The sequence below is a fragment of the Pseudomonas sp. OV226 genome (assembly GCF_003148705.1).
In the GTDB taxonomy this organism is placed as follows: Bacteria; Pseudomonadota; Gammaproteobacteria; order Pseudomonadales; family Pseudomonadaceae; genus Aquipseudomonas.
In genome coordinates this window covers 1-57,671 of record NZ_QGGS01000013.1, presented here as the reverse complement: position 1 = coordinate 57,671, position 57,671 = coordinate 1, and the positions used below count along the sequence as shown (strand labels likewise).

The following is a 57,671-nucleotide window of genomic DNA, read 5'->3' as shown; positions in this document are numbered from 1 at the left end:
TGCCCATGCGCCCGGTGTTGTTGGCGATCAGGGCGTTGGCGGCTTTGAGAATGCCTGCGGTGGAGCGGTAGTTCTGCTCCAGACGAATGGTTTGGGCATCCGGAAAGTCATCGGAATACTGATAAATGTTCTCGATTTTCGCGCCACGCCAGCCGTAGATCGACTGATCGTCGTCGCCCACCACCATCAGGCTGTCGCCGCCCTTGGCCAGCAAACGCAACCAGGCGTACTGCACGGCGTTGGTGTCCTGGAACTCGTCCACCAGAATGTGGCGGAAACGCTTCTGATAGTGAGCCAGCAAGCCCGGATGGTCGCGCCACAGGTCGAGGGCACGCAGGAGCAATTCGGAGAAGTCGATCACGCCGGCGCGCAGGCACGCGGCCTCATAGGCCTCATAAATGCTGCGCATGGTCGCCAGAAACAGGTCGCCGCTGGCTTGAATGTGTTGCGGACGCAGACCTTCGTCTTTCTGCCCGTTGATGAACCACTGGGCCTGCCGGGCCGGCCAGCGTTGTTCGTCCAGCCCCAGCTCGCGGATCACGCGCTTGACCAGTCGTTGCTGATCGTCGCTGTCGAGAATCTGGAACGTCTGGCTCAGCCCGGCCTCCTGCCAATGCGCCCGCAGCAAGCGGTGCGCCAGGCCGTGGAAGGTACCTACCCACATGCCGGCCGGGTTGATACCCATCAGCTGCTCGATGCGATGACGCATCTCGGCGGCGGCCTTGTTGGTGAAGGTCACCGACAGGATTGAGTGGGGCGAGGCGTTTTCGACCTGGATCAACCAGGCGATACGGTGCACCAGCACTCGGGTTTTACCGGAGCCAGCACCGGCCAGGACCAACTGACGACCCACGGAGGCAGCTACGGCCTGGCGTTGGGCATCGTTGAGGGAGTTCAGCAGAAGGGAGAGATCATCGCGCATCGGGGCATTCTAGGGTGCGCCGTCACACCGGGCAAACCGAGCTTTGCATTAGCCGATGAAAGATGCACGAAGGACGACCGGTCAGTCACTGGCTGCAGGCGTTGGCGGGCCGCGCTCCAAGGGTTTTGGAGGGGTGGCGGGGTGCGTAAATATTGTCGAATTTATGATCTGGAGCAGTTTGGCAAGTGCATCGGCTTGTGTATGCTCCGTCGACGTTTCGGGCCCATGCTCATCATTATAAGAACAAGAACATTGCCTATGACCCTCAGCACCGACCTGTCGGGCCCCACAGTGGAGCCTCGGGTTATCCGCAAGCAGTACGCAATGGAAATGGCGGTCGAACGCACGCGACTGCTTTACCAGGGGTCGCTGCTGCCCACGTTGTTCATGTTAATCAATGGTCTGGTCTGTGCCGGTTTGCTCTGGAGCCCACAGCGCTATTTCCTGGTCAGCATCTGGCTGGTGTGGCTGTTGTCGCTGGTGGCGTTGCGGGTAATTCAAGTGGCAGCCTTCGATTCGGCGATTCCTGACCGGCAGGCACATCCGATTTGGTGGCGTATGTTTTTGCTGGGCTCTGGCCTCACCGGCCTGACCCTGGCCGGGGCCGGGATTGCGTTGGTGCCCGCCGACAACTTCATGCAGCAAGCGTGGGTGTTTGGCCTGATCGGTGCCGCCGCCCTTTCCGCCAGCGTTGCGTACGCCGTCAGCCTGCCAGCATTCCTGTCCTTTACCTTGCCCTGCCTGTTGCCGGCCATCGCCTATCTATTTTGGGGCGGTGATAAACAGGATCAGGGCTGGGGTTGGTTCGGGTTGATTTTATTGGGCGCGTTGAGCGTGATCGCCTGGCAGGTCAATCGGCTGATCGACAGCGGGTTGCTGCGCCGCTTCCAGAATCAGGCGCTGATCGAGCACTTGCAGCAAGCGCAAAGCCGCAGCGATCAACTCAATCACGAACTGGCCAAGGAAATCGACCAGCGCCGCTGCGCCGAAGACCGATTGCGTGAAGCCCAGGTCGAGTTGGAAAACCGTGTGGCCCAGCGCAGCATGGAGCTGGACGCCGCGAATCAGGCCCTGAGCAAGAGTGAAGCGCGCCTGGCATTGGCGCTGAAGGCCAGCGAACTGGGTCTGTGGGACTGGAACCTGCAAACCGATGAAGTCCACCACACGCAGATTCAGGAATTGTTCGGCCTGGCGCCGGAGTATGTAACGGCCATGCTGCGCCATCTCAAGCCGCGCCTGCACCCGGAAGACCTGCCGGTGTTGAAGCACACACTGGTCGAGCATTTGAAAGGCCGCACCGAGGATTACCAGATCGAGTACCGCGTGCGGCATGGCGACGGTCATTGGGTATGGATCGAAGACCGTGGCCGGGCCGTCGAGCGCAGTAAAAGCGGCCGGGTGATCCGCATGGTCGGCACCCGTCGCGACATCAGCGCAACCAAAGGTCAGGAAGAGCAGCGCCAACTGGCGGCGACGGTGTTCGAAGCCGCCAGCGAAGGCATCATGATTTTCGATCCGAATTACGCCTTGATCGCTGTGAATCAGGCGTTCAGCCGCCTCACCGGTTATGACATCGGCGACATGCTGGGGCGCAATGTTGTCGAACTCCCGTGCAGTCGCGATGCTCGCCGGCACTACGGCGCGATTCATCAGGCGCTGGAGCAGCACGGGACGTGGCAAGGCGAGTTGGTGGAGACCAGGAAAAACGGCGAACTCTATCCGCAGTGGCTGCAACTGAACGCAGTGCGCGATTCGCGGGGAAATGTGAGTCATATCGTCGGCTTCTTCGCCGATCTGTCGGCCCGCCGCGAATCCGAAGAACGCATGCGCTATCTGACTCACTACGACGAATTGACGGGCCTGGCGAACCGCTCGCTGTTCCGGGAACGGCTGCACGAAGCCCATCAACGGGTGCGTCAGGGCGGACGTAGCCTGGCATTGCTGCACATCAATCTGGATCGCTTCAAACTACTCAATGACAGCCTGGGGCATGACGTCGCCGACCAATTGCTGCAGAAAATGTCCCGGCGCCTGGTCAACGCGTTGCCAGAGGCTGACACGATCGCCAGGCTTTCCGGCGACGAATTTGCGGTGCTGTTCGATGCTTACGGCAACTTGTCCAGCCTGGCGCGAGTGGCGACGCGTTTGTCGACCAAACTGCGGTTGCCCGTCACCATTGATGGCCATGAGTTGGTGGTGAGTGCGTCCATGGGCATCAGCATGCTGCCGGACAACGCACGGGAAATATCCGCGTTGGTCAGTCAGTCGAACATGGCCATGCAGCACGCCAAGCACTTGGGCGGAGACAACTTCCAGTTCTATACCGAAAGCCTGCAAGCCAGCACCCTTGAGCGCTTGCAGCTTGAAAACCAGTTGCGCAAAGCCATCGACGAAAAGCAGCTGAAGGTCTTTTACCAACCCAAACTCTGCCTTGCCACGGGGCGCTTGAATGCCGCTGAAGCGTTGGTTCGCTGGGATCACCCGACCATGGGCCGGGTACCGCCGGGAGACTTTATCGGCCTGGCCGAGGAAACCGGCCTGATCGGCCCGATCGGCGAATTCGTCTTGCGTCAGGCCTGTTGGCAAGCCTGCGAGTGGCAGCGGCAGGGGCTGGACCCGATTCGCGTGTCAGTCAATCTGTCCGTGCATCAATTGCGCCAGGGCAAGCTGGTCAGCCTGGTGCGTCAAGTGTTGGAAGAAACCGGCCTGGCGCCGCACTACCTGGAACTCGAACTTACTGAAAGCCAGTTGCTGGACAGCGTCGAGCACATCATCGCGACCTTCCAGCAACTGCGAAATCTGGGCGTGAAGCTGGCGATTGATGATTTCGGCACCGGGTATTCGTCCCTGAGCTACCTCAAACGCATCCCGGTGGACTACGTGAAGATCGATCAGGCGTTTATCCGCGGCCTGGGGGAGGGCAGCGAGGATGCGGCGATTACCCGGGCGATCATTGCGATGGCGCACGGTTTGTCGCTCAAAGTGGTGGCCGAAGGCGTGGAGCGGCAGGAACAGTTGGAGTTTCTGAAAACCGAGCACTGCGATGAAGTGCAAGGTTATCTGATCAGTCGCCCAGTCGAGGCCGACGACCTGGCTACGCTTTTACGCAACGACACAAATTCCCAGTAGCAGCTCCGAAACTCGGGCCACAGTGCTACATGGAACGCATGTCGCGTGGAATGGGGGCATCGAGTTACGCATTGAGCAGGCAAAAAGCCAATTCTTGTAGTATAACTACAAGCTTGCTACATCCCCGGCACCTGCCAATAACAAAGAGTCCAGCCCTTTGAATCTGCTGCAACACATCGCCCAGTCACGCCACCTCTTACGCAAGTCGGAGCTCAAGGTCGCAGACCACGTGCTGCTTGATCCTGCGGCGGTGATGCACAGTTCCATGGCCGACCTGGCCCACAGCGTTGGCATCAGCGAGCCGACCATCGTGCGCTTTTGCCGCGCCATCGGTTGCTCCGGGTTCCAGGACTTGAAACTGAAGCTGGCGCAGAGTCTGGCGGCCGGTGCGAGCTTCGGCCAGTTCGCGATCCATGAAGACGACTCCGTCGCTGACTACAGCCTGAAAATTTTCGACACCACCCTGCACACCTTGATGGAGGTTCGCGAGAAACTCGATCCGGTGGAGTTGCAGCGTGCGGTCACGCTCATGTCCCAGGCCCAGCGTGTCGAGTTCTATGGCTTTGGCGCATCGGGTGCAGTGGCGGCGGATGCCCAGCACAAGTTCTTCCGTTTGCTGCTGACAGCGGCGGCGTATTCCGACCCGCATATGCAGGCGATGTCGGCAGTGACGTTGAAGCCCTCGGACGTGGCGATCTGTATTTCCCAGTCGGGGCGCTCCAAAGACCTGCTGATCACGGCCAACATCGTGCGTGAAAGTGGCGCCTCGCTCATCACCTTGTGCCCGAGCCAGACACCGTTGGCTGAGCTGTCGACCGTCAACCTGGCGATCGATGTGCACGAAGACACCGAAATCTATACGCCGCTGACCTCGCGTATCGCTCACCTGGTGGTGATCGATGTGTTGGCGATGGGCGTGGCCATGGCGCGCGGGCCGAGCCTGGTCAATCACCTCAAGAGCGTCAAGCGCAGCCTTCGCAGCTTGCGGCTGTCACCCAAGTCGGTGAAAGCGCTGGACGACTGACGTCGTCGTAAGGTCGTACCGACCTTAATCGTCGGAACGCCGCCCGGACCAGGGTCGCACATTTGATCGCGTTCTCCTGTGTGCGAGCCTGCTCGCGAAGGCGCCCTCAAACATGACAACTTTCATCTGCCTGTAACCCACCCGCCGCCAAACCGTCATCCCCCGCGCCTATCTTGAAACTCCCGTAATCGCCTTGGGAGACTCGAAATGGCCCAGCCCTACGAAGAACGCAACAGCGCTGCCAAAACTCGCCGTCAGCAAGAAGATCAGCGCCGCATGGAATTTCGCCGCGCGATCGAAGATCGCTGCGAGCGCCGCCAGTTGTTGGCCGAGATTGGTGATTTTCCTGAGCTGGAGCTCAACTACTGGCAGGCCGCGCCGACAGCTTCCCGTCGAAACGCTCAACCAGGGCGCTGATCTGTATCCGCTCGCTGCGGATAAACGCAAGGAATGCGTGCGCCACCGGTGACAGCCGTTTGGCCTTGGCCTGCACCAGGCACCAACTGCGGTACAGCGGCAGCTCTTCGACCGGCAACTCAATCAGTCCGCCGGTCGCCAACTCAAGGTTCAGGGCGTGACGCGTCAACAGCGCTACGCCCAGACCCGCCAACACACATTCACGCTGGGCTTCGGCTGACGAGACTTCCTGGGTCTGGTTGAAGTGCACGCGCTTTTCCTTGAAATACTCTTCGCACGCCAGTCGCGTTCCGGAACCGGGTTCGCGCAGCAAGAGGGTGTAAGGCTCAAGGTCCTGCAGGCGTAGAGGCCCCATGTGGCTGAGCGGATGATCCGGTGGCGCCACGGCCACGATCGGATTGTTGAGGAAGGGCAGAAACTCCAGCCCCATGTCCTGGGGCACCATGGACATGATCACCAGGTCGTCGCGGTTATCGGACAGTCGACGAATCACCTGTCCTCGGTTGACCACTGTCAGTTGCAGATTCACTTCTGGATGCTGGCGCTTGAACGCGGCAAACAGGTGCGGGACGAAATACTTGGCGCTGGATTCCACCGCCAGCTTCAACTGCCCTTGAAGAGATCCCTGCATGTCCGAGAGTTGCATGTCGAGGTTTTCCAGGCGCCCGAAAATGTCCCGGCTGGCACGTTGGAGTGCTTCGGCGGCCTCGGTCATGTAGAGTTTTTTGCCGACATAATCGAACAAGGGCTGACCAATCAGCTCCTCAAGTTGCCGAATCTGTAGGCTGACGGCTGGTTGTGTGAGTGACATTTCGTCGGCTGCTCGGCTGTAGGACCTCAGGTCGCAGACTTCATTGAAAATCTGCAACTGACGCAATGTCATACGCATCAAGGACTTACGCATATCTAAGGACTCTCGCCAAAGGCTGATGCCTTAACTATAAGTCTTTACTTATGCCTAACCCAATTATTAATCATTTTTGTTAATCCCTTGTGGGGGCTAGTGTGGGGCCGCGACTGAATTGAAACATTTGGTCACGCGTCGACCTGGTCTAGCAGGTCGTGGGTACCACAGGCTCAAGGGAACCTCCAAAAGTGATAAAAAAGATCCTGATCGCCAACCGTGGTGAGATTGCCGTACGAATCGTACGTGCCTGCGCCGAGATGGGCATTCGCTCGGTCGCGATCTATTCAGACGCCGACCGTCATGCCTTGCATGTGAAGCGTGCGGATGAGGCCCACAGCATTGGTGCCGAGCCATTGGCCGGCTACCTGAATGCGCGAAAATTGGTGAACCTGGCCGTGGAAACCGGTTGTGATGCGTTGCATCCCGGTTACGGCTTCCTCTCGGAAAACGCTGAACTGGCCGATATCTGCGCAGAGCGCGGCATCAAGTTCATTGGTCCATCGGCTGAAGTCATACGCCGTATGGGCGACAAGACAGAAGCCCGCCGCAGCATGATCAAGGCCGGCGTGCCGGTTACGCCTGGCACCGAAGGCAACGTCGCGGACATCGCCGAAGCTTTGGTCGAAGGCGACCGTATTGGTTACCCGGTGATGCTCAAGGCAACCTCCGGTGGTGGTGGTCGTGGTATCCGTCGCTGCGACAGCCGCGAAGAACTTGAACAAGCCTTCCCGCGCGTGATCTCTGAAGCCACCAAGGCCTTCGGTTCGGCGGAAGTGTTTCTGGAAAAATGCATCGTCAATCCAAAGCACATCGAAGCGCAGATTCTCGGCGACAGCTTTGGCAACGTGGTGCACCTGTTCGAGCGTGATTGCTCGATCCAGCGTCGCAACCAGAAACTGATCGAGATCGCCCCGAGCCCGCAGCTGACCCCTGAACAGCGCGCCTACATCGGCGACCTGTCGGTGCGTGCAGCCAAGGCCGTGGGTTACGAGAACGCCGGCACCGTGGAGTTCTTGCTCGCCGAGGGCGAGGTGTACTTCATGGAAATGAACACCCGGGTGCAGGTGGAACACACCATCACCGAAGAAATCACCGGCATCGATATCGTGCGTGAGCAGATCCGCATCGCATCGGGCCTGCCGCTTTCGGTGAAACAGGAAGACATCCAGCACCGCGGTTTCGCGCTGCAGTTCCGGATCAACGCCGAAGACCCGAAAAACAACTTCCTGCCGAGCTTCGGCAAGATCACCCGTTACTACGCACCCGGCGGCCCCGGTGTGCGTACCGACACGGCGATCTACACCGGTTACACCATTCCGCCGTTCTACGACTCCATGTGCCTGAAACTGGTGGTGTGGGCGTTGACCTGGGAAGAAGCGATGGACCGTGGCTTGCGTGCCTTGGACGACATGCGTCTGCAAGGGGTCAAGACCACCGCCGCGTACTACCAGGAAATCCTGCGTAACCCGGAATTCCGTAGCGGCCAGTTCAATACCAGCTTCGTTGAAAGCCATCCTGAACTGACCAACTACTCGATCAAGCGCAAACCCGAAGAGCTGGCCCTGGCCATCGCCGCCGCCATCGCCGCCCACGCAGGCCTGTGAGGAATATAACAATGACTAAGAAGATTCACGTAACCGACACCATCCTGCGCGACGCCCACCAATCGCTGCTCGCCACCCGCATGCGCACCGAAGACATGCTGCCGATCTGCGACAAGCTCGACAAAGTCGGCTACTGGTCGCTGGAATGCTGGGGCGGCGCGACCTTCGACGCCTGCGTACGCTTTCTGAAAGAAGACCCGTGGGAGCGTCTGCGCCAGCTGCGCGCGGCACTGCCTAACACTCGTCTGCAAATGCTCCTGCGTGGCCAGAACCTGCTGGGTTACCGCCACTACAGCGACGACGTGGTCAAAGCCTTCGTCGCCAAAGCCGCGGTCAACGGTATCGACGTGTTCCGTATCTTCGATGCAATGAACGACGTGCGTAACCTGCGCGTGGCCATCGAAGCGGTGAAAGCGTCGGGCAAACACGCTCAAGGCACCATCGCTTACACCACCAGCCCAGTGCACACCATTGAGGCATTCGTGGCGCAAGCCAAGCAAATGGAAGCCATGGGTTGCGACTCGGTGGCGATCAAGGACATGGCCGGCCTGCTGACACCGTACGCGACCGGTGAGCTGGTCAAGGCATTGAAATCCGAGCAGTCGCTGCCAGTGTTCATCCACTCGCACGACACGGCCGGTCTGGCCGCGATGTGCCAAATGAAGGCCATCGAAAACGGTGCCGACCACATCGACACCGCGATCTCCAGCTTCGCCTGGGGCACCAGCCACCCTGGCACCGAATCGATGGTCGCCGCCCTTAAAGGCAGCGAGTTCGATACCGGCCTGAACCTGGAGCTGCTGCAAGAGATCGGTCTGTACTTCTACGCCGTGCGCAAGAAGTACCACCAGTTCGAAAGTGAGTTCACCGCCGTCGACACCCGAGTTCAAGTCAACCAGGTACCGGGCGGGATGATTTCCAACCTGGCCAACCAGTTGAAAGAGCAGGGCGCGCTGAACCGCATGAGCGAAGTGCTGGCTGAAATCCCGCGCGTTCGCGAAGACCTCGGCTTCCCGCCGCTGGTAACGCCGACCTCGCAAATCGTCGGCACCCAGGCGTTCTTCAACGTGCTGGCTGGCGAGCGCTACAAAACCATCACCAACGAAGTGAAGCTCTACTTGCAAGGCGGCTACGGCAAGGCGCCGGGCACTGTTAACGAACAACTGCGTCGCCAGGCAATCGGTAGCGAAGAAGTGATCGACGTTCGTCCAGCCGATCTGCTCAAGCCGGAAATGGCCAAACTGCGTGCTGAAATTGGCACCGTGGCCAAGTCCGAAGAAGACGTGCTGACCTACGCAATGTTCCCGGACATCGGTCGCAAGTTCCTCGAAGAACGCGCTGCCGGCACCCTGACCCCTGAAGTGCTGCTACCGATTCCTGAAGCCGGTCGCGTGACCTCGGCCGGTGGCGAAGGCGTGCCGACCGAGTTCGTCATCGACGTTCACGGCGAGACCTACCGCGTCGACATCACCGGTGTCGGCGTCAAGGCTGAGGGCAAGCGTCACTTCTACCTGTCCATCGACGGCATGCCGGAAGAAGTGGTGTTCGAGCCGCTCAACGAATTCGTCGGCGGCGGCAGCAGCAAGCGCAAGCAAGCCACTGCGCCGGGCCACGTCAGCACCACCATGCCGGGCAACATCGTCGATGTGCTGGTCAAGGAAGGCGATACCGTGAAAGCCGGCCAGGCCGTGCTGATCACCGAAGCGATGAAGATGGAAACCGAAGTCCAATCGGCCATCGCCGGCAAAGTCACCGCCATTCACGTGGCCAAGGGCGACCGGGTCAATCCGGGCGAAATCCTGATCGAAATCGAAGGCTGATTTAACAGCCTCGATTGACCGCTTTAAACCTCGGGGGGGCATGTGCTCCCCTTTTTTTTCGCCGCTAATTTGTGGTGGTCAGAAATTCATCCGCCATTGGCCGGTGACACCATGGCTTCGACTGTCGGTGCCCATCTCGCCGTTAACGCCGACACCCAGCGTATGTCTTGCTGATAATCCAAGGTCCAGTCCTGCATCGACTGCCAGGTTGTTACGGTCCAGCGGCGCACCGGAAACGGTGTAGTTTCTACCGCCCGTTGCCAGTCGTTGACGGGAATCGCTGGCGACATCACCGTAGGTGTGTTTCCAGCTGGCACTGAATCGCGGCGTCAGTTGCATGCCGTTATTCAGCACATTGAGTTTCGCCAGGCGCAGGCCGAACGTGGTGCTCATATTGTTCTGGGTCTGGCCCTGAACTTTCAGCGCCGCAGCGCCACCTTTTTCCGTGTAGCTGTCACGCTGATAGCGTTCGTAGCCAAGGCTGGCGAACGGTTCGATGCTGACGTTGGCACGCCCCAGGTTGTAACCCACTTCAGCGAAAGCCTGCTGGGTGTTGGCGTCGTAACGGCCTTCCGGGCGATCGCTGAAACCTTTGAAGGCCACCCGGCGTTTGGTGTTGCCGTCGTGATTGCCATAAGTCGCGCCCAATCGCAGCGACATGGGGCCGTTCTGGCGCAAGGCATAGGCGCCCAGATACCAGCTGTCGAGATCGCCATCGAGGTCGCGGCTATCGAGGCGTGTTTCGGATTTGCCACCCATCATCCCGATACGCCATTCATCATCGATGCCCCAATCGGCGCCCAGCACCAGGCCTTGGGTGGCGTGTTTCAAGGGGTCAACTTCACGATCCAGTGTTCCGCCATGACCTAACGCTTGAAGCCAGACCCTGCCGTTGTCTTCGCTGCCCGCGGCCAACCGTGGAGCGTTGTTGCGGTTTCTGCCGGAGTTGTAGTTGCTGGCGCTGTCCAGTTGGCGCATGGCCGAGAGCATGGTTGTGCTCACCGGGTTGGCGCTGGAGAGCGTTGCCTTGGCGAGATTGGCGGTGGTGCCGCCGGCCAGTTGCTCGATGGCATGGGATGCGGTTGTCTTGTCGCTGGCCAGCAGGGCCACGACTGCGGCGTTTTTGGGGCTGGATGGCGTTGGGGTCGAAGATGATTCATTGGCAGTAACGGGGGAGGTGTTTTCAGATGGCGTCTGCCCTCTCGGCTCCTCAATACTTGCTCCTAATTCCTGTCCGTTCTTCGAAGTCGCGATGCTTTCGATAGGTACATCGTTTCGGGTCAAGACCAAGTCGACTTTCTTAGGATCGTCGTATAGGACAACAGGCGTCAAAAAGACAAGGTTGTTGATCACATTGCCAAATCGGCCCTCGATTTTATCGGCCACAAGAATGCTGTTTGCGCTGATTGTCGGGTAGTCACCGGGTGCGGCAGCGATGTTCAGTGTGGCGCCACCGAGCGTGGCGGTGCCATCGACTACTATCGTTTCACTTTTGCGTTCAGGGTGGACCTCGTAGACCAGTTCGGCAGTGTTGGAAAGCTTCAGGTCACCCTTAACTTTTGGGGCGCCGTGCACCTTATCCACCAAAAATTTTCCGTTTACCTCCAGCGAACCCGTGCGACCACCGCCCGCAAATACCCCTTTTTCGTGAATAAAGACGTCGCCTTCGATCGTACCCGGGTTATTCAGGATGCCACCTGATTGCACGGTGACTCCGCCGCCAATCCTGCCGTTGTTGACGAGCGTGCCTTGGGTCAAGGCATCTCCCAGGACGTTACTGTTATTGACTAGCTTCGTTTTGGGGCGCACCAAGGCGCCTGAGTTGAAGTCACCCTCGGCACCATTCAAGGTCCAGGTGCCACGTTTGAGATCCAGTCCTTCGAAATTTCGACTGTCGCCTAACGTGCCAGCGCTCGCCGTATCCAGTTGCAGAATATTGGTGCCGCCACCACCGTCAATCAATCCGGTGATGCTCCCGTGGCGGGATACGGTGACCAGATCATTGTCGTCACTGAAGACTCGGTTAACACCGTCCACTGTTTTGCCGATGATGACCTTATTGGTGTCAGGGGCACTGATGAACACATCAAGCGCTGCCAAGACCTGATCCGGCGTTTCAAGCGCGGGGGCCGTGTTTTCGACAGGACTTTGTTGGGCAAAAACTTCAGTGCAACCCAGCGCAAGTGCGATGGCCAGCGCCAAGTGATGGGGTCGGTATTTGTGCTGAACAGACATTGAATTTAGCCTTCATGAAAAGAAGACCAAACTCTATGGAGAGCGCCTGGATACCGATGTCAGCCGCTTCCGGCGGGTATGCAGGCGGTGTCAGATAGATAAGTAGAAAATTACCCACCGTTGGAATTCGGCAATTTTTAGCCGTTTGAAATGAAGACCTTTCTTACAGCTAATCGAGACGTGGCTGGCTTTCGCAATGTAGAAACTTATCCGCCACGGTCCTATCAGCCCATGATTACGGCTTGCCATAGCCGCCGATGGCTTACAGCCAGAGTCGGCCTGGCGCATTTTGGTCATTGAGGTTGCGTGCTTCGGATGGCATGCCGGAGGGTTTTTACAGAATGATGTATGCAGTTGAAATCTGCATTATTCTGCGGTTTTTAACCATCCGCCGTCCTTTATGCGCAATTTAATGCATTTTACAAAGTGCTTTTGAGAAGTTGAATGCACTTTGCAGTTGAGTCGATCTACTCTCTGGCACAAATAACCACGCCCGGTAGCCTGATGGACCACATGGACGTCATCCGGATGCGTGCCGGACTCTGGCGTGATGCTGGGCAGATGGACCAAATCCCGAATCTCGTGGCTGACTATCTGCGACGTGATCTGCTCAATAAAATCCTTGGTAACTCAGATAACCACGGGCGCAACACCGCAATCATTCACGACACCGCCTCGTTCCGCTTGGCACCTATCTATGACCTGGCACCGATGGCAATGGACGACGAGGGTGTCACACGAACCACCAAGTGGCCAAAAGAGTTGGAGAGAGCGGGTGATGTTGATTGGCGAGGAGTATGTCGAGCACTGGCTGACATCGCCGATCCGAATGATCCGCTGGCCGCATTGAGTGACCTGTCGGAACCCTTCGCACGATTGCGCGAGGATGCCAAACGCCTGGCGGCACTCCCCGATATTTTGACTGCCAGTGGCTTGCCCGACGCGACAATGAATCACCCGGCGATTGCCTTGAAAAATCTGGAGCAGCGTTTGAAAGAGTGGGACCTGACATGAGCATGACCGTTGCAGAGCGCACCGTGCTCATCGAAAGTATTCAAGAAGGGTTGGCTCAATGCACTCTTGAAATAGGCGAGGCGGTTCGTCGATTACGGGTAGAAGTCACAGGCCTGCACCAGACTCAATTTGCAAAAATGTGCAAAATCTCAGTGCGCACGCTGGTGCATATCGAACTTGGGGAAGGGAATCAAACGCTGAAATCGCTGAATGCAGTGTTTTGACCATTTGGGCTGAAGATGGGCGTCGTGCGGATTCGGCGCGATTTGAGCTGAAACTAACGCACATCAAAAGCTTCGCGGGCTAGCGTGCCCGCGAAGGCGTGCTGGCAGACACGAGGATTACGCGCGGCACTCCACCAACGTTTTCAGCTGCCCCGAATCCGTCTGGTTTTCATCGCTCAACCACCGCTCGAACCCGGCGCCAATCGCCGGCCATTCCGAGTCCAGAATCGAATACCAGGCGGTATCCCGGTTCTGTCCTTTCACCACCATGTGCTGGCGGAAGACCCCCTCAAAACTGAACCCCAATCGCTCGGCGGCGTACTTCGAGCGGGCATTGCCGTTGTTGCATTTCCACTCCAGGCGTCGGTATCCCAGTGCAAACGACTCCTTGGCCAGCAGGTAAATCGCCTCGGTACTTTTCGGCGAGCGCTGCATGGGGGCGCCGAAGGTCACGTGGCCGATTTCGATGCGTCCTTGCGCCGGGACGATCGACATCAGGCTGAGAATGCCCTGTACCTCACCGCTGGCACGGTCGATCACGCTGAAGAAATACGGATCGCTATTGGCTGCATGGTTGTTCAACCAATCGTTAAACACGCTCCGTTCCGGGAACGGTCCGTAGGGCAAATAGTCCCAGAGCTTCGGGTCGGCACCGGGGCCTTGCAAGGCCTTGAACAAACCGTCGGCATGACGCACCGGGTCGAGTTTTTCCAAGCGAATGAAGCGCCCTTCGAGAGCTTTAACGGTGGGCGCCGGGACGCCTTTCCAGTCTGCGAGTGAAGTCGACATGGTGTTCTCCTTGAACCTTAAAGGGCTTTGCGAAACTGAATGAAACCGGGGCGCTCGGCGATGCGCTCGTAGAGCTGGATCGCGGTGGCGTTGGTTTCGTGTGTCAGCCAGTGGACTTTGCAGCAACCGTCCACTTTGGCAGTGGTGTAGACGAATTCAATGAGCTGGCGGCCGACCCCGGTGCCACGGGTTTCAGGCGACACCAGCAAGTCTTGCAGGTAGCAGGAGTTTTCGATGCTCCAGTTCGAGCGATGGTAGATGAAATGCACCATGCCGACGGCTTTGCCATCGGCCCAGGCCAGTGCGGCGTGGGTCGGTTCGCTCGGGTCAAGCAAGCGCTGCCAAGTGCTGTCAGTGACCGCCTCGGGTAACTCGGTGTTATAGAAACGCAGGTAGGCTTGCCACAGCGGCAGCCAGGCGGCGTGATCGTCGGCGCTGACCTGGCGGATTTCAATCTGACTCATGTTTATTCCTTAACGCATCAAGTGGGCGAGGGCCTGGTCGTGTACATCAGGGCTGGCGGTGAGCCCCTCGCGCACACCGGCAATGTCTTCAGGGCTGCGGTTCTGGCTGAGTTTGCGTTTGCCTTCCAGGCGCTGGATCGGCAGGGCAAACCCGACAATGGCTTTGAGCATGCCGTCGATGTAATCAGCGGGGGCGTCGGCGACTTTCCAGGGTTGCGCGCGGCTGGCTTCGTGGCGATCGGTCAGCGCGCTGACCAGGTCGAGCAGGCGATCCGTATCGCTGAACACTTCGGCGGTACCGTAGGCGTGTACCGCGACGTAGTTCCAGGTTGGCACGACTTTGCCGTGCTCGGCTTTGCTCGGATAAAACCCCGGGCTGACGTAGGCATCGGCACCGGCAAAGATCACCAGGGCTTCAGCGCCGTCCTGCAATGCCTTCCACTGTGGATTGGCCCGGGCGAAGTGGCCGTAGAGCGTGCCCTTCGGGCCTTGGTCAGGATTGAATAGCAACGGCAGGTGGCTGGCTTGCAGGCCTTGCTCGCCGTGGGTAACCACCATGGCGAGGCGGGTGCCGAGGATCTGCTGGCGCAGTTCATCCAAATCTTTGATGGCAAAGCTGCTGGGGTTGTACATGGAAATATCCCTTGGCGAATGCCTCCATCCTAGGCAGGCTATTGGTCTGTTGTAAGAGCCATTACCGACCAATTTCATAGGTCCATTACCATGACGGACGCGCCGCTTTCCCTCTCATTCAACCCGGCAGGCATCGAACTCGATCGTCGCCAGGGCCTCAGTCGCCAGCTGTATCAGGCGTTACGGGTGCGAGTGCTCGACGGGCGACTGGCCAGCGGCACGCGACTGCCGGCCAGTCGGGATCTGGCGGCGGCGCTGGCGATTTCCCGAAACAGTGTGGTCCGCGCTTACGATCAACTCTATGCCGAAGGCTTTATCGAAGGCCGAGTGGGCGACGGGACTTACGTCGCGCAACTGCCCCAGGCCGCGTTACCGTCGAAAAAATTATCCACAAAAGTATCCACAGGGTTTTCAACAGGGTTACCCACAGCTTTATCCACAAATTGGCTGGATTTACCTGTGATTCCATCCAGTAAAGTTATCCACAGCGGCGCATTGGGTCGCGTTGAAAAGAACCATTTAGCCCTGCCGCCGAGTGGACCGCCGCGTGCCTTCCGGGTCGGTGTTCCGGCATTTGATCTGTTTCCTTTCGAAGTCTGGGCCAAGCTGAACGCGGCTTTCTGGCGCAAACCGGATTTACAGCAGTTGTGTTACGGCGATCCGGCGGGCGATGCGCGTTTGCGCGGTCTGATTGCTGCGTATTTGCGCAGCTCGCGGGGCATGCAGTGTTCGGCTGAGCAAATAGTGATCACCAGTGGCGCGCAACAGGGAATTAGCCTTTGTGCACAGCTGCTGGTGGAGCCGGGTGATGGGGTGGCGATCGAGAATCCGGGGTATCGGGCAGCGGGCCATGCGTTCGCCGTGGCCGGTGCGCGATTGCACGGTGTGGCGGTGGACAGCGAGGGTATCGATTGTCGCGAATTGGCAGGGCTCAAGGATTGTCGCCTCGCTTATGTCACGCCGTCGCATCAATACCCGACCGGTGTGGTGATGAGCCTGGCACGGCGCCTGGAATTATTGGCATGGGCCGAACGCACCCAAGGCTGGATCGTCGAGGACGATTACGATGGTGAGTACCGATACAGCGGTGCGCCGCTGGCGCCGCTGGCGGCACTCGATCGGCAGGGACGGGTTTTGTACGTCGGGACGTTTGGCAAAGTCGCTTTCCCGGCACTGCGTCTGGGTTATCTGGTGTTGCCGCCGACCCTGGTGCAGGCATTCTCTCAACGGCGCGCTGTGGACGTGCGGCATTCCGAAGTGAGCACTCAAGCGGTGATGGCCGAATTCATGGCTGCCGGGCACTTTCAGCGTCATATCCGCCGCATGCGCCGTGCCGCCCTGAGCCGGCGTAATACGTTGCTGGCCGGTTGGCCGCAGAACATTCCCGGGATTGGCAGCCTGCCGAGCGTCGCGGCAGGGCTGCATTTGACGGTGGCGGTCGACTCTCAAGCCCGGGAGCAAGAACTGGTGGAAAAAGCGGCCAGCGCCGATGTCGAGATCAACGCATTAAGCAATTACTGGCTGCCGGATTCGCAAACACCGGTGGACCAGCGCGCAGGGCTGGTCCTGGGGTTTGCGGCAGTGCCGGAATCGGCGATCAGCGCTGCACTCGGGCGTTTGGAAGCGATCTGGCGTCCATAAGCAGTGCCTGGGTTCCCGGGTTTACTTGAAGAACAATGCAGCAGCCAGTCGTTGGTTGATTTCAGAGCGATAGATGGCAATGGACTGATGAGCGTTCAACTCATCACGCTTTTCGTGCGATCCCCCTAAACCGCGTTGTTCGACGGTCTTCAAGTGTGCAGCAGAGAAGGCAGCTCGTGGGCTGTCAGACGCCGGGTAGTGAAAGTGCGCGTACCAAAGGACTTTGCGGGTTTCGTGATCGCGAATCTCATACTCGTCCAGATAGTCTTTGCGTGGTCCTTTCAAACGTTGATGTTCCGGCAGTGGTTTACCGATCCTGTGGATGGTCACCTGGCCCCTGCTGTGCAGCCATTCAACGCGGCCCGCGGTGGGCGGCTGTCGCTTGGTCATGCTGATACGGACATCGGTGCCTTTTTTGTAAAGCGCGACCGCCTCATCGTTTAGCCTTTTGGCCACGGTGACCGCCGATCCCGGGCCGCCTTCGGTGGAGTTGCTATCGGTCAGGGCATTTTCGATGGTGTCCGCTGCCGCATCCATTCGGCGGGCCTGCTGATGAAACATCTCCTCGATTTCCAGCGGAATACGTCGATCGGCTTTTGAGTGGGCCTCGGTACGTCGGATGAAAGATTCCAGCTGTGTCAGTAACGATTCACCGTTTTGCACGCTGACCGTCAGCGTTGGAGGTATGACGGGGGGGACGACCGTTTTGACCGACTCATGCTCGACCCAGACACCGGGCGTTTTCTCATGGAATGTAGCGATCACTTTCCCGGTGAGTGGGGAGGTCACGTCGACCAGATCGGTGTCGGTAGAGTTTGCGCGCGTTCGGGACTTGCCGACGACGGCGCCTTTGAAACGCGTTTTGATGAGGCGATGCGGGGCCATTGCCGGTCGCGATGGGCCAGGCACCGGTTGGAGGGTCTTGCGTTCAAGCAGCAACCCCGACAGGTGATTCACGGCGCGTTCATTGAACGCTTCGATACGCTGACGCATCAGGTCCACTGACGGTTGCAGCAATTGCCCGGGGTACTCGTCGGGCAAGTCGAGAATACGTTGGTCGATGGTTGCGAACTGCTCCACCAGATCGCTGAAGCCCTCAATCCGTTCGGGTAGCGACAGGGGATTTTCCTGGGCGAGGTCCAGCGACGACTGGATGGTGAGGCCCGCGTCTTCGACAAGGCTTGCCAGTGCCCGACGGGCAGGTTCGGTGGTGACTGTGCCGGTGTCATTAAGACAGAGCTCTTGAGCGAGGCTGACCTGAAACAGCTTCAGGTCGTGCAGGTCGAAGCTGGGTAGTCCTCGCGTGTATTCCCTGGCGGTTTCGGTGGCTTCTCTGCCCAGCCGTTTCAACTCGTCGATCCGGGCCTGGGCAAATTCGATTTTGTCGATAAACCTCTGGGTCAGGTCGCTGGTCTGTTGATGAGTCTGGTGTCGTGTCAGGGTGGATTCGTTCATTGGCTCTGCGTCAAGCAGGGCCAATGAGCGACGCATGCAGGTGCCAAACACCGTGTTTTGTCGATGGAACCACATCTGTGTCAGCAACAACTGTTGATCCAGGCAACTGACCAGGACCGCGCGGTAGTTGATGATGGACTCCAGTGCGTTGAATGCCCTGAGCTGTTCAATGTAGACGCCGTAGACGGCGATCTGTTTTTCCAGTGTTTCTATCAGTCTGCGTCCATTGGGATCATCGATTCCCGCAGGGAGAGAGACAGCCGCTTTCTCTGCGGTTTCGAGTGCAGTCTTCAATACCGCTTTGTTCGAATCGAAGGTTTCCAGCTGATTTCGCAATTCGTTTTTTCGCCGGGTATTTTCCTGCATCAGCGCTTTTCGGCTACGGCCTCCGCCGCGCAACCTCAGACGTGTGTCGACGACCCACTGTCCCGTCGCGGTACGGGTCAGCAGGGGGCCAGTCCCTGATGGGGACTGACGGGTATCGATGATTTGCACGAATTCGTTGTCGTCGACCATGACTTCGAACCAGCGCTGGCCAACCTGTGCGTACCATTTTTGGTTGAGCGGGCTCAAAAAACGATGGGGGCCGATTTGGGTCGAGGGGGCTGAAAGGCCTTCAGGTTTTGCAATGGACAGCCCGTCCAGCAGGGTCACCAGGCTCGTTCGCGCCAGGGCGCCTTGGGTGTAAACGCTGGACTTGTGATTCGCTGGCAGCCGTTGAGCGGTGATATCGGGTAGCCGGATCACGGTGATTGTCGGCCTCGGTATGGGCTGTTGCTTCAGCGTCAAAGCCTGCTTTTCAATGGCGCGACTTGTCGTGTGGCGCGTCGCGGCGTAATGGGCCAGGACCATACCCAATGACAGGAACAGGTCGGTCAATGCCGTCCATGCATCGCCACTGTCACCTTTCTGGCTGGCTTCATTCGCTTGATCCAGGTCGCTCATGATTTGCCAGATCCAGGCCGCACTGGCAGCCGTTTTGCCCAGAAATGGCAGTGCAATGTTGAACAGCACCCACGCCCCTTGCTTGAGGGTCTGCCAACGACTTTGTGCATTGGAGACTGACTGCCGGTCTGCCAGGGTGATCATCGCGTTGGCATTGGCGGTGAACACGGCTGACAGGGAGAGTGGCGCCAGTGGCACTGCCGCCAGCCTGACGGCCCCCATCATGCCGAGGACCGATGCTGGATCAACCAGCCATTGCGACAGTGTCCAGACGGAAGGCAACTGGCCGGTAAATACGTACTGTGAGTAGTTGAAGCGCACATCGTCCGGCAACCAGGCCAGCACGGATTGGCGAAGCGTCTGGTTATGTTTGATTGCATACAGCAGGTTGGTTTCGCGGGGATATTGCAACAGCGGGGGATCAAGCAGCGGACGAAAGAGCAGGCAGGGCCCCTTGTCGGCGAGACGTGGGCCGATGACGAACATGTTGGCAACCTCGTCAGCCTTGTTGCCCGTGCGTCCCCCCGGAATGAACGCCAGCGGACGAATGATGATTTCCTGGCCGTCCACAAAGCGGTCGCCGGGCTTTTCCTGCATCGCCGCGACCACGAATCGGTAGCCCTGATCATCGATGCCTGCCTCGCCACGAATTTTGTACTGCAACGCCTGGAGCGGCAGCTGGATACGCAGGTGGCTGGCGAACAGGTTTTGCCGACGTTGTGTTTCCTTCGCGTCACCGAGTAGTTTTTGCTTGATCAGCGTGGGATAGGTTTCACCGATGTCGACCTCGGTGACCAGCTTTTCCAGGTAGTCCGGTGTCATCCAGGACTCAACGGCGCTGCCATCGGTACGGCGCACGGTCTTGTTGCCCAACGGCACGGCAATCAGGTTCTGCAGGGCCAGATCGATCAGCGACAGGGTGACGGTTTCGGTTTTACCCGGTACCGCGATGGCGCCCAGGATCACTTGGCTGGTAATGCTGAGTTCAATCGTTTCGAGCCTGGCGTCCGTCGCCTCCGGGTGATCTTTCAGCACCTGGTCTTTCAGTGCTTGCAGCGTAAATACCGGGAGCGGTGGAATGTCATCCAGAAAGGATTTGCCGCCGTGTTGCTCCCGAAGTTGAGCCAGGTCCATCAAGTGTCGGCTATAGCAGGTCAGGTCCGCCGGTTGAGCACTGAGCACCCACTCAGGCAGCAAGCGCTCAATCCGGCTGAAGCGCCCTTCGTCAACGTTTTTGCGGTTTCTGGCAGCCGTCATGGCTTGATGCGCAAGGCCACCGTTGGTGATGGTGCCTTGAAGCTGGCCGATAGCGGCGACTTCGAGAGCAATCAGCGCACAGGCTTGATGGTCGAAAAAGTGGCCAGCGGGTTCATACAAACGCCATTGAAAAGTACGCGAACCCGATGTGGATGCAACGCGTGCGGACAACGTTTCACTGAATGCTTGCAGTGAGTCGTAACGCTTGAAGCCCTCGGTGATCGAGTGGCTGATCACCAGCGTGCGCGTACCCAGCGTACCCACCAGCACGGCCACATCCAGTACCCACAGATGTTTGTCCGGCTCATCGATGTCGATCAGGCAGGCCCTCGATGTATAGGCGTCGTTGCGGTTTCGGCTGGTTTTATCCGGGTTGTTGAACAAGGCGAGCGCCATGGCCTTTTTATCCTCATCCCAGTCTGAAACCTGCTCGATGTTCCAGAGGTTGCGCAGTGAGCCTGAAAGTTGATGCCAGCGTGGTGTTTCGTCTTCTGTTGGCTGGTTCCAGTAATCAAGCTGCTGCTCTTGATAGGACACGAACAGTAGCGGGATCAATTGGTTGATCAACCGGCCAATGTCGTCGATCTTGACGGGCAACTGGATCGCCGATTCCACCCCTGGTTGCAGGGTCAGGAAGTGTTCCCCGTCGATGTAGGTCGCGGTCTGCGCCGACAGCGTGAGCCGCACCAGTGCGTCGGTCAGTGACTCGTATCGATGTGGGCCGGACGTGACCTGGTCGCCGCTGACCGTCCAGGTTGGCGTCACGACCATGGCCTGGACCGGGTCGATATCAAGGCTTGGGTACGCGGCGTCGAGCACGGTGCGCAGTGCGTTCGACGCCACTTCCCTGAGCGAGGGGCCAGTGACCAGTTGGGTCAATACATCTTCGGGGCGGGTGGATGAGGTGTCGGGCATGGCCATTTCCTTTGTGCCGATGAGGACGCGGGCCACTGGGCCGCGTTGTATCGGGGCAAGGTAGAGGGCTGTCGAAGGTGAAAGGTGGTAGATAGTTATTGCAGGCAAAAAAAGACCCGCTTATTGGCGGGTCTTCCATTTCATCAATGTGTCAGGTGCCTGACTTGATCTTGGTCCAGGCCCGTGTCCGCGCACGTTCGGCATCGCGCGGCAGGGGTTGCAGGGTGTACAGCGTGCTCATCGCCGTTTCGGTCGGGTACAGGTTCGGATTGTTGCGAATCGCCGGGTCGACCAATTGCGTGGCGTCCTTGTTCGGGTTCGGGTAGCCGACGAAGTCGCTGACCGGCGCAATCACTTGCGGCTGCAGCAAGTAGTTGATGAAGGTGTAGGCGTCTTCCGGATTCTTCGCACCTTTGGGGATGGCGAGCATGTCGAACCAGATCGGCGCACCTTCCTTGGGCAAGCGCATGTCAACGATCACACCGTTCTTGGCTTCCTTGGCGCGGTTGGCGGCCTGGGAGAAGCTGCCGGAATAACCGACCGCGACGCAGATGTCGCCGTTGGCAATGTCGGCCATGTACTTGGACGAGTGGAAGTAAGTGACGTACGGGCGGATCTTCATCAGCAGCGCTTCAGCCTTGTCGTAGTCCGCAGGCTTTTTGCTGTTGGGGTCCAGGCCGAGGTGTTGCAGGGCCAGCGGCAGGATCTCCGACGGTGAGTCGAGCAGGGCGACGCCGCATTGCTTGAGCTTGCTGATGTTCTCTTCCTTGAAGATCAGATCCCAGCTGTCCACCGGCGCGTCGGCGCCCAGTGCAGCCTTGACCTTGTCCGGGTTGAAACCGATCAGGATGGTGCCGTACATGTACGGCACGGCGAACTTGTTGCCCGGATCGTTGGCCTCAATCAGCTTCATCAGCTTCGGATCGAGGTGGTTCCAGTTCGGCAACTTGCTGCGATCCACTGGCTGGAACACACCGGCTTCGATCTGCTTGGCGAGGAACACGTTGGACGGCACCACGACGTCATAGCCGGAGTTGCCGGTCAGCAGCTTGGCCTCCAGTGCTTCGTTGGTGTCGAAAATGTCGTAGACCAGTTTGGTCTGGGTGTTCTGTGCCTTGAAGTCTTCCAGCGCCTTGGGGGTGATGTAGTCGAACCAGTTGTAGACGCGCAACGTTCGTTCTTCAGCATGAACCGCACCGCTGAGCACCGTGGCGCACAGGGTGGGGATGATAAAACGCTTGAGTCGATTCATTGTTCTAATTCCTCAGTGGGCGCTTTCAAAACCTTCGAGAACGTTGACGGCATTGATGCCGATTTCTTCTACCGCGTAACCGCCTTCCATCACGAACAGCGTCGGCTTGCCGAGGCGCGCGATGCGCTCGCCCATGGCCAGGTAATCCGGGCTGTCGAGTTTGAATTGGGAGATGGGGTCGTCCTTGAACGTATCGACGCCCAGGGAAACCACGACAATGTCAGCGCCGTACTTTTCGATCTCTTGGCAGGCCTGATCCAGGGCTGCGCTCCAGGTGTCCCAGCCGCTGCCGGCGGGCAACGGGTAGTTGAAGTTGAAGCCTTCCCCCGGGCCTTCGCCGAATTCGTCTTCATAGCCGAGGAAGAATGGAAATTCCGCTTCCGGGTGGCCGTGAATCGAGGCGAACAGCACGTCGCTGCGCCCGTAGAAAATCGATTGGGTACCGTTGCCGTGGTGGTAATCGACGTCGAGGATCGCGACCTTCCTGTGGCCCTGATCGAGGAACGCTTGAGCGGCGATGGCGGCGTTGTTGAGGTAGCAATAACCACCCATCAAATCGCTGGCAGCGTGATGTCCCGGTGGGCGGCACAGCGCGAAGGCACTGCGCGCTCCACGCTGGATTTCGGCTTGAGCGGTCAACGCCACTTGCGCTGCGCTGTACGCCGCTTGCCAGGTACCGGCCGTGATCGGTGCGCCGCCGTCGAAGCTGTAATAACCGAGCTGGCCGTGCAGGCTGGTGGGGATGATCCGGCGCAGGGTTCGGGCCGGCCAGGTGTAGGGCAGCAAGTCGCCGTCGGTGTTGAATTCGGTCCAGCGTGCCCAGGCACCTTTGAAAAAATCGAGGTAGTCGCGACTGTGAATGCGCGCGATCGGCTCAAGGCCGAAATCTTGGGGTGCTTCGACCGGGCCCAGATTCTGCTTTTTCACGCGTTGCAACACATGGTCGGCGCGCGACGGCATCTCAAAGCACGGCTTGAGTTGCCCGTCGATCAATTCGCAACGGCCATGGTGAAGGTGGTGATCGTCTGAGTAGATCGTCAGCATTTTCTTGTTCTCCGCAGGCTGATTCGGTTGATCACAGTCTTGCGGGAGGCGGGGTTTGAGAGAACGGCAGGAAAGGCCAAAAGGGGATAAATATGGCCAAAAGATTTGACCGAAATTCGCCCCTTAATGGCGCGACGACGCTTCAACATTGGGCTTGGAATGCCAAACCTGTGGGAGCGGGCTTGCCCGCGAAAGCGGTGGTCCAGTCAATGGAGATGCGTCGAATGTACTGGCCTCTTCGCGGGCAAGCCCGCTCCCACAGGGGTTATCGGTGTGGCCTGAACTGACTCGGCGCCACGCCGCTCCAGCGCACAAACGCATGGCGGAAACTCGCGGTCTCGCTGAACCCCAATGCCTCGGCAATCCGATAGATCGGCAGTTGATCCTCGCAGAGCATTCGCTTGGCCTGTTCGAACCGCAGCTCATCGAGCAGTTCCTGATAGCTGCATCCCAGGTCCTTGAGATGTCGTCGCAAAGTACGCGCCGAACAATTCAACTGTTCGGCCAGACCGTCCAGGCCCGGCGCCGCGCTCAACTGGGTGGCGAGGAGTTGGCGGATACGCCCCAGCCAGGCCTGACGCCCGGTGAATTCGGTGTTTTGCTTGCGGCAGCGTTCGGCCATGGCCTGGTGGGTAATGGCGTCGGCCAGCGGCAGGGGCTGATCCAGCCAGCTTTTGTCGAAAGCAAAGGCGTTGGACGCGGCGTCGAACTGCAAGGGGCAGTCGAAACGTTCGGTGTAGCGTGCCTGATAGTCCGGTGCCGAGTACTCGAAGCGTGCGCCCAGTAGCGGCAAAGGTCGGCCGAGCAGGTCTTCGCAGATGACTTTCATCGACACCAGGCAAAATTCCACATTGAACGGTGCCAGTGCCGGGTTTTCCCGATAGTCGCCAGCGGTGAGCCAGATGCGTTCGTTATCTTCTTTCAGGCTCAGTTCGAACAGTGTTCCCAGCAGCGCCGGATAGTGCAGGGCCAGTTGCAAGGCGTCACCTAAAGTGGCGCTGGTGAGTAAGGCGTACCCGAGCATACCGTAGGACGAAACGTGCATTCGCCGGCCCAGCTCCAGGCCAATGTCGTGGCGTAAAGCGACAGCATTGGCGCACACCAGCATCTCTTGGTTAGTCGTGATACGCGTGTCCGCCCGACTCAGGTCTGCCGCGCTGATACCGCTGCCGGCCAGTAATGCCTCGCTGGAAAGGCCTTCGGCCTTGAAGGTGTTGAGCACCAGAGAGACAGCGTTGAGGGTAGTGAGGTGGGAGTGGAGCATGGGTGTCTTCCAGCCGTGGAATGGCTGGAACGCAGCAAGTTATATGCCGAGCGAAGGACCTGTAGGAGCCGAGCTTGCTCGCGATAGCGGTATTTCAGTCGAGTTCAATGGTGACTGACATACCGCTATCGCGAGCAAGCTCGGCTCCTACAGGGGGGTGTGTGGTGTCAGATGAGTTCGCCGCAGAGGTCGAGTTCTACCAGGCGCCGCACTTCAGCGGTGTCGAGCCCGGCACCCAGTAAGCCATGCAACTTGCCGAACGCCGCTTCACGGGTCATGCCGCCACCTGAAAGCACACCCACACCACGCAACCGACTGCCAGCCTCGTAAACATCCAGCTCGACGCCACCTTCATGGCATTGGGTGACGGCTACAACCACAACACCCTTGTCCTGCGCCCGTTCCAGGCTGGCGAGGAACTCTGGATTGTCGCTCGGCCCGGTGCCGCTGCCGTAGCACTCCAGCACCAGGCCTTGAATGCCGCTGTCGAGCAGGCCGTCCAGTATCTCGGCGCCGATGCCGGGGAACAGCGGCAGCACAGCGACTTTCGCCAATTGCTTGGGTTGGTTGTAGGTCAGCGGCGCCGGTATGGAAGAAGCCTTCTCACCGCCACCCTGACGCGCCAGCCGCTTGAACGGATGACGCCCGAAACTGCGCACCTTCGCGCATCGGGTCGGGTCCAGCAGTTCGCCATGGAAGTACAGATGAACGCCCGGTGCCAGGCCATGACCGAGGGCAACCAGCGCACCGCTGAGGTTTTCCCAGGCATCGCTGTCGGTCACACCGGCCGGCAGCATCGAGCCGGTAAAGCACACGCGGGCATGCAGGCCGAGCAGCTGAAAACTCATGGCCGCCGCACTGTACGCGAGGGTGTCGGTGCCGTGCAGGATCAGCACGCTGTCACAGCCCAGCACATCCACTGCCTCCACCACGGCTTCGCGCAGCTGCTGCCAATACGCGGGGGTCATGTTGGCGCTGTCGATCAGCGGCGACATCTCGCGAAAGCGCCACTGTGGCACTACCAGCTCAGGCTGGCTGTGCAGGTATTCACGCATCCGCGCTTCGAAACCGGACGCCGGGGCCAGGCCGTGAACGCTGGCTTGCATACCGATGGTGCCACCGGTGTAGAGCACCATGACGTGTTGGGCGGCAGGGTAGGTCGAGGAATTCATGGCGGTTCTCCGAAAACGGTAACGGTGTGGGAGTGAGCCTGCTCGCGAAGGCCGCGACGCGGTCTGGCCGGCTCAGCACCCAAACAACATACGACCGAGCATGACGCCGGTCGCACGTTGTGTCACGTCGGGCGCAGGGGATGCGCCCGGTTTTTTTACCGGTCAGCGTTGCGCTGCGAGTACGCCTTGCGGCTCGGTTGTTGCTGTCGGCGCTGGCGCTGGCGGGTTGGCTGGCCAGGCTTTCAGGTCGAGGTCCAGGTCGGCGAATTTGCTCGAATCGAACACTGGCGTCTTGATCCCGGCAGCACGCTGGTCGTCATAGTCACGCAGGATGCGCATGCCGACCTTGAACAGCAGGAACAACGCGATCAGGTTCACGAACGCGAGCATCGTCATGGTGATGTCGGCGAAGGCGAACACCGTGCCCAGGTTTTCGATAGCGCCCCAGAAGATCAACGCCAACACCAATGCACGATAGCCCATCAGTGCCTTGCGGTTTTCACCGATCAAAAAGCGCAGGTTGCTCTCGCCCAGGTAGTAGTTGTAGAGGATCGAGGTGAACACGAACAACGACAAGGCCACGGAGATGAAAATCCGCCCCCAGTCACCGACGACGGCGGCCAGCGAGTTCTGGGTCAGGGCAATGCCATCGCCTTCGAAGCCCGGGGTGTAGAAACCCGAGAGCAGGATCAGCAACGCGGTGCAGGTGCAGATCACGAAGGTGTCGAGGAACACGCTGAACGCCTGGACCACGCCTTGTGCCACCGGGTGCTCGACCGAGGCCACGGCGGCCACGTTCGGCGCACTGCCCAGGCCCGCTTCGTTGGCGAACACGCCACGCTTCACGCCCATGACGATGGCGCTGCCGATCAGGCCGCCAAACGCCTGGTCGAGACCGAAAGCGCTTTTGACAATGGTGATCAACATGCCGGGTACTTGATCGAATTGCAGCACGATCACATAGATAGTCACGCCGATGTAGACCAGGGTTTTCACCGGTACCAGCAAGTCGGCGACCTTGGCGATGCGTTTGATCCCGCCGACGAACACCAGCCCCAGCAAAACGGCCAGCGCAATGCCGGTGTAAGTGGTGTCGAAGCCGAATGCGTTGTTCAGCGAATGAGTCACGGCGTGGGATTGCAGGCCGTTGAAGGCAAACCCGAAGGTCACCAGCAACAGGAACGCCATGATCATGCCCAACCAGCGTTTTTGCAGGCCATGCTGAATGTAGTAGGACGGGCCGCCACGGTAGGTGCCGTCGGAGTCGCAGCGCTTGTAGAGCTGGCCGAGGGAACATTCGAAGAAGCTGCTGGACATGCCGACCAGCGCGGTCACCCACATCCAGAACACCGCACCGGGGCCACCCAGGGTTACGGCAATGCCGACACCGGCGATGTTACCTGCGCCGACGCGGCCGGCGAGGCTGAGCATCAGGGCCTGGAACGAACTGAGTTGCCCGGCGCTGCTTTTGAGGCTGTCGCGGAACACCGCGAACATGTGGAAGAAGTGACGCAATTGAACGAAACGCGAGCGGATCGTGAAGTAGCTACCGAGCCCGACAATGAGCACGATCAGTACTTTCCCTGAGAGGAAGTCGTTAATGACTTCGAGCATGGATTATTCCTCGCTGTTTTTTGTGTAGGCAAATGCCGGACAGGAAGCAACATCGCGTTACATCGCTGTGCGCGTGGCACAACAGATGAGGCGCGTTTTCGTCCCGGTCCTTTATTGCAGGTTTGTTATTAGTTCGGGTTTCGCATGGGTTTGGGCCTCGTTACCGACGACCGCTCACGCGAAGAGGGGCGGCACTATACCGATGAGTGTGCCGTCCGTCTGCCCGATTATGGTGCAAGCGGTAAACGAGGTGGCTTTCCTGTCGGAGCACGGCTTGCCGGCGATGGCGATAGTGAGGGCGCCATCGCCGGCAAGCCGTGCTCCTACAGAAGTGACGCGTCCGCAAAAAAATCAAAAAAAAGGGCCTGGGGATTAAATCCCCAAGCCCTCAAAAGGTGAGAGGTGTCTAGTCCCTCGACCTGGTGAGCGGTGCTACAAGTAACGCGTCGGTTCAGGCTTTAAGCGGAACCAGACGCGGAGCAATCATGTTTTCCGGGCGCAGGATGTCGGCGAGCATGGCGTCGTCGAGCAAGCCTTCTTCGCGCACCAGTTCCAGTACGCCACGGCCGCTTTCGAGGGCGATACGGGCGATACGGGTGGCGTTTTCATAGCCGATGTACGGGTTCAGCGCAGTCACCAGGCCGATCGAGTGCTCGACCAGTTCGCGGCAACGTTCTTCGTTGGCCGTGATGCCGGTGATGCAGTGCTCGCGCAGCATGTCCATGGCGCGTTGCAGCAGACGGATCGAGTCGAAGATCTTGAAGGCGATCAGCGGCTCCATCACGTTCAGTTGCAGTTGGCCGCCTTCGGCCGCGATGGTCAGGGCCAGGTCGTTGCCGATGATCTGGAACGCCACTTGGTTGACCGCTTCCGGGATAACCGGGTTGACCTTGCCTGGCATGATCGAGCTGCCTGGCTGACGCGCCGGCAGGTTGATTTCGTTGATGCCGGTGCGTGGGCCGCTGGACAGCAGACGCAGGTCGTTGCAGATCTTCGACAGTTTGACCGCGGTGCGCTTGAGCATGCCGGAGAACAGTACGAAGGCGCCCATGTCAGACGTGGCTTCGATCAGGTCGGCGGCCGGTACCAGCGGTTGACCGCTGATCAGTGCCAGGCGCTGAACGGCCAGGTGCTGGTAACGCGGGTCGGCGTTGATGCCGGTACCAATCGCAGTACCGCCCAGGTTCACTTCGGTCAGCAGTTCAGGCGCCAGCGTTTTCAGACGCGCCAGGTCTTCGCCCAGGGTCGTGGCGAAGGCACGGAATTCCTGGCCCAGGGTCATCGGCACGGCGTCTTGCAGCTGGGTACGACCCATCTTCAGGACGTGGCTGAATTCTTCACCTTTGGCGGCGAACGACTGGATCAGGCTGTCGAGGCTGGCCAGCAGAGCGTCGTGACCCAGCAGCAGACCCAGACGGATCGCGGTCGGGTAGGCGTCGTTGGTCGACTGCGCCATGTTCACGTCGTTGTTCGGGTGCAGGTATTGGTATTCGCCCTTCTGGTGACCCATGGCCTCCAGCGCGATGTTGGCGATGACTTCGTTGGCATTCATGTTGGTTGAAGTGCCAGCGCCGCCTTGAATCATGTCGACCACGAACTCTTCGTGGAAATCGCCGCGGATCAAACGTGCACAGGCTTCGCTGATGGCAGCGTGCTTGGCTTCGCTCAGGTGACCCAGTTCGCGGTTGGCGTCAGCGGCGGCCTGTTTGACCATGGCCAGGCCGACAACCAGCTTCGGGTAATGCGAAATCGGAACGCCGGAGAGACGGAAGTTGTTCACCGCTCGCAGGGTCTGGATGCCGTAATACGCTTGAGCAGGTACTTCGAGTACGCCAAGCAGGTCTTTTTCTGTGCGGAAAGATGCAGCGGAGGACATGATAGAAATCATCTCGATATGGACCCGGTCTGTGCCGGAACACTGCAAATGCTAGGCTTGTGGAGAATTTTGGGCCAATGCTGTTAAACACTAGCCTATGCACATTCGGCATAATGCCCGTGTGACGCCGCGTGTGCGGCGAGCGTGCGACCTAAATTGGTGCGTGTCCGGGAGGGCGTGATGAACCTTGAAAGTAAATGGCTGGAGGACTTCAGCGCCCTGGCCGCCACCCGCAGCTTCTCCCAGGCTGCGGAAAGACGCTTCGTGACACAACCGGCGTTCAGCCGGCGAATTCGCAGCCTTGAAGCCGCGTTGGGACTGCAACTGGTCAATCGTTCGCGCACGCCCGTCGAGCTGACGGCGGCGGGGCAATTGTTTCTGGTGACCGCGCGGACTGTGGTCGAACAACTGGGCGAAGTGCTGCGTCATCTTCATCACCTGGAAGGTGGGCAGGGCGAGGTGATGCAGGTCGCCGCCGCTCACTCCCTGGCGCTGGGTTTCTTTCCGCGCTGGATCGCGCAATTGCGCAATGAGGGGCTGAATATCGCCACGCGATTGGTGGCGACCAACGTTGGCGACGCGGTGCACGCATTGCGTGAAGGTGGCTGCGATTTGATGCTGGCGTTCTATGACCCCGACGCTGCCTTGCAGATGGACCCGGAGATCTTTCCATCCCTGCACCTGGGTCACACTGAGATGCTCCCGGTGTGCGCGGCCGATGCGGACGGCAAACCGCTGTTCGACCTGGAAGGTGAGGGCAGTGTGCCGCTGTTGGCCTACAGCGCCGGCGCCTTTCTCGGTCGCTCGGTCAACATGCTGCTGCGCCAGCGGGCGCTGCGGTTTACCACGATCTACGAAACGGCCATGGCCGACAGCCTGAAAAGCATGGCGCTGGAAGGACTGGGCATTGCCTGGGTGCCGCAACTCAGTGTGCGCGCCGAACTGGCTCGCGGCGAACTGGTGGTCTGCGGCGGCCCGCAATGGCATGTGCCACTGGAGATTCGCCTGTACCGTTGCGCCTTGGTGCGCAAGGCCAACGTGCGATTGTTGTGGCGCAAGCTTGAAAGTGGCGCAGCCCAAGGGACAACCAGCTAACGATGCCTTTGTAGGAGCACAGCTTGCTGGCGATGGCGACTTACAGGACGCCATCGCCAGCAAGCTGTGCTCCTACAGGGGCAGGGTTCATGGCAAGTCTGTCTGCTGACCTGAAAGTCAATAAAACCGGGCTTTTGCGCCGTATGACAGATGGTCGTAACAGGGGCTGTTTATCTGCGTCATTGCGGTATACTGCGCGGCCTTCGGCCGGTTCGCCCGGCCATAATTCGTACATCAAGCCACGCATTTTGCGTGGCTTGTTGTTTTTTGACGCGCCTGCGGGCGCCCAGAGAGAAGAGGCACGACGATGAGTGCACTGGTTGGCGTGATCATGGGCTCCAAGTCCGATTGGTCCACCCTTAGCCACACCGCCGATATGCTGGAAAAGCTCGGCATTCCTTACGAGGTGAAAGTGGTCTCTGCCCACCGTACCCCGGACCTGCTGTTCCAGTACGCCGAAGAGGCCGAGGCCCGTGGCATTGAGGTGATTATCGCCGGTGCCGGTGGCGCGGCCCACTTGCCAGGCATGTGTGCGGCCAAGACCCACCTGCCGGTGCTGGGCGTGCCGGTGCAGTCGGCGATGCTTTCGGGTGTCGATTCGCTGCTCTCCATCGTGCAGATGCCAGCGGGTATCCCGGTGGCGACCCTGGCCATCGGCAAAGCTGGCGCGATCAACGCCGCGCTGCTGTCGGCGAGCATCCTGGGCGCCAAGCACCCGCAGTTCCACGACGTGCTGAAAACGTTCCGTGCTGAACAGACAGACAGCGTCCTGGACAATCCAGACCCACGCATCGCCTGAGGTTGTTGACGATGAAGATCGGTGTAATCGGTGGCGGCCAGTTGGGTCGCATGTTGGCGCTGGCGGGCACCCCGCTGGGTATGAATTTCGCTTTCCTGGACCCCGCGCCGGATGCTTGCGCAGCCGCGTTGGGCGAACACCTGCGAGCCGATTACGGCGACCAGGACCACCTGCGTCAGCTGGCCGATGAAGTCGATCTGGTGACCTTCGAGTTCGAAAGCGTCCCGGCTGAAACCGTGGCGTTCCTGTCGCAATTCGTCCCGGTCTACCCAAGCGCCGAAGCCCTGCGCATTGCGCGGGATCGCTGGTTCGAGAAGAGCATGTTCAAGGACCTGGGGATTCCAACCCCGGCGTTCGCCGACATTCAGTCGCAAGCCGACCTGGACGCCGCCGTGGCCTCCATCGGCCTGCCTGCCGTGCTGAAAACCCGCACCCTGGGTTACGACGGCAAGGGCCAGAAAGTCCTGCGCAAACCTGAAGACGTTGTCGGCACGTTCGCGGAACTTGGCAGCGTTGCTTGCCTGCTGGAAGGCTTCGTGCCGTTCACCGGCGAAGTCTCGCTGATCGCCGTGCGTGCCCGCGATGGTGAAACCAGGTTCTACCCGCTGGTTCACAACACCCACGACAGCGGCATCCTCAAACTGTCCGTGGCCAGCACCGATCACCCGCTGCAAGCCCTGGCGGAAGACTACTCCAGCCGCGTGCTCAAGCAGCTGGATTATGTCGGCGTGATGGCGTTCGAATTCTTTGAAGTCGACGGTGGCCTCAAGGCCAACGAAATTGCCCCGCGCGTACACAACTCCGGGCACTGGACCACTGAAGGCGCCGAGTGCAGCCAGTTCGAAAACCATCTGCGGGCCGTTGCCGGCCTGCCGCTGGGTTCGACGGCCAAAATCGGTGAGAGCGCGATGCTCAACTTCATCGGCGTTGTACCACCGGTTGAGAAGGTGATCGCGATTGCCGATTGCCATCTGCACCACTACGGCAAGGCGTTCAAGACCGGTCGCAAGGTCGGTCACGCCAACCTGCGCTGTGCGGACCGCGAGACGCTGGCGGCACAGATCCTCAAGGTCGAAGCGCTCATCGCCGAATAGTTTCATGTGGCCGCGGCGGAACCATTCAGGGGCCGCCGTTCTCTCATGGCAGGATGCCAAAGTCTGACTAGGCTTTGGGCATATCCAAATCATTCAGAGGGAAATGCCATGGAAATTATCGGAACCATCTTTGTCGGCTTGATTGTCGGCCTGCTGGCGCGGTTCCTGAAACCGGGCGATGACAGCATGGGCTGGATCATGACCATCCTGCTCGGTATCGGCGGTTCGCTGGCGGCCACTTACGGCGGCCAGGCTCTGGGCATCTACCAGGCCGGCCAAGGCGCAAGTTTCATCGGTGCGCTGGTCGGCGCCGTGGTGTTGCTGGTGATCTACGGCCTGATCAAAAAGAACTGATCCAAAGCGACAAAGCCCCCTCTGCGCCGCACGCAGAGAGGGCTAGAATGCTCGGCGACTTATCACCCTTCCTTTACCGAGCACCTCAATGCGCCGTCTTCTGTTGACTCTCCTTTTTCTGGGCAGTGGTTTGGCCCATGCCGGCGAACTGCCGGAAACCGACTGGCTCGAACTGATGCCCAAGTCGGACCAGAAAGCCCTCGAGGCCATGCCCGAAATCGACCACAACTCCCCTGAAGGCGATGGCACGTTTACCGCCAAGGGTGGCATGAAACAGAGCAAAGGCTTGCCGGCGGTGATGTATTCGACCAAAACCGTGCCGTCGATGAATGACAAGAACATCCGTATCGGTGGTTACCCGGTGCCGCTGGAGTCCGATGCCAAGGGTCGCAGCACGCTGTTCTTCCTCGTGCCGTACCCGGGCGCGTGCATCCACGTGCCGCCACCGCCACCCAATCAGTTGGTGCTGGTGCGTTATCCGAAGGGGCTGAAGCTGGATGACATCTACACACCGCTGTGGGTCACCGGCACGCTGAAGATCGAGACGGTCAACAACGACCTGGCCGACGCGGCGTATGCGCTGGATGCGGCGAAAGTGCGGGTGGTCAAAGAGTCGGATTTGTAAGCATCAGATAAAACCAATCGCGGGCAAGCCTTGCTCCTACAGGGCAGTTCATATCCTGTAGGAGCAAGGCTTGCCCGCGATGCGTTTAAAGTGGTTTGCTGCCGATACTCACGCCCAGTGTGTGAGTGGCTCCCGCAGCCAAGGTCACCACATCATCCATCACATTCGCTGTCTCGATGCACAACATGCGCTGCCAGCCATCGTCGGCCATGTCGCTGAACGCTGCCGCGCGTTCAATCCAAGGATTCCAGATCACTGCGTTGCGCGAGTTTTGGCTGGTCAGCTCGATGCGACGTTCCCAGGCCGGGTCGACGATACTCAGCAGAGGCGGGGTGTCGAGGTAAATGCGATCGGTCTCGCCGGTAAAGCGCAGATCACCGTGCTGTTCCTTGGTTTTCCAGTCTTCCAGCGTTTCGATGTAACTCAGGCCATCCACGCCTTCGACCTGCACGTTGCGCACATCGCTGACCGCGAAATAGCTGTGCAGTGCCTGGCTGAGGGTGACGGTGTCAGTGCCCTGGTTATGGCTGGTCAGGCTGATGTGCAACTGCTCGTCCAGACGGATGCTCAGCTTCAAATCCACCTGGTGTGGCCAGCCGGCAAAGCCGCCTTCAGGGTAGGGCAGCAGGAATTCCACCTTCAGGCTTTCGCCCTCGGTTTCGATGCCGCCCAGTTCCCAATCCATCGCCCGGACAAAGCCGTGGGCCGCGGGCGGCTCGCTGCTGACGCGCATCGCCTGGACGCTCTGCGGGTTGCGTGCAAGGTTACCGAACCACGGCCAGCACACCGGCACGCCGGCGCGGATGCTTTTGCCGGTCTTGAACACAGCCTCGTCGTTGAGCCAGATCAGCGGCGGTTGGCCGGCCAATTGATAACTGAGGATGTGCGCACCTTGCTGGGCAACCAGCAATTCGGCCTGGCCGTGGCGGATACGCCAGCAGTTCAGTTCATCCAGTTTCACGGCTTCAACGTTGGGCGTGTTCATGGGACAACTCTCGATCGGGAACAATGACTGCAATGGACCGCAAAACCGCCGCAGCGTTTAACGCGCGCGGGGCGGAACCGAGCGAGTGCGGCCGCTGCCGTCGATGGCGACGAACACGAACACCGCTTCAGTCACTTTACGCCACTCACTGGACAGCGGGTCGTCGCTCCAGACTTCGACCATCATCTTGATCGAGCTGCGGCCGATTTCCAGGGCCTGGGTATAAAAGGAGAGCTGAGCGCCCACCGCCACTGGAACCAGGAACGCCATACGATCAATCGCAACGGTGGCAACGCGTCCACCAGCAACCTTGCTGGCCATGGCGGTGCCGGCCAAATCCATCTGCGCCACCAGCCAGCCGCCGAAAATATCGCCGAAGCCGTTGGTTTCGCGAGGAAGCGCGGTGATTTGCAGGGCCAGGTCGCCTTGCGGGATTGGATCTTCTTGTTCGAGCTCTATCATGCCGGGGGTGCCTCTGACCCGTGACTCTTCATTGGTACTTCAGGTGAATAGCCGCTTTCAAGAAAAACGATTCAGCCCCGAACATACTACGTTCGTCACGTTTTTCGTAAGGCGCCTAAAGGGAAACTCTGCGAAATCGACTGGTAGAGCCAGCAGCGTCTTCGCACAGCAACCCTTTCAAATTGTTGCCAGATCGCGAGTATATCGGTCGGTAGACTCCGAGACGACCGTCCGGTTCTCATTTTGGCGGTCAAAACCGCACCTCTATGTGCTTTTTCGAACAATTTGCTATCGTGCCGGACCTGTCCAAGCCTCGGCCAGCGTTGTTGAGGTCGCAGATCCGACTATAAGAGAAGCCTTGCCATGACCACAGCGCCTTCGAGCATCGCGCAGCCAGCTCAACCCGCACGACCGTTGACCCGCAACGATTACAAGACTTTATCGCTGTCTGCCCTGGGCGGTGCGCTGGAGTTCTACGACTTCATCATCTTTGTGTTCTTCGCCACGGTGGTCGGCAAACTGTTCTTCCCCGCTGACATGCCCGAGTGGCTGCGTTTGATGCAGACCTTCGGCATTTTCGCCGCCGGCTACCTGGCGCGGCCGTTGGGCGGCATTGTCATGGCGCATTTCGGTGACCTGCTGGGGCGCAAGAAAATGTTCACCCTGAGCATTTTCATGATGGCGGTACCGACCCTGATCATGGGGCTGCTGCCGACTTATGCGCAGATTGGTCTGTGGGCACCGATCCTGTTGCTGCTGATGCGGGTCATTCAGGGCGCGGCGATTGGTGGTGAAGTGCCAGGCGCGTGGGTATTTGTTTCCGAACACGTACCGCAGCGCCATATCGGTTACGCCTGCGGCACCCTGACCAGCGGCCTGACGGCGGGCATTTTGCTGGGCTCCCTGGTCGCCACGGCCATCAACAGCATTTATACCCCGGGCGAAGTGGCCGATTACGCCTGGCGGATCCCGTTCCTGCTGGGCGGTGTGTTTGGCCTGTTCTCGGTGTACCTGCGCCGCTGGCTGCACGAGACCCCGGTATTCGCCGAGCTGCAATTGCGCAAGGCGCTCGCCGAAGAAGTGCCGCTGCGGGCAGTGTTGCGCGACCATCGCGGGGCGATCCTGATCTCCATGCTGCTGACCTGGCTGCTGTCCGCCGGCATCATCGTGGTCATCCTCATGACCCCGACCGTGCTGCAGACCGTCTACCACTTCGCGCCGACCACTGCATTGCAAGCCAATAGCGTGGCGATCGTGTTCCTGAGCCTTGGGTGTGTGGCGTCTGGCGCCTTGGCTGACCGCTTCGGCGCAGGCCGGGTGTTTGTGTTTGGCAGCGCCTTGCTGCTGATGAGTTCGTGGACCTTCTATCACAGCCTGTTCAATCATCCGGACTGGTTGTTCCCGATGTATGCCCTGACGGGTCTGCTGGTCGGCACCATCGGCGCGGTGCCGTATGTGATGGTCAAAGCCTTCCCGGCGGTGGTGCGCTTCAGCGGGCTGTCGTTCTCGTACAACCTGGCCTATGCCATCTTCGGCGGCCTGACGCCAATGGTGGTGACCCTGCTGCTGAAGGAAAGCCCGATGGGGCCGGCCTATTATGTGGCGATCATTTGCGGGGTCGGGATTCTGGTGGGTGCTTACCTCTGGAAAAGGGGGCGCTAACCATCTCCCTCAAGGCTTTCGCCAGCGCGAAAGCCTTGCCTCACACTCGCCTGACGGTAATCGTGCTCCGCGCATGAGCATGTCCTCTAAAGCATCCGCAGCCTGTTGCAATCCAACAACCTGATGGTTAACCATCAGGTCCAGCAGCCAAAGTGCACCGTGTACCTGTAGCCCATCCTTTCGTGCCTGTTTCCTAAGTTTGCCGTCCCCCGTCAATAACGGACGACCTGTTTGCTGAGCAAGTAGATAACAGGAAACGTCTGCCAGAGAACTGTTGCTATGTTCGATTTTAAGACCGAACAGCCGTGCCACTTCCGGACCCTCGAATGATTCGACAATTAACCCGTGGGCAAGCAATTCGTCATGCGGAAAATCTTCGAGTTCGTGCAGTACGAAATCTGTGCAGCAAAGCGTGAACGGCAGACTGAACATCTGTTCCAGCAGCCCTGCATTTCTGAAATCGATCCAGATATTCGTATCGCTGATGTAGATCAGAGTCATGCACTCTCCAGTGAGCCCAGGAAATTGGGATCTAAAGCGCTCACTGGTTTGCGTAGAAGTTCAGCTGCACGGGATTTGGTGATCAATCCTTCGGCCAATCCCCAAAACACCAACGACTCAAAACGTTGTGGGGGTTTACACGGCAATGGCTCTGGCTCGGCCTTGCGCCAGCCGTTCGAGCTGAACTGAATGGTGAGGGATTTGTAACCGCCGTCGCTGAGAAGATTTAAATCCTTGAGGCGCCGCAGCGCTGCGTGCATCGAAATTCCGTATTGGCGCTTGGCGATTAGCAGTTCCCGGGGATGAACCCTGGAGCGAGGGTGATTACCAAAGTCACTGGTGACACCTTTGGCCGGATAGAGGAAGGCACCCGCGAAACGATGGCAGCAGTTTTCCTTTTCTCTTTCGGGCATTTCTTCGGGTAACTGCATGACCCAATGACCCAGCTCATGGGCCGCGGTGAAGCGTATGCGTTCGCCGGGGCGCTCCGAGTTGAGTGCGATCAAGACATGACGACCGTCACCGGTTGCGGCGCAGGCCCCATCAAAGTCATTTGGCCCCATGAGCATTGCTACCTTGATGCTGTGCTCTTCCAGTTGCTCGGTAAGATTGGAGATGGGATCACTGCCGATTTTCCAGAATTCACGCAGTTGCTCGGCCGCGCGTTCAGCTTCCTCTATAGAGGAAACCGGTAGCATTTGCGCTGGGGTGGTCGGAGTCTGGATGTCCGCCGGGTCGAAGCAATCCTCTAGAGCGATGTAGCGCTCGAGATGCTCACGAATCTGTTCTTCAACTTGAACCTGACGGTACTTCGGCATTTTCGCCAGTTTGCGAAACTCTAACGGTGCAAGCGGCACAGCCTCCGCCCGGAAAAAGTACTCTGGACTGACCTCCAATACTTTTGCCATTTGTAACAGGCGTGCGGAGTTTGGAGTGCTTGCCCCTTTCTCGTATTTGCTGATGCCTTGCTTGGTGATATCGCCAAGCTTGAGCGCTAAAGCCTCTAGAGACATGCCTCGTAGTAGGCGAGCGCGGCGGATTCGGTCGTTAATCATGGGTTCCTCTCGTGGTTGACAAGGCTATCTCTTGGTTATGATTTGTCAACCTGCGCTGCGAGACTGGATGTATCGGGCACTCGAATGCTGGCCTTTCATCCAATTGTCATATTTCAGCCATAGAGTGTTCACACGGCCTGCTGATACTTGGCCCCGACTAACAACTCTATCTGCTAGGAGTAAGGCATGAAACTGAAGCGTTTGATGGCGGCAATGACTTTTGTCGCTGCTGGCGTTGCGACTGCCAACGCGTTCGCCGCTGTTGACCCGTCGATCCCGAGCTACACCAAGACCACTGGTGTGTCGGGCAACCTGTCCAGCGTCGGCTCCGATACCCTGGCCAACCTCATGACCCTGTGGGCTGAGAACTACAAGAAAGAATACCCGAACGTAAACATCCAGATTCAGGCCGCTGGCTCCGCCACCGCGCCACCTGCGCTGACCGAAGGCACCTCTAACCTGGGCCCGATGAGCCGCAAGATGAAGGACACCGAACTGGCTGCCTTCGAGCAGAAGTACGGCTACAAGCCAACCGCTATCCCGGTTGCCGTGGACGCCCTGGCGGTGTTCGTGCACAAGGACAACCCGATCCAGCACCTGACCATGGAACAAGTCGACGCGATCTTCTCGTCCACTCGTCTGTGCGGCGCTAAAACCGACGTGAAAACCTGGGGCGACCTGGGTGTGACCGGCGACCTGGCCAACAAGCCGGTTCAACTGTTCGGTCGTAACTCGGTATCCGGCACCTACGGCTACTTTAAAGAAGAAGCCCTGTGCAAAGGCGACTACAAGCCAAACGTGAACGAACAACCAGGTTCGGCTTCGGTCGTACAGTCGATCAGCTCCTCGCTGAACGGCATCGGTTACTCGGGCATCGGCTACAAAACTGCTTCCGTGAAGACTGTGGCCCTGGCCAAGAAAGGCAGCACTGACTTCATCGAAGACACCGAAGAAAACGCACTGAACGGCAAATACCCGCTGTCGCGTTTCCTCTACGTTTACGTCAACAAAGCTCCGAACAAGCCTCTGGCCCCGCTGGAAGCCGAGTTCGTGAAACTGGTTCTGTCCAAACAGGGCCAGGAAGTTGTCGTGAAAGACGGTTACATCCCACTGCCAGCCAAAGTCGCAGCCAAAGCTCTGGCTGACCTGGGTCTGTCGGAAGGCGGCGCTGAAGTCGCAAAAAAGTAACACCCTGATCCGGGGCTAGCCCCGGATCTGTAGGAGCAAGGCTTGCCCGCGATGGCGTCGACACATTCAGCAATGATGTGACTGGAAAGACCGCTATCGCGAGCAAGCTCTGCTCCTACAACGGCTCAGGGTTACCACGCAGGTGACCCGGCCCCCCCCCAAATTCCCGGTCTGCTGCCAGTTCCCACAGGCAGCGGATTTGTCGCGTCACTGCGCTGTCATCTTTCTGTCATACAGGATCGCTAGGGTGTGCGAATGAATGATCTGGCCAATTCCACCATGACTAATAATCCCCCCAAGCGAATTGATTTCAATACGCCTGAGTTGCAACGCAAGCGTCGCATTCGCGCGCTCAAAGATCGCCTGACACGTTGGTACGTCCTGATTGGCGGCCTCGCTGTCCTCGGCGCGATCACGCTGATTTTCTTCTTCCTTGGCTACGTCGTCTTGCCCCTGTTCCAGGGTGCCAACCTGACGACCAAGGACGCCATCACGCCTGCCTGGATGCAAGATGCCGGCAAGCCGTTGATGATCTCCCTCGAAGAACAGAACCAGGTCGCCATGCGGGTTTCCGACAAGGGCCAGGCACTGTTCTTTGATATCGACAATGGCGCTGAACTCAAGCGCGTCGATCTGCCGATCCCGGCCGGTGTCAGCGTAACGTCCATCGGTGAAGACCAGCCAGGTCACCCGTTGGTCGCCGTGGGCCTGTCCGACGGTAAGGCACTGGTGTTCCGTCACACCTATAAAGTCAGCTACCCGGATGGCAAGAAAACCATCACGCCAGCGGTTGAATACCCGTACGGCGAGACGCCGATTGCACTGAACGAAGCCGGTGGCGCGCTGGAACACATCAGCCTCAACGCCAACGATTCGACGCTGATGCTGGTGGGCGCAACCGGTTCGCAACTCAATGTTTTGTCGCTGACCAGCGAAGAAAACATGATGACCGGCGAAATCACCAACGAGCAGAAACGCATCGACCTGCCGCAGATGAACGAGCCGGTGAAGAACATCTTCGTCGACCCGCGCCAGCAGTGGCTGTACGTGATCAACGGGCGTGCCCAGGCCGACGTGTTCAGCCTGCGCGACAAGAGCCTCAACGGTCGCTACAAGTTGCTTGAAGACGGTGAAGCGCAAATCACTGCCAGTACTCAACTGGTGGGCGGTATTTCGCTGATCCTCGGCGACTCCAAAGGTGGTCTGGCCCAGTGGTTCATGGCGCGCGACCCCGATGGCGAGCTGCGTCTGAAGCAGATCCGTACTTTCCAGATGGGCACCACGCCTATCGTTGAAATCAGCGCTGAAGAGCGTCGCAAAGGCTTCGTTGCCCTCGACGCCTCCGGCAAGCTCGGCGTGTTCCACAGTACCGCCCACCGTACGTTGCTGGTGGACCAGGTCGTGGAAGGCCAAGGCCTTTTCGGTCTGTCGCCGCGCGCCAACCGCATCATCGTCGAAGAGGGCGGCAAGATTCAGCCGCTGTTGCTCGACAACCCTCACCCGGAAGTATCGTGGAGCGCGTTGTGGAGCAAGGTCTGGTACGAGAACTACGACGAACCTAAATACGTCTGGCAATCGACCGCCGCCAACACTGACTTCGAACCGAAGATGAGCTTGTCTCCGTTGACCTTCGGTACTTTGAAGGCCGCGTTTTACGCGATGCTGTTGGCCGCACCACTGGCCGTCGCCGCCGCGATCTACACCGCGTACTTCATGGCACCAAGCCTGCGTCGCAAGGTCAAGCCGGTGATCGAGCTGATGGAAGCGATGCCGACAGTGATCCTCGGTTTCTTCGCCGGCCTGTTCCTCGCACCGTATGTAGAAGGGCATTTGCCGGGCATCTTCAGCCTGCTGATGCTCCTGCCGATCGGCATTCTGGTGGCGGGCTTCGTCTTCAGCCGCCTGCCTGAGTCGATCCGCCTGAAAGTGCCGGACGGCTGGGAAAGCGCGATTCTGATCCCGGTGATCCTGTTTGTGGGCTGGCTCTCGCTGTACATGAGCCCGTACATGGAAACCTGGTTCTTCGGCGGCGACATGCGCATGTGGATCTCCCACGACCTGGGCATCACCTACGACCAGCGCAACGCACTGGTGGTCGGCCTGGCCATGGGCTTCGCGGTCATCCCGAACATCTACTCCATCGCCGAAGACGCCGTGTTCAGCGTGCCTCGCGGGTTGACCCTCGGCTCCCTGGCCCTCGGTGCTACGCCGTGGCAGACCATGACTCGCGTGGTGATCCTCACCGCCAGCCCGGGTATTTTCTCGGCGCTGATGATCGGCATGGGGCGTGCGGTCGGTGAAACCATGATCGTGTTGATGGCCACCGGTAACACCCCGGTCATGGAAATGAACCTGTTCGAAGGTCTGCGCACACTGGCCGCCAACGTCGCGGTGGAAATGCCGGAGTCGGAAGTCGGCGGCAGCCACTACCGCGTGCTGTTCCTCTCGGCGCTGGTGCTGCTGTTGTTCACCTTCGTCATGAACACCCTCGCAGAACTGATTCGTCAGCGTCTGCGCAAGAAATACTCGTCGCTTTAAGCAAAGGTAGAAGTCTGTGAAACAGAACTCCCTGAATGGATGGTTCAAGAGCGGCGCCCCCGGCGTCTGGATCAGCGGTGGCGCGGTGTCCATCGCTGTCATCATGACCATTGGCCTGCTGGCCGTGATTGCCGTGCGCGGTCTGGGGCACTTCTGGCCGGCGGACCTGATCCACGCCAGCTACGACGTACCGGGCCAGGCCAATCACCTGGTCATTGGTGAAGTGGTACAGAAGGAAGAAGTCCCACGCGAGCGCCTGAAAAGTGCTGGCCTGCCGGTGCCCGATCAGGGCCCGGAGTTCATGACGCGGGAGCTGATCAAGGTCGGCAACCGTGACTTGAACGGCAACGACTTCACCTGGGTCGTCGGCGAGTGGCTGACCAATCAGAAGACGCCGCCTGAGCTGATGACCATCGAGCGTCGCGAGTGGGGCAACTTCTACGGTTACCTGGTCAACGTCAAACAAGACGGCAAAGTCATCGCTGAAGGCGAAGCGGGCTGGCCTGAGCTGCAAGCGCGTGTTGATCGCGTGAATAAACTCGCGGCACAGCTCAAGACCCTGGAAAAGGTCGACATCGGCGCGATCAACTCGGGTCTGGAACGCATTCGTTTGCACGGTCGCAAACTGGAACTGGCCGGCAAGCTGGACGCCGCTGCGCAAGCCGACATGGACGCCGAGCGCGCTGAGCTCAATGCACGTTATCAAGACATTGAAGCCCGTCTGAATGACTTGCACGCCCAGTTCAACCGCGACAGCCTCACCGCCCGCGACGCGAACGGCAAGGAAATCGAAATCAGCATCGGCAAAGTGGTTCACGCCTACCAGCCGAACGCCATGAGCACTACCACCAAAATTGGCTTCTACTTCAGCAAGGTCTGGGAATTCCTGTCCGACGACCCACGTGAAGCGAACACCGAAGGCGGGATTTTCCCGGCGATTTTCGGCACCGTGATGATGACATTGATCATGGCGATGATCGTGACGCCGTTCGGCGTACTGGCGGCGGTTTACCTGCGTGAATACGCCAAGCAGAACACATTGACCCGGATTATCCGGATCGCCGTGAACAACCTGGCCGGTGTACCGGCGATCGTCTACGGTGTGTTCGGCCTGGGCTTCTTCGTCTATGTGCTGGGTGGCTCGGTTGACCGGCTGTTCTTCCCTGAAGCCTTGCCGGCACCCACCTTCGGTACGCCGGGCCTGCTGTGGGCCTCGCTGACCCTGGCGTTGCTGGCGGTGCCAGTGGTGATCGTGGCCACCGAAGAAGGCCTGGCGCGAATCCCTCGCACTGTGCGTGAGGGCTCGTTGGCCCTTGGCGCAACCAAGGCAGAAACCTTGTGGAAGATCGTGCTGCCGATGGCCAGCCCGGCGATGATGACCGGCATGATCCTCGCCGTGGCACGCGCCGCCGGTGAAGTGGCGCCGCTGATGCTGGTCGGTGTGGTGAAACTGGCACCGTCGCTGCCACTGGATGGCAACTATCCGTACCTGCACCTGGACCAGAAGATCATGCACCTGGGCTTCCATATTTATGACGTCGGCTTCCAGAGCCCGAACGTCGAAGCCGCGCGGCCGCTGGTGTACGCCACGGCGCTGCTGCTGGTGCTGGTGATCGCGACATTGAACCTGTCGGCGGTGTACATCCGTAACCACCTGCGCGAGAAATACAAAGCGCTGGACAGCTAATACCGCCGCTCCCTGTAGGAGCACAGCTTGCTGGCGATGGCGATCTCGAAAACGCCATCGCGGGCCAGCCTTGCTCCTACAAGACGGCAACACCGCTGGCCCATCATGTGAGGCCAGCGGCCAACCGAACCGAATTTGTTAGCACAGGGAGCCTCCCATGCAGCACGAAGCACACACCCACGGCATAAACATGTCGGCACTGGGTCGCGACAAACAGAGCCTGAACCTCGAGCAGGAAACCGTGGCCATTGAAGTGCCGGGCCTGAGCCTGTTCTACGGCGAAAAACAAGCGCTGTACGACGTCAGCATGAACATCCCGAAACAGCGCGTGACCGCCTTCATCGGTCCGTCCGGCTGCGGCAAGTCCACGCTGCTGCGTACCTTCAACCGCATGAACGATCTGGTTGACGGTTGCCGTGTCGAAGGCGCGATCAACCTCTACGGCAGCAACATCTACCGTAAAGGCGAAGACGTGGCCGAGCTGCGTCGCCGTGTCGGCATGGTGTTCCAGAAGCCGAACCCGTTCCCGAAAACCATCTACGAAAACGTGGTTTACGGCTTGCGCATCCAGGGCATCAACAAGAAGCGTGTACTCGACGAAGCCGTCGAGTGGGCATTGAAAGGCGCTGCCCTGTGGGACGAAGTCAAAGACCGTCTGCACGAGTCGGCACTTGGCCTGTCCGGTGGTCAGCAACAACGTCTGGTCATCGCTCGCACCATCGCCGTGGAACCGGAAGTGCTGCTGCTCGATGAACCGTGCTCGGCACTCGACCCGATCTCCACGCTGAAAGTCGAAGAGCTGATCTACGAACTGAAATCGAAATTCACCATCGTGATCGTGACCCACAACATGCAGCAAGCCGCGCGGGTTTCCGACTACACGGCGTTCATGTACATGGGCAAACTGGTGGAATTCGGCGACACCGATACTCTGTTCACCAATCCGGCGAAGAAGCAGACCGAAGACTACATCACCGGTCGTTACGGCTAGGAAGCCTGTGGTTGCTCACTGAACTGACGCTGCGGCCCACCGCACCTTACCGGACGCTCCAAGGACGCCAACATGATTAGTAAAGAAGGCCTTACCCACCACATTTCCGCGCAGTTCAACGCCGAGCTTGAGGAAGTGCGCAGCCACCTCCTGGCCATGGGCGGGCTGGTGGAAAAGCAGGTCAACGACGCGGTCACCGCGCTGATCGAAGCCGACTCCGGTCTGGCCCAGCAGGTTCGCGAGATCGACGACCAGATCAACCAGATGGAACGCAACATCGACGAAGAATGCCTGCGCATTCTGGCCCGTCGTCAGCCGGCGGCGTCTGACTTGCGCCTGATCATCAGCATCTCCAAATCGGTGATCGACCTGGAGCGCATCGGCGACGAAGCGACCAAAATCGCCCGTCGTGCCATCCAATTGTGCGAAGAAGGTGAAGCGCCGCGCGGTTACGTCGAGGTTCGTCACATCGGCGACCAGGTGCGCAACATGGTTCGCGACGCACTGGACGCGTTTGCCCGCTTCGACGCCGACCTGGCGTTGTCGGTGGCGCAGTACGACAAGATCATCGACCGCGAATACAAGACCGCCCTGCGTGAGCTGGCGACCTACATGATGGAAGACCCACGCTCTATCTCGCGGGTCTTGAGCATCATTTGGGTGTTGCGTTCGCTGGAGCGGATCGGCGACCACGCGCGCAACATTTCGGAATTGGTGATCTACCTGGTACGCGGCACCGACGTGCGTCACTTGGGTCTCAAGCGCATGAAGGAAGAAGTTGAAGGAACAAGCGGTGAAACCGCTAATGTTCCGGGCAAAGCTGACGATAAGTAAGACTGCCCAAGAAAAACGCCCGGTCCTTTGGCCGGGCGTTTTTGCAGGTGGTTTTCGACGTTAGAAGCAGCACCCGCGAACGAAAAGTCCCGGCGTGACTGAAGGTTTTTGGCAATGTGCCATCAGCAAGACGGTATGCTTGCCGGGATTTTTTCGAGGGGTGATGGATGAGCAAGATCAGCATATTGGTGGTGGACGATGCAGCGTTCATTCGTGACCTGGTAAAAAAGTGCCTGCGTAACTACTTCCCGGGTATTCGCACCGAAGATGCCATCAACGGCAAGAAGGCTCAGGCCATGTTGGCCAGGGAAGCGTTCGACCTGGTCCTGTGCGACTGGGAGATGCCGGAAATGTCTGGCCTGGAACTGCTGACCTGGTGCCGCGAGCAGGACAATCTCAAGACCATGCCCTTCGTGATGGTCACCAGCCGTGGCGACAAAGAGAACGTGGTCCAGGCGATTCAGGCCGGCGTTTCCGGCTATGTCAGCAAGCCGTTCACTAACGAGCAACTGTTGACCAAGGTCAAGCAGGCCCTGAACAAGGTCGGCAAACTTGATGCCTTGATGAGTGGCGCGCCGACCAAGATGAACTCGGCCTTCGGTAACGACTCCCTGAGCGCGTTGACCGGTGGCAAGGCTGCCGTGGTCGCACCGACTCCGGCTGCCGCACCGTCTAAAGGTCTGCTCAACAGCCCACCGGTCAAGGCACCGGCTACTGCCGCAGCGCCTGCCGGCGGTCGCGGTCAAGGTCAGCTGCGTTTGCCCAGCGGCATTCAGCAATGCGTGATCAAGGCCTTGAGCATCAAGGAAGCGCTGCTGGTGATCAAACGCACCGACACGCTGCCGCAGATCCTCGACAGCGCGGTACTCGACCTGGAGCAGGGTGAGAACGCTGAAATCGCCCGCCTCAACGGATACCTGCACGCGGTCGTCGCCCACGAGCCAAAACCCGACAGCGACTGGTTGCAACTGACCTTCCGCTTCGTCGACCAGGATGCTCAGAAGCTCGATTACATCTCCCGCCTGATTGCTCGTGGTACCGCGCAGAAGCATTTCATACCGGGCGCGTGATCTTCGCCGCCTGACAGTCCGCCATCGCGAGCAGGCTCGCTCCTACATGATCGTTCCCACGCTCTGCGTGGGAAGGCCTCCCCGGACGCTCCGCATCTGCTTCGCTGCATCCCCGCACGAAGCGTGGGAGCGATCATTTGAAACATCTGTCGACTAGCCGGGTCCATTGCACCTGCTAGGCTCCATTTGATGCCTTACTCGACAGAATCCTGCCCATGTTCACGCGACTGCTGTTTTTTTGTGGGCTGTTTATGGCCGCCACCTCGGCGATGGCCGTGACGGTCTACAAGTCCACCGATGCCAATGGCGTGGTCTCCTACAGTGACCGTCCCACCAAAGGCTCGAAGGTGTTCGTTTTTCAGGATCGGATGGAAGAGCACCTTGAACGTCAGGTGTACCTCGTGTTCATGAAGAAGGACGGTGTGCACAGTGTGTACGTGCGCAATAACCTGTATGCGCCGGTTGAGGTCGGGTTGGGTTTCACCGGGTTGAAGAACGTCAGCGGCGCCCCGAGTCGACCTATTCGCAAGGTGTTGCCGGCGCGCAGCAGCATTCGTGTCGCAGTGCTCACGGCGGCGCAGGCCGGAAGACCGCTCGTGTACACCCCGAAGTTCGAATATTCCCTGGGCGACCCATCAGGGGCCGCCATGGTGGGCTATCGCTACCCGCTGCCCTGGCGGGGCGGTCCGTTTCGCGTGAGTCAGGGCGCCAATGGCCAATACAGTCACTTCGGGCCGAAGAATCGCTACGCCATGGACATCGTCATGCCGGAGGGCACGCCGATCATTGCAGCGCGTGGCGGCGTGGTGGTGAAAACCGAGAGCGGGCAGAGCGGGCGCGGCACGGACCCGTCGGGCAATTTCGTACGGGTGCTGCACAACGACGGGACCATGGGCGTGTATTTGCACCTCAAGCGAGGCTCGGTCTGTGTTCGCGAGGGGCAACAAGTGACGGTGGGCAGTGCGCTGGGGTTGTCGGGCAATACCGGCAACAGCAGCGGGCCGCACCTGCACTTTGTAGTGCAACGCAATACCGGGCTGGGGCTGGTATCAATTCCGTACCAGTTCAAGCAACCGGTCGGGGTGTTGCCCAACTTTGCGTTGGGCAAGAAGTGAAGGCGACACCGATCCCTGTAGGAGCCGAGCTTGCTCGCGATAGCGGTGTGTCAGACACGGTGATGTTGGATATTAAGCCGTCATCGCGAGCCAGCTCGGCTCCCACAGGTTTTGGGCTTAATCGAGCATCAACACCTTGGCCAGAATGATCTTCGGCCCTTTCATCTTCTTGATGATGATCCGCAAGCCTTCGACTTCCAGTACTTCTTCCTCTTCCGGCACCCGCTTCAGGCTTTCGTAGACCAGCCCGGCGAGGGTTTCAGCTTCGACGTGATCCAGATCGATGCCCAACAGGCGTTCGACCTTGAACAGCGGCGTATCGCCACGCACCAGCAGTTTGCCCGGCTGGTAGGCGAGGATCCCGCGCTCGGCCTTGCGGTGTTCGTCCTGAATGTCGCCGACCAGTACTTCCAGCACGTCTTCCATGGTCAGGTAGCCGATGATGTTGCCGTCGGCCTCCTCAACCACCGCGAAGTGCGAGCCGCCCTTGCGGAACTGCTCCAGCAATTGCGACAGCGGCATGTGCCGCGAAACGCGCTCCAGTGGACGGGTCAGTTCGGCCAGGTTGAACGACTCGGGGATATGGTCCAGCGCCGCCAGTTCCAGCAGCAGGTCCTTGATGTGCAGCAGACCGACGAACTCCTGACGATCGCTGTCGTACACCGGGTAACGGCTGAACTTGTGGCGACGGAACATCGCCAGGATTTCCTTGAGTGGCGCATTGAATTCCAGCGTCACCAGGTCTTCGCGGGAGTTGGCCCAGTCGACCACTTCCAGCTCGCCCATTTCCACCGCCGAAGCCAAAACGCGCATGCCTTGGTCGCTCGGGTCCTGGCCACGACTGGAGTGCAGGATCAGCTTCAACTCTTCGCGGCTGTAATGGTGCTCGTGATGCGGGCCGGGTTCACCCTGGCCGGCGATACGCAGAATCGTGTTGGCGCTGGCGTTCAACAGGTAGATGGCCGGGTACATGGCCCAGTAGAACAGGTACAGCGGCACCGCGGTCCAGAGCGACAGCAGCTCGGGTTTGCGAATGGCCCAGGATTTGGGGGCCAGTTCACCGACCACGATGTGCAGGTACGAAATGATGAAGAACGCGGTGAAGAACGACACGCCCTTGACCACTTCGGCGGACTCAACACCAACGGCGCTCAGCAGCGGTTCCAGAATGTGCGCGAACGCCGGTTCACCGACCCAGCCAAGGCCCAGGGAGGCGAGGGTGATACCCAATTGGCACGCCGACAGGTAGGCATCGAGCTGACTGTGAACGGTGCGCAGGATATGCCCGCGCCAGCCGTTTTTATCGGCGATGGCCTCGACCCGGGTCGAGCGCAATTTGACCATGGCAAATTCGGCCGCAACGAAAAATCCGTTGAGCAAAACCAGGATCAGAGCAAAAAGAATCATGCCGAAATCGGCGAAGAGTGTTGCGAGGGTCAAGCCAGGGGAAGGGTCCATGATGGAGTTTTGCGGGTTCCGTGTATTCAAGAGGAATGGAAAAAGTGCACCTGAAAGGCAGGCACAAGTCAGCCAATGTAGCGGCTGACTCGGTAATTGCCTAGTGGCCAGTGCTGGCCGGTATCAGTCGGCGGTCTTGAGGACCTGCAATTTGGCCACCTGCGCCGGCGCAAAGTGGCAGGTAAAGGTACTGCCATGCCCCGGCACACTGCTGATTTCCATCCGCGCACGGTGGCGCAGCAACACGTGTTTGACGATGGCCAGGCCCAGGCCGGTGCCGCCGGTGTTGGAATTGCGGCTGGAGTCGACGCGGTAGAAACGTTCGGTCAGGCGCGGCAGGTGTTTGCTGTCGATGCCGATCCCGGAGTCCTGCACGCTCAGGTGCGCGCCTTGCTCGTCAGCCCACCAGCGAATGCGGATAGAGCCTTCGGCCGGGGTGTATTTCACCGCGTTGAACACCAGGTTGGAAAACGCACTGCGCAGTTCCGCTTCACTGCCCTTGAGCAAAATCCTCGGGTCGGCTTCAAGCGTGATGTGCTGGTTTTTCTGGGCGGACAACTGCTGGGCGTCGCTCTTGATGGACTGCAACAAGCCGTCAATTACCACGGGTTGGTTGTCCGACGGGTAATCGGTGGCTTCCAGTTTGGCTAGCAGCAGCAAGTCATTGAGCAATGTCTGCATGCGCCCGCCTTGTTGCTGCATCTGCTGCAAGGCGCGGGTCCAGCGCGGATTCACTTCCTCGGCATTGTCGAGCAGGGTTTCCAGATAGCCGCAGATCACCGTCAGCGGCGTGCGCAACTCATGGGAGACGTTGGCGATGAAGTCTTTACGCATTTGTTCCAGCTGATGAATGCGTGTGACGTCGCGCACCAGCATCAAGTGTTCGTTGTTGCCGTAGCGTGTGATGTACAGCTGAATGCGCACGCGATCATTGGTTGGCGACGGGATTTCCAGCGGTTCGGCGTAGCTGCTCTGATCGAAATATTCCTTGAAGCGCGGGTGGCGCACCAGGTTGGTCACTGGCTGGCCGCTGTCTTGCGGGGTCTTGAGGCCGAGCAGGGTTTCGGCGGCGCGGTTCCACCATTCCAGGTTGCCATCGCTGTCGAGCATGATCACCGCGTCTTTGAGCGCGGCGGTGGACTCCTGGACCCGGTCGATCACCGCTTGCAGACGCCCGCGTACCCGTTGGTCGCGGCGTTGCAGGTGATAAATGCTGTCGAATACCTCGCCCCACAGGCCATAGCCGTCGGGCGGTGCTTCATCGGGTGTGTGCAGGCGCAGCCATTCGTGCAGGCGCAGCAGTTGCTTGAGGGTCCAGGCCAGATAAATGCCCAGGCCTGCGGCGAGGCTCCAGCCGTAGTAGCCGGTAATCAGGCCGATCACCAGGCAACCGGTGACCAGTAACAGCATGTGGCGAATCAGGGTGCCATGCCAGTTTTGGTTCACGGAAACATGCGTCCTTGTCGGCTTGTCGGGCGGGTAAGGGCAGTATCAGGCCTTGGTGGAAAACCGGTAGCCTGTACCGCGCACGGTTTGTACCAGATTTTCATAAGCATCGCCGAGGGCTTTGCGCAGACGACGGATGTGCACGTCGACGGTGCGTTCTTCGACGTAGACATTGCCGCCCCAGACCTGATCCAGCAATTGCCCACGAGTGTAGGCACGTTCCTGGTGGGTCATGAAAAACTGCAGCAGGCGGTATTCGGTCGGGCCCATCTCGGCAGGTTTGCCGTCGATGGTCACGCGGTGGCTGATCGGGTCCAGCAGCAAGCCGCCGACTTCAATCGGCGCCTCGCCATCGGTGGGGCCGGCACGGCGTAGCACGGCTTTGAGGCGGGCTACCAGTTCGCGTGGGGAAAACGGCTTGGTGATGTAGTCGTCAGCGCCGACTTCCAGGCCCTGGATCTTGTTGTCCTCTTCACCCTTGGCGGTGAGCATGATGATCGGGATGTCCCCGGTCAGCTCATCACGCTTGAGACGGCGGGCCAACTCGATACCGGAGGTGCCGGGCAGCATCCAGTCGAGCAGGATCAAGTCCGGCTTGCGGTCGACGATGATGGCATGGGCCTGCTGAGAGTTCTCGGCCTCCAGGCAGTCATAGCCGGCCATTTCCAACGCAACGGCGATCATTTCGCGAATGGGCGCTTCGTCGTCGACGATCAGAATGCTCCTGCCAACCATGCCTTAATCCTCTTGTCATTTAACTGTCTTGCGCCGCATTAGATAACGGAATTATTGCAGTCGTGTGACAGTATTTTAGACGCCCGGCGATTGTCATGAACCTGGACTAAGCTCTAAGTCCGAATCCTGACAACCACAAAAGGAAGGTTTCCATGAAGCAATACTCGTATTCCTTTAAGGCCCTGATGCTTAGTGCGGTCCTGGCTTTGCCAACGATGGCCTTCGCAGCTGATCCTGTGATGATGAAAGACGGCATGATGGTCGACCATAAAGGCATGACCCTGTACACGTTCGACAAGGACACTGCCGGCAAGTCCTCGTGCACCGGTGAGTGTTTGGAGTACTGGCCACCGTTCATTGCAGAGGCGGGCGCCAAGCCTGAAGGTAAATGGTCAATCATCAAGCGTGACGATGGCAGAATGCAGTGGGCCTACGGCGGCAAACCGTTGTACTACTTCAAGAAGGACGAGAAAGCCGGGGAAATGAAGGGTGACAAGATGAAAGATGTCTGGCACGTCGTTCGCGAGCATATGTAACGGAAGTTGCGAACCTTAATGGATCGTAGCCCGGTAGCAGCTGGCGTAGCCTGCGTCCGGCTGCGCAGCAGTCGTAAAGTCTGCTCACGCGGTGCATCAGATGAACCGCGGGTTCAGGATTTACGACTGCTGCGCAGCCGGACGCAGCCTTCGGCAGCTGCTACATAAAGCGTGTCCATCAGCGAAACGCGTAATCCAGCACAATCCCGACAAAAATCGCCAATCCGGCCCAATGGTTGTGCAAGAACGCCTTGAAACAACGCATCCGGTCACGGTCGCGGGTGTACCAGAACTCCCACGCAAAACAGCCCGCCGCCGCCAGCAAGCCTAGATGGAACCAGCCCCCGAGCTCGAACTTCGACCCGGCCAGCAACAAGCAACCCAGCGCCAACCCTTGCAACGTCAGGATGATCACCCGGTCCGCATCGCCAAACAGAATCGCTGTGGACTTCACCCCGATCTTCAGGTCGTCATCGCGGTCGGTCATTGCGTAATACGTGTCGTAACCCACGGTCCACAGCAGGTTGGCGATCCACAACAGCCACGCCACGGCCGGCAGTTCCCCGGTTTCTGCGGTGAACGCCATCGGCATCCCCCAGGAAAACGCGGCGCCCAGCACCACTTGCGGGTAATAGGTGTAGCGCTTCATGAACGGATAGGTGAACGCCAGCGCCAGCCCGCCCAGCGACAACCAGATCGTCGGCGCGTTGGTGCACAGCACCAACAGGAAACTCACGCCCATCAACAGCGCAAAGAACACCAACGCTTCTTTCGAACTGATCTTGCCGCTGGCCAGTGGCCGTTGCGCGGTGCGTTTCACGTGGCCGTCGACCTTGCGGTCCGCCCAGTCGTTGATCACACAACCACCGGCGCGGGTCAGCACCACGCCGAGGACGAAAATCACCACGTTGGCCAAGGAGGGCGAACCTTTACCGGCAATCCACAACGCCCACAAGGTCGGCCACAGCAGCAGGTAAATGCCGATGGGTTTGTCCATGCGCGTCAGTTGAATGAAATCCCAGGCCCGAGGATTCAAGCGGTTCAGGGACTTGAGCAGGCTCTGGTACATCAACAGTTCTCCGGATGGGCGCGGGTGGCGTTCCATAAGGTCGGCAGGAAGATCTCGGCCACCAACACGCTCAAGGCGCCGCGGTCGAATCGCGAACGCCGGCCCCACAGCTCAGGTGCCCGGCATTCCTGCGGCAGCCATGCTTGAGGATAGTGACAAACCTCGATGGCGCGGCGCTGGAACGCATGATCGCAAAACAGCAATTCCCCCAGGGAGCGGCTGCCCAATTCGTCCATGTGCAAACCATCGCCCTGCAGCGCGCTGCGTGCCGCCACGCTGCGGGCAAACACCCATGCCTCGCCGTGACCGCGCAGATACACCTCGCGAACCCAGCCCTCGCTGCCTTCGGCCAGGTCCAGCGCAGCACATTCGTCGGTGCGCAGCAGTTGCCAGCCTTCGAACAGCGGCGTGACGCTGAAGCGGTCATTCGACAAACGGATCAAACGTCGGGTCAGGGAGCCTTCGTCGAACAGCCAGTCGAGAATAGAGGCGTCGGGACGGGGAGTGAGTTGGCCTTGGGTGAGCCACAGCGGGGATTTTGAGTGCGGCACAGTGAGTCATTATTGGCAGCAAATGAGGCGGCGAGCTTACCATGTCAGCCGGCGATTTTGATTGACCGCGGCCGCCGTCGCGCCGAACAGGCTTGCATCTGACGGGCCCGATCAGTACAAAACGCCCTGAGCCGGACGGCAGCGCTGCAACCATCGACCGTTCGCGCCGGCAATACGCCTGAATCCTGAGGATGAACCAAATGAAAAAATGGCAATGTGTGGTCTGTGGCCTTATCTATAACGAAGCCGACGGCTGGCCGGACGACGGCATTGCGCCGGGCACGCTGTGGCAAGACGTGCCGGAAGACTGGCTGTGCCCGGACTGCGGCGTGGGCAAGATGGATTTCGAAATGATCGAAATCGCTGCTTAAAACAATTAGAGGAGTAAGGAATGAACGCACCTGTCGTGATCGTCGGTACCGGGCTGGCCGGGTACAACCTGGCCCGGGAGTTTCGCAAGCTCGACAGCGAAACCCCGTTGCTCCTGATTACCGCCGATGACGGGCGTTCCTACTCCAAGCCGATGCTTTCCACCGGTTTCGGCAAAAACAAAGACGCCGACGGCCTGAGCATGGCCGAACCCGGTACCATGGCCGAGACGCTGAAGGCCGAAGTGCGTACGCACACGCGCATCAGTGGCATCGACCCGGGCCACAAGCGCTTGTGGATCGGTGAGGAAGCGGTGATCTACCGTGACCTGATTCTGGCCTGGGGTGCCGAAACTGTGCGGGTGCCAATTGACGGCGACGCAGCGGATTGCGTGTTCCCGATCAACGATCTGGAAGATTACGCCCGCTTTCGTGCGGCGGCGGCCGGCAAGCGTCGGGTGTTGCTGCTCGGCGCCGGCCTGATCGGTTGCGAGTTCGCCAATGACCTGAGCCTTGGCGGCTACCAGGTGCAACTGGTCGCACCGTGCGAGCAAGTGATGCCGACCCTGCTGCACCCGGCCGCCGCGGCTGCCGTCCAGGCCGGTCTGGAAAGCCTTGGCGCACGCTTCCACCTCGGGCCGGTGCTCAATCGCTTGCAGCGAGTGGCTGACGGTCTGGAAGCGCATCTGTCCGATGGTCAGGTGATTCCTTGTGACGTCGTGGTCTCGGCCATCGGTCTGCGCCCGCGTATTGATCTGGCGGCTGCGGCCGGCGTGCAAGTCAATCGAGGCGTGGTGGTCGACCGTCACCTGAAAACCTCCCATGACAATATCTACGCACTGGGCGACTGCGCCGAAGTTGATGGGCTGAACTTGCTGTACGTCATGCCGTTGATGAGCTGCGCCCGAGCGCTGGCCCAGACCCTGGCCGGAACCCCTGCGGCGGTGAGTTATGGCCCGATGCCAATCACCGTGAAAACCCCGGTGTGCCCATTGGTGGTCTCGCCGCCACCACGCGGTACCGAGGGCGTCTGGACGGTCGAAGGGCAGGGCGCCGACATCAAGGTCTTATGCCGCGATGCGGGCGGAAAACTGCTCGGTTATGCCCTGACAGGCGCCGCGGTGATGGAAAAACTGGCCCTCAACAAAGAGCTTCCGGCACTGCTGGCGTAAATGCCGGTCGTTCTGTCGGAATCACCCCTGTTTTGCCCCTACAAACCGCGCGCCGAGACTGGCGCGGCTCCTCCGTGCGTGCCATCCTCACTCCCGTCTGCCGCAGAGTAGAGCACCTGCGGCGCTTTGGGCGCTGCTCCGCAGAGAGCAGCACGGACATAACAACAAAAAACCGTCAAAGGGGCTTCACTAATATGCGTAAACCAGAACTCGCCGCAGCAATTGCTGAAAAAGCAGATCTCACCAAAGAGCAGGCCAACCGCGTTCTCAACGCCGTTCTCGAAGAAATCACCGGCGCTCTGCATCGCAAGGACAGCGTCACGCTGGTGGGCTTCGGTACCTTCCTGCAACGCCACCGCGGTGCCCGCACCGGCAAAAACCCGCAAACCGGTGAGCCCGTCAAAATCAAGGCCAGCAACACTGTTGCCTTCAAGCCAGGCAAATCGTTGAAAGACAGCGTTAATCCATAATTGCGGCGAACTCCCTGAATAACGGGGAGAACCGTACTGAAAAATGGGCATGCCGATTAATTCGGATGCCCATTTTTTATGGGCGCAGACAAGAGAGTTGTATGCAGTTTGTGGACTGATAAATACATTATGGAACTATAGTTTTGACATTCGGATTAATGCCTTGCCCATCCATTGAAAGCGTCGGGGATATATAGGGCGCCATCATGGCGATGGCACTTTCTTAACTGTCCATTGTCCTGCTTCGATTTGTTCAATATCGATCTCTGTGTTTCAGACGAATCCTACATTAATTGTCTTCTATTGTTGGCATGCTGCACGACCGCCAATGCAAGGCGTTGCTTCGGATTCCGAAGATGTTTAACGCGAGGCTCTGGCTCAGTGCTTTCGGGGGCTTCTGATGAAGGCAGTAATATTAAAAGGCCGTCAGGGTAACCCCTGTCTCATATAGGGAAATCTCCTACACGTAACAAAGAACACTTCATCTTGTTGTTTAATCAGGTGCTTGCTAGTGGCCATCATTGTGATTACGATGCGCCCACTTGAAAGAGCACGAACTCAATTGGATGAGACTTCTCGCAGCTCTTTGATACTGTCCATGCCCCCTGAAATCTTCATTGGGCGTACGACCGTAATCCTAATTAAAGGCCATGGATGTCCTACTCAAGCAAACTTTCCGCGCATTATCTCGAACTCGCAAAAGTCTCTGTTTCCAAAGAGAATTTCGCGGGCGAGGACGTTCGCTTTTCGGGCGAATTTGAAGCACTGGAAAGTGAGCTGGCGAAAGCCTCGTCCATGCACGAAAGCGGTCAGATCGACTGGCTGAAAATCCGTGAAAACAGTGAAAACCTGCTGCGAACCCAGTCCAAGGACTTGCGGGTTGGCGCCTGGCTGACCTGGGCGTTGTACCAGCGCGAATCCTTCCAGGGCTTGTTGGCCGGCCTCGGCTTGCTGCACTACCTGTGCGAAAGCCAGTGGGCCGAAGTCCACCCGAACAAGGCCCGCACCCGCTCCGCTGCCATCAGTTGGCTGGTGCCGCGTCTGGAGCAGGTGCTCACCGAAAACGTCGCGATCAAAGAGCAGTTGCCGATGTTCCGGCGGCTGGTCGAACACCTTGAAGGCCTCGACGCCGCTTGCACCGAGCACCTGGGCGACGATGCGCCGCTGTTGCTGCCGATCTCCCGTCGCCTGAAAAGCATGGTGCAGCGCGCTGCCGACAATCAGCCGGAACCCGGTGTGGTCGGCGCCGCAGTCGCTCAGGTCAAACAAGCCGCCACGCAGTTGTTCACCCCCGGCGCACCGATCGACAACGAAAAAGAAGCCCACAAGGCCTTGCGCGCTCAGCAAGAGAGCGCGCGGCCGTTGTGTGCCTGGTGGCTCAAGCAGAAAGCCACCGACTTGCGCGCCTTGCGCCTCAATCGCACGTTGCTTTGGTTGCCGATCGATTCCGTCCCCGAGCGCAATGCCGAGCAAATCACCGTGCTGCGCGGCTTGCCGGCGGACAAGCTCAAGGTCTATCAGGACCGCTACGATCAGGGCAAATACGCTGACCTGTTGGTGGAACTGGAGGCGAGCCTGGCGAAGGCGCCGTTCTGGTTCGATGGCCAGCGGATGGTCTGGGAATGCCTTCAGGCCCTGAACGCCGAGATGGCCATGCGCGAAGTGGAAATCCACTTCGCGCTTTTGATTCAGCGCCTGCCTGGCATCGTCGAGTTGCGTTACCACGATGGCGCCCCGTTTGCCGATCCGTCCACCCGGGCGTGGATCGCCGCCAATGTCATGCCGCACCTGCAAAGCGCCAGTGCGCCGCGCAAAGTCGAAACCGACGTCGAAACCCAGCCGGCCTGGGAACTGGCCCTGGAAGAAGTCCTGCCGATTCTGCGCAAGGACGGCCTCAAGGCCGCCGTGCAGATCCTCAAGCAAGGCCTGCAAAGCGCTCAGGGCGGGCGCGTTCGATTCTTCTGGCAGTTCGCCCTCGCGCGGTTGTGCTTCATGGCCAAGAAATACGAACTGGCCAAGACCCAACTCGAAACACTGGACCAAACATTACAGGACTCAGGCCTGAACGCCTGGGAGCCCGATCTTGCGCTGGAAGTGCTGCATTTACTGCATAGCTGCTGCGAGTTGTTGCCGCAGAACCATGCCGTACGTGAACGCAAGGAAGAGATTTATCGCAGGCTGTGCCACCTCGATC

47 protein-coding genes and 1 pseudogene (1 of these 48 running past the window's edge) are annotated in these 57,671 nt (G+C 59.2%); 26 read left to right on the top strand and 22 right to left on the bottom strand.

All coding sequences use genetic code 11. From position 1 onward, the window contains the following. Positions 1–922: the start of a DNA helicase II gene (uvrD, locus tag C7534_RS20035; RefSeq protein WP_046030804.1), read on the bottom strand. Its footprint begins 1,262 nt before the window's first position; the window shows 922 of its 2,184 coding nt (coding positions 1–922); it begins with the start codon at positions 920–922; its stop codon lies off the left edge, out of view. 258 nt (positions 923–1,180) lie between these two features. On the opposite strand from uvrD, the gene C7534_RS20030 reads away from it, so the two are divergent. The 3 genes from C7534_RS20030 to C7534_RS20020 all read left to right on the top strand — a co-directional run bounded on the left by C7534_RS20030 (position 1,181) and on the right by C7534_RS20020 (position 5,492). Next, positions 1,181–4,051: an EAL domain-containing protein gene (locus C7534_RS20030; RefSeq protein WP_077430998.1), complete on the top strand. Its 2,871-nt coding sequence runs from the start codon at positions 1,181–1,183 to the stop codon at positions 4,049–4,051. 157 nt (positions 4,052–4,208) lie between these two features. Then, a complete protein-coding gene (gene hexR / locus C7534_RS20025; protein WP_077430999.1) occupies positions 4,209–5,075 on the top strand; it encodes a transcriptional regulator HexR in 867 nt (288 codons plus the stop codon). A 207-nt stretch (positions 5,076–5,282) separates the two neighbouring features. Beyond that, complete coding sequence (locus C7534_RS20020; RefSeq protein ID WP_077431000.1) at positions 5,283–5,492, top strand: PA3496 family putative envelope integrity protein; 210 nt, start codon at positions 5,283–5,285, stop codon at positions 5,490–5,492. Here the strand turns inward: C7534_RS20020 and C7534_RS20015 are convergent. Then, entirely contained in the window at positions 5,434–6,396 is a 963-nt protein-coding gene (locus tag C7534_RS20015; RefSeq protein ID WP_046030800.1) for a LysR family transcriptional regulator, read from the bottom strand. The two genes, C7534_RS20020 and C7534_RS20015, sit on opposite strands and share 59 nt — an antisense overlap. Before the next feature lie 191 nt (positions 6,397–6,587). On the opposite strand from C7534_RS20015, the gene C7534_RS20010 reads away from it, so the two are divergent. Both C7534_RS20010 and oadA read left to right on the top strand, forming a co-directional pair. Then, complete coding sequence (locus C7534_RS20010) at positions 6,588–8,003, top strand: acetyl-CoA carboxylase biotin carboxylase subunit (protein ID WP_046030798.1); 1,416 nt, start codon at positions 6,588–6,590, stop codon at positions 8,001–8,003. An 11-nt stretch (positions 8,004–8,014) separates the two neighbouring features. Beyond that, entirely contained in the window at positions 8,015–9,823 is a 1,809-nt protein-coding gene (gene oadA, locus C7534_RS20005) for a sodium-extruding oxaloacetate decarboxylase subunit alpha (RefSeq protein WP_046030796.1), read from the top strand. Between the two features lie 78 nt (positions 9,824–9,901). Here the strand turns inward: oadA and C7534_RS20000 are convergent, their stop codons facing one another. Continuing rightward, positions 9,902–12,058: an autotransporter outer membrane beta-barrel domain-containing protein gene (locus tag C7534_RS20000; protein WP_109786788.1), complete on the bottom strand. Its 2,157-nt coding sequence runs from the start codon at positions 12,056–12,058 to the stop codon at positions 9,902–9,904. A gap of 450 nt (positions 12,059–12,508) precedes the next feature. Between C7534_RS20000 and C7534_RS19995 the strand changes: the two are divergent. Together C7534_RS19995 and C7534_RS19990 are read left to right on the top strand one after the other, a co-directional pair. Next, a pseudogene (locus C7534_RS19995) lies at positions 12,509–13,072 on the top strand (HipA domain-containing protein); the annotation flags it as partial. After that, positions 13,069–13,296: a helix-turn-helix domain-containing protein gene (locus C7534_RS19990; protein ID WP_109786787.1), complete on the top strand. Its 228-nt coding sequence runs from the start codon at positions 13,069–13,071 to the stop codon at positions 13,294–13,296. The pseudogene C7534_RS19995 and the gene C7534_RS19990, both read left to right, overlap by 4 nt. 117 nt (positions 13,297–13,413) lie before the next feature. Here C7534_RS19990 and C7534_RS19985 read toward each other — a convergent pair whose 3' ends face one another. From C7534_RS19985 to C7534_RS19975, 3 genes are read right to left on the bottom strand one after another with little or no spacing between them, the layout of a single operon-like run. Beyond that, positions 13,414–14,085 carry a GNAT family N-acetyltransferase gene (locus tag C7534_RS19985; protein ID WP_109786786.1) on the bottom strand — a complete coding sequence of 224 codons (672 nt, stop codon included), beginning with the start codon at positions 14,083–14,085 and terminating at the stop codon, positions 13,414–13,416. Positions 14,086–14,102: 17 nt separating this feature from the next. Beyond that, positions 14,103–14,549, bottom strand: a complete 447-nt coding sequence (locus C7534_RS19980) for a GNAT family N-acetyltransferase (RefSeq protein ID WP_109786785.1) — start codon at positions 14,547–14,549, stop codon at positions 14,103–14,105. Positions 14,550–14,558: 9 nt separating this feature from the next. Beyond that, complete coding sequence (locus C7534_RS19975) at positions 14,559–15,182, bottom strand: FMN-binding negative transcriptional regulator (RefSeq protein ID WP_109786784.1); 624 nt, start codon at positions 15,180–15,182, stop codon at positions 14,559–14,561. Positions 15,183–15,272: 90 nt separating this feature from the next. Here C7534_RS19975 and pdxR point away from each other — a divergent pair, with 90 nt between their 5' ends. Further along, positions 15,273–16,823 (top strand): MocR-like pyridoxine biosynthesis transcription factor PdxR, encoded by a 1,551-nt coding sequence (pdxR, locus tag C7534_RS19970; protein ID WP_046030783.1) that lies wholly within the window; start codon positions 15,273–15,275, stop codon positions 16,821–16,823. Positions 16,824–16,844: 21 nt separating this feature from the next. Here the strand turns inward: pdxR and C7534_RS19965 are convergent, their stop codons facing one another. The 7 genes from C7534_RS19965 to aspA form a co-directional block, all read right to left on the bottom strand. Beyond that, positions 16,845–21,395 carry a dermonecrotic toxin domain-containing protein gene (locus tag C7534_RS19965; protein ID WP_109786783.1) on the bottom strand — a complete coding sequence of 1,517 codons (4,551 nt, stop codon included), beginning with the start codon at positions 21,393–21,395 and terminating at the stop codon, positions 16,845–16,847. Positions 21,396–21,546: 151 nt separating this feature from the next. Continuing rightward, positions 21,547–22,647, bottom strand: coding sequence for a polyamine ABC transporter substrate-binding protein (locus tag C7534_RS19960; protein ID WP_109786782.1), 1,101 nt, complete (start codon positions 22,645–22,647; stop codon positions 21,547–21,549). Between the two features lie 12 nt (positions 22,648–22,659). Beyond that, positions 22,660–23,691 carry a histone deacetylase family protein gene (locus C7534_RS19955; protein ID WP_109786781.1) on the bottom strand — a complete coding sequence of 344 codons (1,032 nt, stop codon included), beginning with the start codon at positions 23,689–23,691 and terminating at the stop codon, positions 22,660–22,662. A gap of 265 nt (positions 23,692–23,956) precedes the next feature. Further along, entirely contained in the window at positions 23,957–24,955 is a 999-nt protein-coding gene (locus C7534_RS19945; protein ID WP_109786779.1) for an AraC family transcriptional regulator, read from the bottom strand. 167 nt (positions 24,956–25,122) lie between these two features. Further along, positions 25,123–26,127 (bottom strand): asparaginase, encoded by a 1,005-nt coding sequence (locus C7534_RS19940; RefSeq protein ID WP_109786778.1) that lies wholly within the window; start codon positions 26,125–26,127, stop codon positions 25,123–25,125. Between the two features lie 162 nt (positions 26,128–26,289). Next, positions 26,290–27,741, bottom strand: a complete 1,452-nt coding sequence (locus tag C7534_RS19935; protein ID WP_109786777.1) for an alanine/glycine:cation symporter family protein — start codon at positions 27,739–27,741, stop codon at positions 26,290–26,292. 451 nt (positions 27,742–28,192) lie between these two features. Continuing rightward, positions 28,193–29,617 (bottom strand): aspartate ammonia-lyase, encoded by a 1,425-nt coding sequence (aspA, locus tag C7534_RS19930; protein WP_027926288.1) that lies wholly within the window; start codon positions 29,615–29,617, stop codon positions 28,193–28,195. Between the two features lie 180 nt (positions 29,618–29,797). On the opposite strand from aspA, the gene C7534_RS19925 reads away from it, so the two are divergent. From C7534_RS19925 to C7534_RS19905, 5 genes are all read left to right on the top strand, one after another. Continuing rightward, on the top strand, positions 29,798–30,712 hold the full coding sequence (locus C7534_RS19925; protein ID WP_046030769.1) for a LysR substrate-binding domain-containing protein: 915 nt from the start codon (positions 29,798–29,800) through the stop codon (positions 30,710–30,712). Between the two features lie 307 nt (positions 30,713–31,019). Then, positions 31,020–31,511: a 5-(carboxyamino)imidazole ribonucleotide mutase gene (purE, locus tag C7534_RS19920; protein ID WP_007942709.1), complete on the top strand. Its 492-nt coding sequence runs from the start codon at positions 31,020–31,022 to the stop codon at positions 31,509–31,511. An 11-nt stretch (positions 31,512–31,522) separates the two neighbouring features. Continuing rightward, on the top strand, positions 31,523–32,605 hold the full coding sequence (locus C7534_RS19915) for a 5-(carboxyamino)imidazole ribonucleotide synthase (protein ID WP_109786776.1): 1,083 nt from the start codon (positions 31,523–31,525) through the stop codon (positions 32,603–32,605). Between the two features lie 108 nt (positions 32,606–32,713). Continuing rightward, on the top strand, positions 32,714–32,959 hold the full coding sequence (locus C7534_RS19910) for a GlsB/YeaQ/YmgE family stress response membrane protein (protein WP_109786775.1): 246 nt from the start codon (positions 32,714–32,716) through the stop codon (positions 32,957–32,959). A gap of 88 nt (positions 32,960–33,047) precedes the next feature. Further along, the gene (locus C7534_RS19905) at positions 33,048–33,584 is read left to right on the top strand and encodes a DUF3299 domain-containing protein (protein WP_046030764.1); all 537 of its coding nucleotides are present in this window, start codon (positions 33,048–33,050) and stop codon (positions 33,582–33,584) included. A gap of 85 nt (positions 33,585–33,669) precedes the next feature. Here the strand turns inward: C7534_RS19905 and C7534_RS19900 are convergent, their stop codons facing one another. Together C7534_RS19900 and C7534_RS19895 are read right to left on the bottom strand one after the other, a co-directional pair. Next, positions 33,670–34,569 (bottom strand): D-hexose-6-phosphate mutarotase, encoded by a 900-nt coding sequence (locus tag C7534_RS19900; protein WP_109786774.1) that lies wholly within the window; start codon positions 34,567–34,569, stop codon positions 33,670–33,672. A gap of 57 nt (positions 34,570–34,626) precedes the next feature. Continuing rightward, positions 34,627–35,031 carry an acyl-CoA thioesterase gene (locus C7534_RS19895; protein ID WP_007942704.1) on the bottom strand — a complete coding sequence of 135 codons (405 nt, stop codon included), beginning with the start codon at positions 35,029–35,031 and terminating at the stop codon, positions 34,627–34,629. 363 nt (positions 35,032–35,394) lie between these two features. On the opposite strand from C7534_RS19895, the gene C7534_RS19890 reads away from it, so the two are divergent. After that, complete coding sequence (locus C7534_RS19890) at positions 35,395–36,693, top strand: MFS transporter (protein ID WP_109786773.1); 1,299 nt, start codon at positions 35,395–35,397, stop codon at positions 36,691–36,693. 9 nt (positions 36,694–36,702) lie between these two features. On the opposite strand, the gene C7534_RS19885 is transcribed toward C7534_RS19890, so the two are convergent. Together C7534_RS19885 and C7534_RS19880 are read right to left on the bottom strand one after the other, a co-directional pair. Next, a complete protein-coding gene (locus tag C7534_RS19885; RefSeq protein WP_109786772.1) occupies positions 36,703–37,194 on the bottom strand; it encodes a type II toxin-antitoxin system VapC family toxin in 492 nt (163 codons plus the stop codon). Next, complete coding sequence (locus C7534_RS19880; protein WP_109786771.1) at positions 37,191–38,249, bottom strand: helix-turn-helix domain-containing protein; 1,059 nt, start codon at positions 38,247–38,249, stop codon at positions 37,191–37,193. Before C7534_RS19880 ends, C7534_RS19885 begins: the two co-directional genes overlap by 4 nt. A gap of 186 nt (positions 38,250–38,435) precedes the next feature. Here C7534_RS19880 and C7534_RS19875 point away from each other — a divergent pair, with 186 nt between their 5' ends. From C7534_RS19875 to C7534_RS19845, 7 genes are all read left to right on the top strand, one after another. Continuing rightward, complete coding sequence (locus tag C7534_RS19875; protein WP_046030758.1) at positions 38,436–39,437, top strand: phosphate ABC transporter substrate-binding protein PstS; 1,002 nt, start codon at positions 38,436–38,438, stop codon at positions 39,435–39,437. Positions 39,438–39,692: 255 nt separating this feature from the next. Next, complete coding sequence (locus C7534_RS19870) at positions 39,693–41,975, top strand: ABC transporter permease subunit (RefSeq protein ID WP_046030756.1); 2,283 nt, start codon at positions 39,693–39,695, stop codon at positions 41,973–41,975. 16 nt (positions 41,976–41,991) lie between these two features. Further along, entirely contained in the window at positions 41,992–43,662 is a 1,671-nt protein-coding gene (gene pstA, locus C7534_RS19865; protein WP_109786770.1) for a phosphate ABC transporter permease PstA, read from the top strand. 157 nt (positions 43,663–43,819) lie between these two features. Beyond that, complete coding sequence (pstB, locus tag C7534_RS19860; protein WP_008018291.1) at positions 43,820–44,653, top strand: phosphate ABC transporter ATP-binding protein PstB; 834 nt, start codon at positions 43,820–43,822, stop codon at positions 44,651–44,653. A 72-nt stretch (positions 44,654–44,725) separates the two neighbouring features. Continuing rightward, on the top strand, positions 44,726–45,487 hold the full coding sequence (gene phoU / locus C7534_RS19855; protein ID WP_008150055.1) for a phosphate signaling complex protein PhoU: 762 nt from the start codon (positions 44,726–44,728) through the stop codon (positions 45,485–45,487). A 167-nt stretch (positions 45,488–45,654) separates the two neighbouring features. Beyond that, entirely contained in the window at positions 45,655–46,557 is a 903-nt protein-coding gene (locus C7534_RS19850) for a response regulator (protein WP_046030751.1), read from the top strand. A gap of 215 nt (positions 46,558–46,772) precedes the next feature. Continuing rightward, complete coding sequence (locus tag C7534_RS19845) at positions 46,773–47,672, top strand: peptidoglycan DD-metalloendopeptidase family protein (RefSeq protein ID WP_046030750.1); 900 nt, start codon at positions 46,773–46,775, stop codon at positions 47,670–47,672. A 117-nt stretch (positions 47,673–47,789) separates the two neighbouring features. Here the strand turns inward: C7534_RS19845 and C7534_RS19840 are convergent, their stop codons facing one another. From C7534_RS19840 to phoB, 3 genes are all read right to left on the bottom strand, one after another. Beyond that, the gene (locus C7534_RS19840; protein ID WP_046030749.1) at positions 47,790–49,130 is read right to left on the bottom strand and encodes a hemolysin family protein; all 1,341 of its coding nucleotides are present in this window, start codon (positions 49,128–49,130) and stop codon (positions 47,790–47,792) included. 123 nt (positions 49,131–49,253) lie between these two features. Beyond that, positions 49,254–50,540, bottom strand: coding sequence for a phosphate regulon sensor histidine kinase PhoR (phoR, locus tag C7534_RS19835; RefSeq protein ID WP_256594787.1), 1,287 nt, complete (start codon positions 50,538–50,540; stop codon positions 49,254–49,256). 81 nt (positions 50,541–50,621) lie between these two features. Further along, positions 50,622–51,311: a phosphate regulon transcriptional regulator PhoB gene (gene phoB / locus C7534_RS19830; RefSeq protein WP_007896474.1), complete on the bottom strand. Its 690-nt coding sequence runs from the start codon at positions 51,309–51,311 to the stop codon at positions 50,622–50,624. Between the two features lie 152 nt (positions 51,312–51,463). Here phoB and C7534_RS19825 point away from each other — a divergent pair, with 152 nt between their 5' ends. Continuing rightward, a complete protein-coding gene (locus C7534_RS19825; protein WP_109786768.1) occupies positions 51,464–51,847 on the top strand; it encodes a COG4315 family predicted lipoprotein in 384 nt (127 codons plus the stop codon). Between the two features lie 178 nt (positions 51,848–52,025). Here the strand turns inward: C7534_RS19825 and ubiA are convergent, their stop codons facing one another. Both ubiA and C7534_RS19815 read right to left on the bottom strand, forming a co-directional pair. Next, the gene (gene ubiA / locus C7534_RS19820) at positions 52,026–52,916 is read right to left on the bottom strand and encodes a 4-hydroxybenzoate octaprenyltransferase (RefSeq protein ID WP_046030740.1); all 891 of its coding nucleotides are present in this window, start codon (positions 52,914–52,916) and stop codon (positions 52,026–52,028) included. Then, entirely contained in the window at positions 52,916–53,467 is a 552-nt protein-coding gene (locus C7534_RS19815) for a chorismate--pyruvate lyase family protein (protein WP_109786767.1), read from the bottom strand. Before C7534_RS19815 ends, ubiA begins: the two co-directional genes overlap by 1 nt. Positions 53,468–53,667: 200 nt before the next feature. Between C7534_RS19815 and C7534_RS19810 the strand changes: the two genes are divergently transcribed. The 4 genes from C7534_RS19810 to tssA form a co-directional block, all read left to right on the top strand. Beyond that, a complete protein-coding gene (locus C7534_RS19810) occupies positions 53,668–53,838 on the top strand; it encodes a rubredoxin (RefSeq protein ID WP_007942683.1) in 171 nt (56 codons plus the stop codon). Between the two features lie 20 nt (positions 53,839–53,858). Beyond that, positions 53,859–55,007 (top strand): NAD(P)/FAD-dependent oxidoreductase, encoded by a 1,149-nt coding sequence (locus C7534_RS19805; RefSeq protein ID WP_109786766.1) that lies wholly within the window; start codon positions 53,859–53,861, stop codon positions 55,005–55,007. 194 nt (positions 55,008–55,201) lie between these two features. Continuing rightward, positions 55,202–55,477 carry an HU family DNA-binding protein gene (locus C7534_RS19800; RefSeq protein WP_003213368.1) on the top strand — a complete coding sequence of 92 codons (276 nt, stop codon included), beginning with the start codon at positions 55,202–55,204 and terminating at the stop codon, positions 55,475–55,477. A 654-nt stretch (positions 55,478–56,131) separates the two neighbouring features. Continuing rightward, the coding region (gene tssA / locus C7534_RS19795) for a type VI secretion system protein TssA (RefSeq protein WP_109786765.1) at positions 56,132–57,671 on the top strand (1,540 nt) is incomplete at its 3' end.

Bases quoted from the DNA above. Each gene is read 5' to 3' on its own strand.
- C7534_RS20030 (WP_077430998.1), top strand. From the start codon at position 1,181: ATGACCCTCAGCACCGACCTGTCGGGCCCCACAGTGGAGCCTCGGGTT.
- C7534_RS20020 (WP_077431000.1), top strand. From the start codon at position 5,283: ATGGCCCAGCCCTACGAAGAACGCAACAGCGCTGCCAAAACTCGCCGT.
- C7534_RS20015 (WP_046030800.1), bottom strand. From the start codon at position 6,396: ATGCGTAAGTCCTTGATGCGTATGACATTGCGTCAGTTGCAGATTTTC.
- oadA (WP_046030796.1), top strand. From the start codon at position 8,015: ATGACTAAGAAGATTCACGTAACCGACACCATCCTGCGCGACGCCCAC.
- C7534_RS20000 (WP_109786788.1), bottom strand. From the start codon at position 12,058: ATGTCTGTTCAGCACAAATACCGACCCCATCACTTGGCGCTGGCCATC.
- C7534_RS19990 (WP_109786787.1), top strand. From the start codon at position 13,069: ATGAGCATGACCGTTGCAGAGCGCACCGTGCTCATCGAAAGTATTCAA.
- C7534_RS19985 (WP_109786786.1), bottom strand. From the start codon at position 14,085: ATGTCGACTTCACTCGCAGACTGGAAAGGCGTCCCGGCGCCCACCGTT.
- C7534_RS19980 (WP_109786785.1), bottom strand. From the start codon at position 14,549: ATGAGTCAGATTGAAATCCGCCAGGTCAGCGCCGACGATCACGCCGCC.
- C7534_RS19975 (WP_109786784.1), bottom strand. From the start codon at position 15,182: ATGTACAACCCCAGCAGCTTTGCCATCAAAGATTTGGATGAACTGCGC.
- pdxR (WP_046030783.1), top strand. From the start codon at position 15,273: ATGACGGACGCGCCGCTTTCCCTCTCATTCAACCCGGCAGGCATCGAA.
- C7534_RS19965 (WP_109786783.1), bottom strand. From the start codon at position 21,395: ATGCCCGACACCTCATCCACCCGCCCCGAAGATGTATTGACCCAACTG.
- C7534_RS19960 (WP_109786782.1), bottom strand. From the start codon at position 22,647: ATGAATCGACTCAAGCGTTTTATCATCCCCACCCTGTGCGCCACGGTG.
- C7534_RS19955 (WP_109786781.1), bottom strand. From the start codon at position 23,691: ATGCTGACGATCTACTCAGACGATCACCACCTTCACCATGGCCGTTGC.
- C7534_RS19945 (WP_109786779.1), bottom strand. From the start codon at position 24,955: ATGCTCCACTCCCACCTCACTACCCTCAACGCTGTCTCTCTGGTGCTC.
- C7534_RS19940 (WP_109786778.1), bottom strand. From the start codon at position 26,127: ATGAATTCCTCGACCTACCCTGCCGCCCAACACGTCATGGTGCTCTAC.
- C7534_RS19935 (WP_109786777.1), bottom strand. From the start codon at position 27,741: ATGCTCGAAGTCATTAACGACTTCCTCTCAGGGAAAGTACTGATCGTG.
- aspA (WP_027926288.1), bottom strand. From the start codon at position 29,617: ATGTCCTCCGCTGCATCTTTCCGCACAGAAAAAGACCTGCTTGGCGTA.
- C7534_RS19925 (WP_046030769.1), top strand. From the start codon at position 29,798: ATGAACCTTGAAAGTAAATGGCTGGAGGACTTCAGCGCCCTGGCCGCC.
- purE (WP_007942709.1), top strand. From the start codon at position 31,020: ATGAGTGCACTGGTTGGCGTGATCATGGGCTCCAAGTCCGATTGGTCC.
- C7534_RS19915 (WP_109786776.1), top strand. From the start codon at position 31,523: ATGAAGATCGGTGTAATCGGTGGCGGCCAGTTGGGTCGCATGTTGGCG.
- C7534_RS19910 (WP_109786775.1), top strand. From the start codon at position 32,714: ATGGAAATTATCGGAACCATCTTTGTCGGCTTGATTGTCGGCCTGCTG.
- C7534_RS19905 (WP_046030764.1), top strand. From the start codon at position 33,048: ATGCGCCGTCTTCTGTTGACTCTCCTTTTTCTGGGCAGTGGTTTGGCC.
- C7534_RS19900 (WP_109786774.1), bottom strand. From the start codon at position 34,569: ATGAACACGCCCAACGTTGAAGCCGTGAAACTGGATGAACTGAACTGC.
- C7534_RS19895 (WP_007942704.1), bottom strand. From the start codon at position 35,031: ATGATAGAGCTCGAACAAGAAGATCCAATCCCGCAAGGCGACCTGGCC.
- C7534_RS19890 (WP_109786773.1), top strand. From the start codon at position 35,395: ATGACCACAGCGCCTTCGAGCATCGCGCAGCCAGCTCAACCCGCACGA.
- C7534_RS19885 (WP_109786772.1), bottom strand. From the start codon at position 37,194: ATGACTCTGATCTACATCAGCGATACGAATATCTGGATCGATTTCAGA.
- C7534_RS19880 (WP_109786771.1), bottom strand. From the start codon at position 38,249: ATGATTAACGACCGAATCCGCCGCGCTCGCCTACTACGAGGCATGTCT.
- C7534_RS19875 (WP_046030758.1), top strand. From the start codon at position 38,436: ATGAAACTGAAGCGTTTGATGGCGGCAATGACTTTTGTCGCTGCTGGC.
- C7534_RS19870 (WP_046030756.1), top strand. From the start codon at position 39,693: ATGAATGATCTGGCCAATTCCACCATGACTAATAATCCCCCCAAGCGA.
- pstB (WP_008018291.1), top strand. From the start codon at position 43,820: ATGCAGCACGAAGCACACACCCACGGCATAAACATGTCGGCACTGGGT.
- phoU (WP_008150055.1), top strand. From the start codon at position 44,726: ATGATTAGTAAAGAAGGCCTTACCCACCACATTTCCGCGCAGTTCAAC.
- C7534_RS19850 (WP_046030751.1), top strand. From the start codon at position 45,655: ATGAGCAAGATCAGCATATTGGTGGTGGACGATGCAGCGTTCATTCGT.
- C7534_RS19845 (WP_046030750.1), top strand. From the start codon at position 46,773: ATGTTCACGCGACTGCTGTTTTTTTGTGGGCTGTTTATGGCCGCCACC.
- C7534_RS19840 (WP_046030749.1), bottom strand. From the start codon at position 49,130: ATGGACCCTTCCCCTGGCTTGACCCTCGCAACACTCTTCGCCGATTTC.
- phoR (WP_256594787.1), bottom strand. From the start codon at position 50,540: ATGCTGTTACTGGTCACCGGTTGCCTGGTGATCGGCCTGATTACCGGC.
- phoB (WP_007896474.1), bottom strand. From the start codon at position 51,311: ATGGTTGGCAGGAGCATTCTGATCGTCGACGACGAAGCGCCCATTCGC.
- C7534_RS19825 (WP_109786768.1), top strand. From the start codon at position 51,464: ATGAAGCAATACTCGTATTCCTTTAAGGCCCTGATGCTTAGTGCGGTC.
- ubiA (WP_046030740.1), bottom strand. From the start codon at position 52,916: ATGTACCAGAGCCTGCTCAAGTCCCTGAACCGCTTGAATCCTCGGGCC.
- C7534_RS19810 (WP_007942683.1), top strand. From the start codon at position 53,668: ATGAAAAAATGGCAATGTGTGGTCTGTGGCCTTATCTATAACGAAGCC.
- C7534_RS19805 (WP_109786766.1), top strand. From the start codon at position 53,859: ATGAACGCACCTGTCGTGATCGTCGGTACCGGGCTGGCCGGGTACAAC.
- C7534_RS19800 (WP_003213368.1), top strand. From the start codon at position 55,202: ATGCGTAAACCAGAACTCGCCGCAGCAATTGCTGAAAAAGCAGATCTC.